This window comes from Sphingobacterium gobiense, assembly GCF_002980575.1.
GTDB classification, from domain to species: domain Bacteria; phylum Bacteroidota; class Bacteroidia; order Sphingobacteriales; family Sphingobacteriaceae; genus Sphingobacterium; species Sphingobacterium gobiense.
In genome coordinates this window covers 1-57,671 of record NZ_PVBS01000007.1, presented here as the reverse complement: position 1 = coordinate 57,671, position 57,671 = coordinate 1, and the positions used below count along the sequence as shown (strand labels likewise).

Annotated in this window: 34 protein-coding genes and 1 pseudogene; 10 read left to right on the top strand and 25 right to left on the bottom strand. The window is 43.6% G+C overall.

The window, feature by feature from the left end:
• Positions 1-63: 63 nt before the first annotated feature.
• The 4 genes from C5749_RS19315 to C5749_RS19300 all read right to left on the bottom strand — a co-directional run bounded on the left by C5749_RS19315 (position 64) and on the right by C5749_RS19300 (position 4,744).
• Positions 64-900, bottom strand: a complete 837-nt coding sequence (locus C5749_RS19315; RefSeq protein WP_105727859.1) for an MBL fold metallo-hydrolase — start codon at positions 898-900, stop codon at positions 64-66.
• Between the two features lie 10 nt (positions 901-910).
• Positions 911-2,338: an L-serine ammonia-lyase gene (locus tag C5749_RS19310; RefSeq protein WP_105727858.1), complete on the bottom strand. Its 1,428-nt coding sequence runs from the start codon at positions 2,336-2,338 to the stop codon at positions 911-913.
• Between the two features lie 65 nt (positions 2,339-2,403).
• Positions 2,404-4,065 carry a glycoside hydrolase family 3 protein gene (locus tag C5749_RS19305; RefSeq protein ID WP_245893852.1) on the bottom strand — a complete coding sequence of 554 codons (1,662 nt, stop codon included), beginning with the start codon at positions 4,063-4,065 and terminating at the stop codon, positions 2,404-2,406.
• 136 nt (positions 4,066-4,201) lie between these two features.
• Positions 4,202-4,744: a TetR/AcrR family transcriptional regulator gene (locus C5749_RS19300; protein WP_105727856.1), complete on the bottom strand. Its 543-nt coding sequence runs from the start codon at positions 4,742-4,744 to the stop codon at positions 4,202-4,204.
• A gap of 302 nt (positions 4,745-5,046) precedes the next feature.
• Here C5749_RS19300 and C5749_RS19295 point away from each other — a divergent pair, with 302 nt between their 5' ends.
• Together C5749_RS19295 and C5749_RS19290 are read left to right on the top strand one after the other, a co-directional pair.
• Positions 5,047-6,420 (top strand): DUF4270 family protein, encoded by a 1,374-nt coding sequence (locus C5749_RS19295; protein ID WP_105727855.1) that lies wholly within the window; start codon positions 5,047-5,049, stop codon positions 6,418-6,420.
• 3 nt (positions 6,421-6,423) lie between these two features.
• A complete protein-coding gene (locus C5749_RS19290; protein ID WP_105727854.1) occupies positions 6,424-7,449 on the top strand; it encodes a Kelch repeat-containing protein in 1,026 nt (341 codons plus the stop codon).
• A gap of 60 nt (positions 7,450-7,509) precedes the next feature.
• On the opposite strand, the gene gltX is transcribed toward C5749_RS19290, so the two are convergent.
• Positions 7,510-9,030, bottom strand: a complete 1,521-nt coding sequence (gene gltX, locus C5749_RS19285; protein ID WP_105727853.1) for a glutamate--tRNA ligase — start codon at positions 9,028-9,030, stop codon at positions 7,510-7,512.
• Positions 9,031-9,089: 59 nt separating this feature from the next.
• On the opposite strand from gltX, the gene C5749_RS19280 reads away from it, so the two are divergent.
• The 5 genes from C5749_RS19280 to C5749_RS19260 all read left to right on the top strand — a co-directional run bounded on the left by C5749_RS19280 (position 9,090) and on the right by C5749_RS19260 (position 13,735).
• Positions 9,090-10,328, top strand: a complete 1,239-nt coding sequence (locus tag C5749_RS19280) for a sensor histidine kinase (protein ID WP_105727852.1) — start codon at positions 9,090-9,092, stop codon at positions 10,326-10,328.
• Positions 10,309-10,863 carry a DinB family protein gene (locus C5749_RS19275; protein ID WP_105727851.1) on the top strand — a complete coding sequence of 185 codons (555 nt, stop codon included), beginning with the start codon at positions 10,309-10,311 and terminating at the stop codon, positions 10,861-10,863. Before C5749_RS19280 ends, C5749_RS19275 begins: the two co-directional genes overlap by 20 nt.
• A gap of 13 nt (positions 10,864-10,876) precedes the next feature.
• Positions 10,877-11,308 carry a hotdog fold thioesterase gene (locus C5749_RS19270; protein ID WP_105727870.1) on the top strand — a complete coding sequence of 144 codons (432 nt, stop codon included), beginning with the start codon at positions 10,877-10,879 and terminating at the stop codon, positions 11,306-11,308.
• A gap of 268 nt (positions 11,309-11,576) precedes the next feature.
• On the top strand, positions 11,577-12,857 hold the full coding sequence (locus C5749_RS19265; RefSeq protein WP_105727850.1) for a sugar MFS transporter: 1,281 nt from the start codon (positions 11,577-11,579) through the stop codon (positions 12,855-12,857).
• Between the two features lie 35 nt (positions 12,858-12,892).
• Positions 12,893-13,735, top strand: coding sequence for a DUF2911 domain-containing protein (locus tag C5749_RS19260; protein WP_105727849.1), 843 nt, complete (start codon positions 12,893-12,895; stop codon positions 13,733-13,735).
• A gap of 40 nt (positions 13,736-13,775) precedes the next feature.
• Here C5749_RS19260 and C5749_RS19255 read toward each other — a convergent pair whose 3' ends face one another.
• The 14 genes from C5749_RS19255 to C5749_RS19195 form a co-directional block, all read right to left on the bottom strand.
• The gene (locus tag C5749_RS19255) at positions 13,776-16,232 is read right to left on the bottom strand and encodes a glycoside hydrolase family 2 TIM barrel-domain containing protein (protein WP_105727869.1); all 2,457 of its coding nucleotides are present in this window, start codon (positions 16,230-16,232) and stop codon (positions 13,776-13,778) included.
• A gap of 20 nt (positions 16,233-16,252) precedes the next feature.
• Positions 16,253-17,713: a cellulase family glycosylhydrolase gene (locus tag C5749_RS19250; protein WP_219848038.1), complete on the bottom strand. Its 1,461-nt coding sequence runs from the start codon at positions 17,711-17,713 to the stop codon at positions 16,253-16,255.
• 20 nt (positions 17,714-17,733) lie between these two features.
• The gene (locus C5749_RS19245; RefSeq protein WP_146113798.1) at positions 17,734-19,158 is read right to left on the bottom strand and encodes a hypothetical protein; all 1,425 of its coding nucleotides are present in this window, start codon (positions 19,156-19,158) and stop codon (positions 17,734-17,736) included.
• Between the two features lie 19 nt (positions 19,159-19,177).
• Positions 19,178-20,806 carry a RagB/SusD family nutrient uptake outer membrane protein gene (locus tag C5749_RS19240; protein ID WP_105727847.1) on the bottom strand — a complete coding sequence of 543 codons (1,629 nt, stop codon included), beginning with the start codon at positions 20,804-20,806 and terminating at the stop codon, positions 19,178-19,180.
• A gap of 12 nt (positions 20,807-20,818) precedes the next feature.
• Positions 20,819-23,956, bottom strand: coding sequence for a SusC/RagA family TonB-linked outer membrane protein (locus C5749_RS19235; protein WP_105727846.1), 3,138 nt, complete (start codon positions 23,954-23,956; stop codon positions 20,819-20,821).
• Positions 23,957-23,980: 24 nt separating this feature from the next.
• The gene (locus tag C5749_RS19230) at positions 23,981-26,845 is read right to left on the bottom strand and encodes a glycoside hydrolase family 31 protein (RefSeq protein ID WP_105727845.1); all 2,865 of its coding nucleotides are present in this window, start codon (positions 26,843-26,845) and stop codon (positions 23,981-23,983) included.
• A gap of 166 nt (positions 26,846-27,011) precedes the next feature.
• Entirely contained in the window at positions 27,012-31,070 is a 4,059-nt protein-coding gene (locus tag C5749_RS19225; RefSeq protein WP_105727844.1) for a hybrid sensor histidine kinase/response regulator transcription factor, read from the bottom strand.
• Between the two features lie 133 nt (positions 31,071-31,203).
• Positions 31,204-35,448: a hybrid sensor histidine kinase/response regulator transcription factor gene (locus C5749_RS19220; protein ID WP_105727843.1), complete on the bottom strand. Its 4,245-nt coding sequence runs from the start codon at positions 35,446-35,448 to the stop codon at positions 31,204-31,206.
• A 40-nt stretch (positions 35,449-35,488) separates the two neighbouring features.
• The gene (locus C5749_RS19215; RefSeq protein WP_105727842.1) at positions 35,489-36,655 is read right to left on the bottom strand and encodes a glycoside hydrolase family 88 protein; all 1,167 of its coding nucleotides are present in this window, start codon (positions 36,653-36,655) and stop codon (positions 35,489-35,491) included.
• A gap of 1 nt (position 36,656) precedes the next feature.
• Positions 36,657-37,199: a hypothetical protein gene (locus tag C5749_RS19210; RefSeq protein ID WP_245893851.1), complete on the bottom strand. Its 543-nt coding sequence runs from the start codon at positions 37,197-37,199 to the stop codon at positions 36,657-36,659.
• Position 37,200: 1 nt separating this feature from the next.
• Complete coding sequence (locus C5749_RS19205) at positions 37,201-38,859, bottom strand: RagB/SusD family nutrient uptake outer membrane protein (protein WP_105727841.1); 1,659 nt, start codon at positions 38,857-38,859, stop codon at positions 37,201-37,203.
• A gap of 11 nt (positions 38,860-38,870) precedes the next feature.
• Positions 38,871-41,135: a SusC/RagA family TonB-linked outer membrane protein gene (locus C5749_RS19200; RefSeq protein WP_219848037.1), complete on the bottom strand. Its 2,265-nt coding sequence runs from the start codon at positions 41,133-41,135 to the stop codon at positions 38,871-38,873.
• Between the two features lie 5 nt (positions 41,136-41,140).
• The gene (locus C5749_RS19775) at positions 41,141-41,995 is read right to left on the bottom strand and encodes a TonB-dependent receptor plug domain-containing protein (protein WP_219848036.1); all 855 of its coding nucleotides are present in this window, start codon (positions 41,993-41,995) and stop codon (positions 41,141-41,143) included.
• Between the two features lie 135 nt (positions 41,996-42,130).
• A complete protein-coding gene (locus C5749_RS19195; protein WP_181151536.1) occupies positions 42,131-45,703 on the bottom strand; it encodes an alginate lyase family protein in 3,573 nt (1,190 codons plus the stop codon).
• Positions 45,704-45,927: 224 nt separating this feature from the next.
• On the opposite strand from C5749_RS19195, the gene C5749_RS19190 reads away from it, so the two are divergent.
• The gene (locus C5749_RS19190) at positions 45,928-46,911 is read left to right on the top strand and encodes an aldo/keto reductase (RefSeq protein ID WP_105727840.1); all 984 of its coding nucleotides are present in this window, start codon (positions 45,928-45,930) and stop codon (positions 46,909-46,911) included.
• A 90-nt stretch (positions 46,912-47,001) separates the two neighbouring features.
• On the opposite strand, the gene fabD is transcribed toward C5749_RS19190, so the two are convergent.
• From fabD to C5749_RS19170, 4 genes are all read right to left on the bottom strand, one after another.
• On the bottom strand, positions 47,002-47,889 hold the full coding sequence (gene fabD / locus C5749_RS19185; RefSeq protein WP_105727839.1) for an ACP S-malonyltransferase: 888 nt from the start codon (positions 47,887-47,889) through the stop codon (positions 47,002-47,004).
• Between the two features lie 81 nt (positions 47,890-47,970).
• Positions 47,971-49,197, bottom strand: coding sequence for a M16 family metallopeptidase (locus C5749_RS19180; RefSeq protein WP_181151535.1), 1,227 nt, complete (start codon positions 49,195-49,197; stop codon positions 47,971-47,973).
• A 44-nt stretch (positions 49,198-49,241) separates the two neighbouring features.
• Positions 49,242-52,031, bottom strand: a complete 2,790-nt coding sequence (locus C5749_RS19175; RefSeq protein WP_105727838.1) for an outer membrane beta-barrel protein — start codon at positions 52,029-52,031, stop codon at positions 49,242-49,244.
• A gap of 17 nt (positions 52,032-52,048) precedes the next feature.
• Complete coding sequence (locus tag C5749_RS19170) at positions 52,049-52,780, bottom strand: hypothetical protein (protein WP_146113797.1); 732 nt, start codon at positions 52,778-52,780, stop codon at positions 52,049-52,051.
• 459 nt (positions 52,781-53,239) lie between these two features.
• Here C5749_RS19170 and C5749_RS19165 point away from each other — a divergent pair, with 459 nt between their 5' ends.
• Positions 53,240-53,836 (top strand): ribonuclease HII, encoded by a 597-nt coding sequence (locus tag C5749_RS19165; RefSeq protein ID WP_105727836.1) that lies wholly within the window; start codon positions 53,240-53,242, stop codon positions 53,834-53,836.
• Positions 53,837-53,884: 48 nt separating this feature from the next.
• Here the strand turns inward: C5749_RS19165 and C5749_RS19160 are convergent, their stop codons facing one another.
• Positions 53,885-56,020: a carboxy terminal-processing peptidase gene (locus C5749_RS19160; RefSeq protein WP_105727865.1), complete on the bottom strand. Its 2,136-nt coding sequence runs from the start codon at positions 56,018-56,020 to the stop codon at positions 53,885-53,887.
• Positions 56,021-56,291: 271 nt separating this feature from the next.
• Here C5749_RS19160 and C5749_RS19155 point away from each other — a divergent pair, with 271 nt between their 5' ends.
• Positions 56,292-57,416, top strand: coding sequence for a tetratricopeptide repeat protein (locus C5749_RS19155; protein ID WP_105727864.1), 1,125 nt, complete (start codon positions 56,292-56,294; stop codon positions 57,414-57,416).
• A 55-nt stretch (positions 57,417-57,471) separates the two neighbouring features.
• Here C5749_RS19155 and C5749_RS19150 read toward each other — a convergent pair.
• A pseudogene (locus C5749_RS19150) lies at positions 57,472-57,671 on the bottom strand (hypothetical protein); the annotation flags it as partial.

Below are 57,671 nucleotides of genomic sequence, written 5' to 3'. Positions count from 1 at the left end.
ATTCTCCCCGTTTGAAAACCTTTTTTTTTGAATTCAACAATTCGCTACAGATTAATGTTGAAGTTATGATTCCGGAAAAACAATGGTTCCCTGATAACATAATTGATGTACAAAATGCTTTTCGTGCTTTTCGACAAAAAAAAACTGACTATCAAATAACTCGGTCTCCTGACGACGCGTCGCAACGGATAGTCTAATATCCTTGCAGTATAACGAAAAAGCTTGTTGCACAAGTTCCACTTTGTTATTCTGTCCGGAAAGATGCCCCAATATCAGATGCTGAAGGCGGGGTGTCCGATACTCCAAAAATGTTTCCAATGCCATACGATTAGAAAGGTGCCCCCAGCCGTTCCGTATTCTATTTTTCAAAAAGAAAGGATAGCTTCCCGTATCCAACAACTCTTCATCATAATTTGCTTCCAACAAAAGGATATCCACCTGTCGGATTGCATGTTTTATATTATCACAAATACGTCCGATGTCAGTCAGCACCCCAATATTGATATCGCCATTTGAAACCAAAAAGCTACAAGGCTCTTGTGCATCGTGATATTTAGGTATACCGCGAATTGTCAAGCTACCAACTGCTATTTCATCATCTCCACGAATTATACGCACTAAGTTCTCGGGAAGCTTTAATCGCGAACCGCGGTATGAACCTGCAGTCATATACACAGGAATTTGATAACGTTTACAAAAGACCGTCACCCCCCGGATATGATCCGTATGCTCATGCGTAATAAAAATGGCTTTGACAGAAGCTGGATCTATACCAACATTCGCCATACGCTGTTCGACATGTTTAGTATTTATACCAATATCTATCAAAACCGCATCTTTCCCCTCTGCTATATAATAGCAGTTTCCATTACTTCCAGATGCTAACGCACAATATCTCATACTTTATTCCTTAACATTCGGGCAAACTCAACGGCACTTTAATGGCTAGCCCGCCGTCCGCCGTTTCTTTATATTTTACGTTCATATCCTGTGCCGTTTCCCACATCGTACTGACTACAGCATCAAGACTGACTTTCGCTTTATCAGGATTCGAGTTTAAGGCTAATTGCGCGGCAGTAATAGCTTTAACAGCACCCATCGTATTTCTTTCTATACAAGGTATTTGTACTAATCCCCCGATAGGATCGCACGTTAATCCCAAATGGTGCTCCATTGCAATTTCGGCAGCCATCAACACTTGACGTTGTGATCCTCCTAAACATTCTGTCAGCGCACTCGCTGCCATGGCGGATGACACGCCAATTTCCGCTTGGCAACCGCCCATTGCCGCAGAAATAGTTGCGCCTTTCTTAAAGATAGACCCAATTTCGGACGCCGTAGCAATGAACTGCATAATTTTATTTTCGCTATTGCTATCATGGAACGTTATATAATACTGTAATACCGCAGGAATTACCCCAGATGCGCCATTAGTAGGGGCTGTGACTACACGTCCAAAAGAAGCATTTTCCTCGTTGACCGCCAGCGCAAAGCAACTCACCCAATCCAGTATATAATCAAAATCTTTCCCACCTTCTCGTATGGCATTTACCCATGATTCGTAATCATGATAAGCCTTTCCTTTCAATAGACGCTTATTCATCTTGGCGGCACGGCGTTCCACATGCAATCCGCCCGGAAGTACGCCTGTAGTATGACATCCTTTATATATACAATCTCGAATGGCATGAAAAATTTGCATGATACCGCATCTAGTTTCCTCTTCAGATCGCCAAGCCAACTCGTTCTCCATTACCAACTCCGAAATTTTCAAACCCGTCCGCATACACCACATCATGAGTTCCTGAGCCGTATCGACAGGAAATGCCAAATCAACTTCCTGTAAAACCCCGACTGTGTCTTCTTCTTGCACAACGAACCCTCCTCCAATGGAATAATAGGTTTCAGAAACAGCGGTGCCATCGGTTAAAAACGCCTGAAAGGTTAAAGCATTAGGATGAAAAGGTAAACTATCTGTATAGAGAAATAACAAATCCGCTGCATAAGAAAAATTAACAACATGTTCCCCACCTAGATTTAACTTCCCCGACGATTTGATGTCCTGCACTTTCGGTATCACTTGATGAACGTCGAATGTAACCGGATCATCGCCGCTAAGTCCCAATAGCACAGCAATATCAGTACCGTGTCCCACGCCGGTTTTCGCTAAAGACCCATATAATAAGATGTGGACACCGGCTACCCGCTGTAGTATTTCTCTATTTTTTAAAACCCCTATAAAACGTTGTGCAGCGCGCCAAGGGCCTAAAGTATGCGAACTTGACGGTCCGATACCAATTTTAAACATATCAAAAATAGAGATTCTTTCGTTAATCATGGCCGAAATTTTAGCTGCACAAAGCTATCCTTTAAATGGCAATATCCCAAATGAATCTTGCGTCGCTATATACCCTCACCATAAGCAAATCGCTTATTGACAGTCACTGGCAGTTTACCTTCCGCCTTGGCCTGTCCCAGAAGAATTTTCAAGGCTGCCTTTTGCATAAAATGATCGTTTTGATAGGCAAGAATTATACTGCCGCTCCGCTCAACGGGTAAATTATCCATTGCATAGGGATTTGTAAATAGCACGGTTATGGTTCTTCTTCCCCCTAACCGATCAATGAATTCCCGTTCCTGCTCATTTATCTTAACCTCACTTGCCGGACGCGTACGATTATCGTGTATTGCTAAAATGATCTGCGAGTAACGACGGACTTCTTTCACCAACTCTTTCATCTCGTCCGATGTTTCCTTCCCTGAAATGAAAAACTCTTTTCTATCAGAAAGCTGTACTGCCAAACCTTTTTCAAAGTCTTGTGGCTGATTCACCCCTATGGATACGACTGCCGTTTCGGCCTTCCTATCAAAAGACCGGATCCGTCTATCAGATTTCAGTACAGTGATAGCAGCGTCCGCTAACCGCTGCACCAATGATTTCGATGCAGGCATATTTAAATCATGTACCAAATTGACTGTATTAACAGGTCGGTATTGATTTAATCCCAACCAATATTTTGCGGCAAGCACACGTTTGACGCGTTGATCTAGGTCTGTCTGTTTTATACGTCCGCTCTTCACAGCCTTTTCGACTAAACCGATGGCACGCGCACTATTTTCGGAGATTTCCAACAGATCATGTCCAGCTTCAATTGCCATCACATCAGCCTCTCCATTGGGAAAAAATTTCGTCACACCCTTCATATCCATTGCGTCAGTCACGGTTAGCCCATGAAACCCTAATTCTTTACGCAAAACATCTATAACCACCTTGCGTGAGATAGAAGACGGAATATTCGGTTTAGGATCGAGCGCCGGAATATTCATGTGGGCTACCATGACAGCTGGTGCACCTTGTTGAATCAACTCGCGAAATGGAAAAATTTCCAGGCTATCCAACCGTGCTTTCGAGAATTTCAGTTGCGGAAGATCATAATGAGAATCTACATCTGTATCCCCATGGCCTGGAAAATGTTTTAACGAAGCAATAATTCCGCCATCAACCATGCCGTCCATGTATGCTTTCGCCTTACGTGCCACATTGTATTTATTGTCCCCAAACGAACGGAAGTTGATAACAGGATTCTTAGGATTATTGTTAATATCGACCACTGGAGCAAAATTGAAATGCATACCGATACGCTGAAAATCTCTTGCTACCTGACGTCCCATTTCATAAATAAGTTTTTCATTTTGTATAGCACCAAGGGTCATCTGATATGGAAAGGAAATAGTGGAGTCAGGAAGCCGCATACCAAGCCCCCATTCACCATCAAATGTAACGAGCAACGGAACTTTTGCTAACTTCTGATATTGATTAAACATATGAGCATGCCGTACTGGTCCGCCTTGAAATACCACCAAGCCGCCTAGCTGCTCCTTCTGAATCACTTGAGCAACAGAATCTATAAAACGTTGTCCTAGATTTGTATGTGCACGAACAAGAAAGAGCTGGGCGATACGTTCTTTGGGTGTAAGCTTCTCAAAAACGGAATCGACCCACGCGTGCTGACTATTGACAAATTGGACGAAATTAGTTTTTTTTTGGCTAAATACACTGTTCATAGAAAGCGTACAAAAAAACACAAGTAAGTAAAGAATTCTTATCATATTCTGTTAATTATCAAGAACCGAATTACGCAAAAAAAAAGTTGGTTTCAAAATTATTGCGCATTCTAAATAAAACGCGCACAAAAACGCTCTACAGTAAACGGTATTTATTCTCCAATAATTGCGCAAGCTCCTCTCCGTTATCTACATCACCATTGGCCTCTTTTTTCCAGAGCATGTCAATGATAAGCAACAGACATTGGGTTTCTAACTCGGGGTTTTCATACCCCAATTCAGAAAAGGCTTTGACCAAAACAGGCTGGACAGGTTTCATAAACTGTTCATGTTGCTGCTTGGAGAAGCTATTGTGTGATAACCGTTCTTGCAATTTCCAGAAAAGGGGTTCATCAGAAACCAATTTATTCGGAAGAAAAATCATGTTCTTCAAAAACTCTTTCGGGTTTTTGTAAGTCATCATTCCACGGTGATGAGCGAGTACTCTCCTATAACCCGATTTAATGATGTGTGCCAACAAGGAGTCCTTATTGCCAAAATGTTTAAAAATAAGTGCTTCCGATACCCCTGCTCCCAACGCAATCTCTTTTGTCGACGTATCCACATAGCCCTTCGTCGCAAATAAGGAAAGGGCTACTTTCATTATCTTCTCCTTCCGGCTTAATGTCGTCTCTTTCATGTAATACTATTTTTAACAAAGATACTATTTTTAAACACGAAGCCCTTTGCAAAATTTTTGAAACAATCACCGATGTGAATTCGAATACGTTAACACGCTATTTCATGTTATCACTAAATTACAACCCGCGAAATTTTGTCCCCGGAAAACAATAGAAAGCAGCCGATTACTTTTATTAACCTTATGAATACAATAATAAATTAGTAGTTTTGCAGGGCAAAAGTCAAAAGAGACTAGTTTTAACAAAATATAACACTGATGAACAGTCTCATTTAATTACTTTTGCTAGTCAAATAATAAATATGAATCAATTTTTAAAGAGAAGTATTCACTTTTTTACCATATCATTTTTTACATTCATCATCGTAGCCGCGTGCGACAAAGACATGAGCGTGATGCTAGACAATTCGGCAACGAGCAACGTGGGTGTTACCCTAGTAGACTCTTTCACAGTTAACACTTCCACTGTTCAGCTTACAGACCTGCCGGCTGCCGGTACAGGTGTCCTCCTTGTCGGAAAAGCCACGGTTCCCCAAAGTGGAATTATAAGATCCACATCTTATTTCAGGGTTGGATTTTCGACCTTGACAAACGATATTCCCGAAGCAGCCAGTTTTGATTCATTGAGTTTAGTAATAAGACCGACTCATAACCCCTATTATTTTGGTGATACAACGGCCATCCAAAAAATCCAAGTCCATCAATTAACAGAAGCCTTGGCTACAAAAACGGCTAAACCACGTTTTCCAAACCAATCCTTACCTGTATATATAACCGGCGCTACACTTTTTTCCGATCAGACATTCGCTTACGACCCAACCCCTATCGGGAGTGTTTCTTTTCGTCCGCATCTTCATTCGTTGGACAGCTTGAACATTCGGTTGGCTGATCACATCGGACACGATTTCTTTAACCGGATAAAAGCAGGTGACCTCCAGATGTCTTCAAACGACAATTTTAAAGAATATTTCAAAGGAATGGCACTTATTCCAGAAGAGAGCAATACAGCTGTGATCGCATTCCATGACACGATAGAAGTCAGGGTAAATTATAGCTTTCCGGGGGCAGACGGGCATCCACGGACCAGCTATAAAACATTCAGCATCGTTGAGCGCGGCTTTCAATATAATAATATTACTACCGATAGAGCAGGAACCCCTTTTGAAGAGTTGTCGGAAATCAGCGAGCTTCCGACATCGGCTACAGGAGGACTTACATTTGTCCAAGCGGGTAGTGGAACTGTCGCGAAAATCGCTTTTCCCTCGTTAAAAGAGTTCTTACAAAATGAAAATATTGCGGTCAATAAAGCAGAATTGGTTATCGAAACATCTTCAAGAAGAAATACGATGTACCCTATACCAAGTAGTCTGATGCTGTTTATAGCAGATCAAGATGGGATTCCCACTTCGTTCCTGCAGAACCCTTACGGACAACAAGGGCAATTACAACAGGTTCCATTTGTATCCGGCGGAGAGATGGGGCAAAACGGCACGTATAGGTTTAACCTACTATTGTTCTTGCAACAACTTAAATCGTCCGATATCTACGATAATACATCATTCTATTTAAGTGCCACGAGTCCGAGCTTATTCGACTCATTCAACACCGCAGTTATAGCGTCGGAAAACGCAAAACCAAAAATAAAATTGAATATATTGTACACAAAATTTAGATAATTTATGAATAAGAAAAATTGGCTATTGTTATTCTTTGCCTGCGCTATTGCTTTCACCTCATTTAATTCCTGTAAAAAAGATAATGATGAGGATACCGGTGGAGATACTGGCCCTACCGAATGGAGAAGATCAGTTGTGTTCGACGGGCAGCGTCGTAGTGGTGCCGCGTCTTTTGCAACAAGTGGATCAGGAGCGGCAGCCTATGTTGTAGGTGGATACACCTCCGCAGGGTTTGTTAGCGATGCTTTCAAATTCGATGGCTCTACATGGGCACCGATTGCATCATTTCCCGGTCAATCTCGTACCGAGGCCGTAGGATTTTCTATTGGCGGAAAAGGATATGTGGGTACAGGGCAAAGCCTTGTTAGTGGCGTAAGCGAAGATTTCAACGACTTCTGGTGTTATAATCCGGCTACCGACGAATGGGAAGAAATAGCGCCTTTCCCAGGTGATGCACGTTATGGTGCTGTAGCTTTTACACTTGGCAACTACGCGTATGTTGGTTTAGGTCGAGCAAAGCAAGGTTCAACCGACTATAGCAATTTCTATAGATACAATCCATCCAATAACACGTGGACTTCTATTTCATCTCCTTTCAAATACAAGAAAGCATATGCCTTTGCTTTTGTTATTGGTGATAAGGCTTATGTAGGTGGCGGTCAAGATGGCGGCACAAATGTTTTACCGGAGGACTTTTATTCTTTTGACGGTACGGAGTGGAAAGCATTGAACGATTTAAATCGTGATGATGACAGCTATACTTACGACGCCAGAAAATATGCTGCCAGCGCATTCACCATCGGAAATTATGGCTACGTGGTAAGTGGTAGAAATGCTAACACGGTTACCAGTACGGTATGGAAGTACGATCCTTCTACAGATTCTTGGACAGACAAACACCAAGCACTTTCAACGGATCCTCGTGAAAAGGCCGTTGGATTCTCCTTAGATGGCAAAGGTTATGTTACTACCGGTTTAAACGGAAGCAGATACTTTGATAGTACATTTGAATTTATACCTGTCCGTTAATAGCGAATAAAATAAAAAAGGGAGCTGACAGCTCCCTTTTTTATTTATTTAATTTTATCGTCATACAAAATACGGCAAAGCCTCCTCTATACGTTTAATAACCTCATCTTTACCTAAAATATCGGCAATTTGGAACACGTCCGGTCCAAACTTCCCGCCCACCAACATGATTCGAAAAGGCATCATCAATTCGCCTATCTTCATCCCCGAATCGGTAATCTTACCTTTGAAAAACGGTTCTAAAGCATCTGCTGTCCATTCCTGCATCGTCGCAAATTCATGCACAATATTTTGAAAGAACACGGTTTTACTATCATTCCATTTAGGTTTTACTGCATCCACGTCGTAGCTCTTCGGTGTCGCAAAGAAAAAGGAAGCTTGTTCCCAAAAATCCTCAACGAAGACCATGCGTTCTTTAACCAAAGTCAGTACATTGGACACGTAATCTAACGCATATATAGTGATATCGTGTTGCTTTAGTAACTCCTCAATCTGCGGTAAAATCTCCGTATTGTCTGTTTTCTTTATCCATTCATGGTTAAACCACTTCGCCTTCTCAAAATCGAATTTCGCACCTGCCTTGCTAATTCGGTCGACGGAGAACTTAGCGATGAGCTCTTCAAAACTAAAAATCTCTTGTTCCGTTCCATCGTTCCAGCCTAAAACGGCTAGTATATTAATAAAAGCGGCTGGCAAAAAACCCATCTCACGGAATCCCTTTGTAACGTCACCCGATTTCGAATCGGTCCAATTCATTGCGTACACCGGGAATCCCAACCTGTCACCGTCGCGTTTACTAAGTTTACCGTTTCCATCCGGTTTCAATATAAGTGGCAGATGCGCCCAAGAGGGCATTTTATCCTTCCATCCCAAGTATTCCCACAACAAAACATGTACAGGCGCCGAAGGAAGCCATTCCTCGCCCCGAAAGACATGCGAAATTTCCATTGCCTTGTCATCTACCACAACGGCCAAATGATAAGTTGGCATGCCGTCTGCTTTTAACAAGACCTTGTCATCTACCAAGTTTGTTTCGAACGCAACACGCCCTCGAATCATGTCATCAAAAGAAACCGTCTCCGCTACGGGCATTTTAATACGAATAGTGTACGGATGTCCCTCGGATAATAGTTTAGTGGTTTCCTCTTCGGACAAGCTCAATGAATTACGCAATTGCACACGGTTCTCATGTGAATATCGAAAATTAGGCTCCTCTCTACGTCGCGCATCTAATTCCTCCGGTGTATCAAATGCATAATAGGCGAATCCATCATTCACCAGCTGTTCCGCATACTGTCGATAGGAGGCTTTCCTTTCACTCTGTCGATAAGGACCATACGCTCCTGGTTTATTCGGACTTTCGTCCGGAGCGATTCCACACCAATCCAAACATTCGTTGATGTATTCTTCAGCGCCAGGCACAAATCGAGTCTGATCGGTATCTTCAATTCTCAAAATAAAATCACCTCCGTGATGACGAGCATATAAATAATTGAATAATGCTGTACGTACACCACCGAGGTGTAAACCGCCTGTAGGGCTTGGCGCAAAGCGCACTCTTATTTTTCGTTGCGAACTCATAGTTACAAAATTACACATTTTAAGAATGGCAAAAAATCCCTATTTTGCACACTTTACATATGAATCACGACAAGCTATATCAATATAACAATAAACAACGCTGGAAATTCTTGCTTTTCCTGTTTGCTGCCCTTATTGCGGCGGCTTCGTTGTTCTACACTAATTATTTAGTCAAGAGTCTTTCTAAGTCTGAACGTACCAAAGCCGAAGTTTGGGCAATGAGTACACGTAGTATTATGACCATGCCCGATGTTGATGATCAATTTATCAGCTATGTATACGCCGTGCGCGACAGCCTATCGATTCCTGCTATTATCACGGACAGCAATGGTAACATCATCTTTTGGCGGGATCTTGACCCCACCAAAACCAATATCAAGGACCAAATCGATTCTGCCAATAATAGCTTAGAATACGATCCTGTCTATTTCGAAAAGCAGTTGGCCAAGATGAAACGCAACCACGCGGCGATTGCGCTACCACTGGATACGGGCGAAACGTGGTCTGTTTATTATTTAGATTCCCTAGCGTTACGTCAACTACGTGTTTTTCCATACCTGCAACTCTCGCTAATTGCCATTTTTCTTATCATTGCCTATACAGTTTTTAATTCGATCAAAAAATCCGAACAAAATTTGGTTTGGGTGGGTATGGCTAAAGAAGCCGCGCACCAACTTGGCACACCGATATCTTCGTTGATGGGCTGGCTAGAGCTTGTGCGAATCAAATTCGATGCGGAGGACGATAGTTCCTTAAATGAAATGGAAAGGGATGTAAAACGTCTAGAGGTGGTTGCCGATCGTTTTTCAAAAATAGGTTCTATCCCTTCCTTGAGCAACCAAGTAGTGTATAGGGTTATCCATGATTTCGTCCAATATTTCAAAGTACGAACCAGTGAAAAAATTACTTTTGAAATTACCGGCGACAAATCCGTGGAAGCGAAAATTAACATTCCGTTATTCGACTGGATTATCGAAAATCTGTTAAAAAATGCGGTGAATGCAATTGAGTCGGAAGGAAAAATAACCATAAACATCATCGATAACATTGCAAAAGAGGAAATTTTTATAGACATTAGCGATACAGGAAAAGGCATTCCGAAATCAAACTTCGACGCAATTTTCCAGCCTGGTTTTACAACACGTAAACGCGGTTGGGGATTAGGACTTAGTTTGACAAAACGCATGGTTGATTATCATCAAGGCCAAATACTTGTTAGAGAGTCTGAACTAGGAAAAGGAACAACATTTAGGATTATACTTAAAAGTAATTTACACTATGAACCCACTCAAGTCTGACGAATATCCTGCAATATACAGTGACTACATAGAAAATGTAATTGGTGCTGTTATGGATGAATTACACGAGCAAGTAGAAACCTTCCCTGAATTTATTCAAAGTATTCCCGACGATTTAGGCGATTATACCTATGCAGAAGGAAAATGGACGATTAAAGAAGTACTATGTCACATTTTGGACACAGAGCGGGTAATGGCGTATCGTGCCTTACGGTTTGCACGTAATGACATGACGGAATTGGCGCCTTTTGAACAGGATGAATTCGTTCTAAATGGCCGTCATAACGAACGTTCCTTAGACAGTATTGAAGAAGAATTTATCCACCTCCGCAAAGCAAATCTCGTGTTTTTCAATACGCTCAACGAAACGGAATTAGAAAGAAAAGGCATGGCATCAGGTAGGCTCATCACCGTCAAAGCTTTCCTCTATGTCATCGCTGGTCATTTGACGCATCATCGTATCATTTTAAAAGAACGCTATCTTAACAATGAAACCGATTCTAACATCGTCGGGGGAGTTCTCATCAGCCTTTGAAAAAACAATGAAAATGTCGAAAATTTGGTTTAAAGATTATACATTGGAGGAGGTCAACAGCATCTTCCATAAGTTTATGACAGGCTATCTCCGTATCCAAGCAACCGAGGTGCGTGATGATATGCTCATTGCTTGCATGCCCGTATCTGATAAAGTCAAACAGCCCTTTGGAATCTTGCATGGTGGTGCCTCTGTTGTGTTAGCGGAATCAGTAGGGAGCATCGCCTCCAATCTTATAATTGATCCAAAACATTTAGTAGGTGTTGGTATGGAAGTAAATGCGAATCATTTAAAATCCGTTTCAGAAGGCATGCTGTATGCTTATTGCTCTCCACTCCATATCGGAAAAAAAAGCCATGTATGGGATATTAAAATCAAAAATGAAAAGGACGTTCTTATCTGTATTTCCCGACTTACAGTGGCCATTATAGAAAAGCCTTCTTGAAAAAAATCCATCATCAAGCTTTTAAAAAAAAAATAAAAATTTTTAAAACTATATTGTTCTTTCAATTGTACTATATACAAATACCATTCAATATGGTTTTATGATACGGTTTAGGTTTTAGAGAGACTTCATCCCCAAATGAAGTCTCTCTATTTTTTCACCATGCGCAACCGTTTGTGTATCTTTTTATGTTTCCTATTATCAATATATTTTATTAGTCTTGTAATTCGATTTTTGATAATCACATATTAAATCTAATATTCCACAAATGGATTCGAAAACCTCAACGCAACAAACGGGTCAATCTTCACTAGGGCCAATGATTATTATTGCTTCACTATTTTTTATTTTCGGTTTTGCTACATGGCTGAACTCGTTATTAATACCGTATCTTAGAATTGCCTGTGAACTCACAGAAGTGCAATCTTATTTTGTAACTTTTGCTTTTTATATCGCCTATCTAGTTATGGCACCGGTCTCTACTTGGGTATTGAATAAATACGGATTTAAGAAAGGGATGGCAATCTCTCTAGGTGTGATGGCTGTAGGCGCTTTGTTATTTATTCCGGCCGCTTATACGCGAACATATCTCATCTTTTTGGTAGGTTTATTTACAATGGGGGGAGGTTTAGCCATTTTGCAGACCGCTTCCAATCCATACATTACCATTATCGGTCCAGTTGAAACAGCGGCAAAACGCATCAGTATCATGGGAATCTGTAACAAGGTAGCCGGAGCTATTGCACCAGTTCTACTAGGATTATTCCTAAACCTTGGCGAAGCAGATAAGATCGCGAAACAAGTAGAGTCGATGCCGGCTGACCAATATACTGCGGCGTTGGACCAAGTCGCGCTGCAGGTTGTAAACCCCTATATCGGTATCGTCGTTGTATTAGTGCTTCTCGCTATCTGGATTTCCCGTGCAAATCTTCCAGAAGTGAAAGGAGATGAAGAGGAAACGGCAGATCACCATATCGTATCGGAAGACAAGAAAAGTATCTGGGATTTCCCGCACGTTATATTGGGGTTCGTTGCATTGTTCATGTATGTGGGAGTTGAGGTCCTTGCCGGTGATACCATAATTGCTTATGGTGTATCGCAAGGTGTAAGTTTAGATAAAGCGACCGTTTTTACTGGATACACCATGGGAGCGATGGTATTAGGTTACATTATCGGAATCATTGCCATTCCAAAATATTTCACACAAGAAACAGCTATGAAAGCATGTGCTATTCTAGGCATCCTCTTCACGTTAGGGATTGTCTCCACTGACGGGATGCTTTCCCTCACTTTTGTTGCTTTATTAGGCTTAGCGAATTCATTGGTATGGCCGGCGATTTGGCCACTAGCATTAAAGGGAGTCGGAAGATTTACGAATGCCGCTTCTGGTTTATTAGTTATGGGTATCGCAGGTGGAGCTGTTATACCTTTGATTTACGGACAAGTTGCGCACATGGTCGGTTCCCATGCAGCTTATTGGATAGCGCTACCCTGTTATTTGTTTATTCTTTATTATGGTATTGCCGGTCATAAAGTGGGGAAAAGATAAAAAATAAACAATATCTTTACCAAAAAACAAGCTATATGAAAACAACATTTTTCTCATTAGTCTTCGCGGGCGTAATTTTATTCGCTGCACAAGAAACGAAAGCGCAGGCTAAGTTTCCAGCTGCCAGCAGCACCGCAAAAGTCGAACAAGGCATTGGTATCAAAAAAGTAACTCTTGTATACCAGCGTCCAAACGTAAACAGCCGCACCATCTTCGGAGGGTTAGTGCCATACGACCAAGTTTGGCGAACAGGAGCAAATGGTATACCTTCCCTCACATTTGAAGAGGAAGTTACGATAGCGGGTAATAAAGTTCCTGCCGGCACCTATGGTCTCTTTACTATACCGACCAAAGGTGATTGGACGATTATCTTGAGCAAGAAAGCGGAGCAATGGGGAGCCTATCAATACAATCAGAGCGACGATTTTTTGCGTTTTCAGGCAAAATCGAAATCGCTTCCGGCTAAAGTAGAAACCTTTACCATGGCGTTCGAAAACGTTAGGCCTACAGGCGCAGATTTAACCTTATCGTGGGAAAACACGGAAGTTTCCTTCCCCATCGTCGTCGATCAATCTAAAGAGATTATGGCAGGTATTGAGGAAGCAATGAAAGGAGAAAAGAAACCTTATTTTGCAGCCGCTCAATATTATTACAATAACAACTTAGACATCAACAAAGCGGTTGAATGGGCGAACGAGGCAGATAAAGGCAATACGAAAGCCCCTCATATCAAATATTGGAAAGCACGAATTTTATTAAAAGCGGGCGACAAAGCCGGAGCTATCAAAACTGCAACCGAAGGTATTGCGATGGCTAAAGCTGCGAATAATGAAGAATATGTGAAGTTGAACACGCTCGTGCTCCAAGAAGCTAAGTAAAGGAACAGAGACGTAGCCATGTGCTGCGTCTCTTGCTTTCCTATTTTACGACCAGTTGTCGGCTTGCACTTTTTAACCCTTTGGCGTGCACTGCCACCGTAATCTTATCGTCCCCTTTATTGCTCTTGACAATCGCTAATAATTTACCGTTATATGCTTTTCTCTTCGAGGACTGGAAAGATGTTAAATCCGTAGGATTGCCGTTATCGGTGGCTACAACAGTTCCACCAACTTTTGTCTCCACTTCCACCCAATCATTGAAATAAGGCACTTCATTGCCTTCCACATCCACAGCTACAACTTCAAGGAATGCCAACTCATAATTACCGGCATCTATGGTGTCTTGCATATTTTTTATGACAAGACGTACAGCTTCGCCCGCTGTTTGGCGAATTGTTCGTCGCATTTCAATTCCATCTCGGTAAGCCACTACTGTAAGCGATCCGGCTTGATAAGGCACCGTCCATCTGACGTGCAGCTTATCTTCTTCTTTTTTCCTCCGGCCTTTAGACATTCCGTTGACAAACAGTTCCACTTCATCTGCATTATTGTAATACGCCACCACATCCACTGTATCTCCATTTTGCCAGTTCCAGTGGGGCAAAAGATGCAATACATCTTTCTCGGTCCAGATACTCTGATACAGGTAATATACATCTTTTGGAAATCCAGCTAAATCAACGATTCCAAAATAAGAACTTCTTGCCGGCCACGTATAGGGAGTAGGTTCACCTAGATAATCGAATCCGGTCCAAACATACATACCCGAAATATGAGGGTAAGCCTCAAACAACCTTAGGCTCTCTTCGTGCGTAGACCCCCACGGTGTATGTACGTGATCGTAAGCTGAGATACTCTTATCCGGATTCCCGCCATCAAAGGGAATATCCCAACGGAGTGGCCATATCCGCATAGCGTCTATTGGAACCAAATCATATTGTCCACGGCTCGCCAGGGCCGACGTACTTTCGGTTACAATAAACTTTCTGCCGGGGTGATCTTCCGGAAACGTGGACCATTTTCGATGGTTGTAATTGTAGCCGATCAGGTCGACTGCAGTTGACATCAGCACAGGATTATCCAAAGACATTTCGTTACTAGCAATGGTTGTTGGCCGCGTACCGTCTAAGCTATCGACGATAGCCGCCAACCGGCGAGGGATGGATTTCCCCAATGCGGGATCGTGCCATTGCTCCTGCGCCTCATTGCCCATACACCACACAAATAGTGACGGATGATTGCGATCTCGCTTGATATGATCCGCAAAATCACGCTCATGCCACGCGTCCCAATAGAGGTGATAATCAAAAGGGTTTTTATGGTGCTTCCAGACATCAAACGTCTCATTCATGACGATAAATCCCATTTCATCGCATAAATCAAGAAATTCTGACGCGGCAGGATTATGCGAAGTTCGAATACCATTTACGCCCATGTTCTTCATAGTCTGCAATTGCCTTCTGGCTGCCGATCGGTTGAATGCCATTCCCAGTGCTCCCAAGTCGCTGTGCAGGCACACGCCCCGTATTTTCATCGGCGCACCATTAATGGAAAAACCATATTTCGCATCAAATCCGAAAGACCGGATACCGAAAACCGTTTCATAGCGATCGAGCTCGCGGGTTCCATGCCGCAACACCGTCACGCCCCGATAAAGTTCGGGATGATCAGGCGACCAAAGCCTGGGGGCTGCTATTTCAAATTCCTGCACTACCGTCCCTATTTTCATCCCATCAAATTGGATACCCTGCATCATCTTTTTGGCCACAACACGGCCTGTTGGGTCATGTATCTGTGTTTCTATAGAAATAGCGTTCGGCAAAGTAGAAGTGTGGTGGATAATTTCGAACCGGGCATTTACAATCGCTTTTCCCTTTTCGACCACAGGTGTTGTATAAAAAGTACCATGGTGCGCGATAGCTACCTCATCTGTAAAAATAAGCTTAACATTCCTATAAATGCCTGAACCAGCATAGAATCTAGAATTAGGCTGCTTGCTATTATCTACTTTGACCGTCATCACATTGGGTTCTCCGTCTTTATGCACATGTGCCGTTAAGTCATATAGAATAGGTACATAACCATTTGGTCTACGCCCCAAATAAACATCATTAATCCAGACCTCGCTGTTCTCATAGATTCCGCCAAATTCGACATAGACCCGTTTCGCGTTTTCGCTCTGGGAAAGCGCAAACTTCTTCTTATACCAGCCTACACCTCCTGATAAATATCCCGTCCCGCTACTTCCCGCACTTAAACTGTCAAAAGGTAACTCAATACTCCAATCGTGTGGTAAATCCAGCTTCCGCCAATCAGTAAATTCAATTGCGCTGTTTCTGTAATCCGAGGTGGAGTCCAACCGGAAAGACCAGTCCGTATTGAAATCGACGGTCTTTCGGCTCTGTGCATAAATTAGGCTATTACCCAAAAAAACAAACAACAGCCATCCTAGCAGCACAAGATTCCGGTTTACACATAAACTGAATACAACTCTCATTTTTCTCCGCATTTTTATAGCTATTGTACACCCTCCATGATCGCGTCTAAAGCACCTTGATCCGCCACCATGGTTGTCAAGCGGTTAAATATTCCAAAACCATTATCCTCCACGACACCATTATCCCAATAGAACGGGATCAGACCATACTTTTTAGCTGTTTTGGTCACATACGTCAGGTAGCTGTTGCGAGATCTCCGATGATTTTGTAGCGCTGTTTGATTAGTCAAACCCGATCGCAATATGGCCCCATATTCCCCTAAAATCACCGGAATACCTTTATTAATAAAATTTGACTTCATCGAAGCAAAGCTGGCATCTATCCAAGCTTCTTGCCCCCAAGATGACACATTGGGCGAACCGGCAAACTCCTGCCCCCATAGATATTTCTCGCTATTCCCATCCCCCGCAAAATCCCACGGATCATAGGCATGTACCTCAACCATCAAGCGATCGGCAGTCTCATCAACAGGCATCTTGAGATAATCCACCGCATAACGTATATTGGTATTATAAGCTTGTACGATGAGGTTCCGGTAAGCATTGCGTCCACCGGTGGAGCGCACCGCGTCGACAAACGTCTGATTAAAGGATTGCTGCACCTCGATATGTTCCGCTGTAGGTGCATTATAATCGGCATGCACCTCATTTGTGCCTGCAAACAAAAGATGTTCGTCGTAGTCCCGGAAATAAGCGGCAATCTGCTCCCATAGTGCTTTCTGTTTGGCATTCACTGCAGCCTGATGCGAATACAAGGGGTGTTCTTCCAACCATCCACCATCCCAGTGTATATTAATGATAGCATACATGTCATTGTCTACACAATAATCGACGACCTCCTTCACTCGCGCCAGCCAGGAAGCGCTGATTCTATGTGTTGCTTGATCTTTAATATATCCACTCCATGCACAAGGAATGCGCACCGCGTTAAAACCTGCCGCTTTGACCGCATCGATCAACGCCTTACGGGTAGGTGGGTTTCCCCACATCGTTTCATTGGCAGTGGCAGGGCTAGCTGCAGCTTCGAGCGCATTACCCAAGTTCCAACCTACACGAAGTTTAGCAGCCAACGCCACAGCATCCGAAGTGACACCCTCCGATATAGGTGGTACGGCCAACAGATCTTCTCCGTCCTCATGACCGATTGCGGCTTGTATCACATCGACACGCATCGTCATGTTACCCGCGTTAACCGTAATGACTGCTTCTCGTTCGGTCATTCCGTCGTTCGTTGATGCCACGGCATCTATCTTGTGTGTGCCACTTTCTCCCCCCGATGAGCTCAAGGTTAACCAGGCTGCCGAACTCGTCACTGACCAGCTTACGTTGCTTTTCACATGAAATGTTCTAGCATCACCGATAGCAGAAAAAGAGATTTTTTCGGTAGATATCACCAGTTCTGGCGTACGCTGTGTCGCACTCTTGGAGCAAGAAAATAGCAGGACCACGAGTACCTTCCATAAAATCATAACATATTTCATTCGCTGTATTTATTTAACATTTAATTCACAGGCGTTGATTCAAACCTATACACCTGATATTCTGGCTTGTCCGAATCTCTTTTCCCCAGCCAAAGACCGGTGACATGACCAGTAGGATCACGATCGACATCTATTATCCGCAGCATACCTTCGTCGGTTGTAGAAAGTGCCAACCAGTCGGATAGCGTGAAAGAAATAACCTGATCAAATACGATGTTGTTATGTTCATCCGTACTATAAATCCCGGTAATATTTCCACCCGAACCAGCGGTAAAAATGTAGCGCCCCGAGTTCGTTCCTGTCTTATCCAAGGTCAACGAAATATGCTGAATCAGGTTGGCGTCATATGGCGCCCAGCCGGACGATAGATAACTAGAAGGATCAGACCAGTCATTCAGAAGTTCGCCGGCAAGGTTTGTCCAGTTGTAAGGTGTATTAAGTGACAACATCCATTTTTTCATCGTGCTCGTCGATGTCGTCAAATCTTCATTGGCATTCCCCTCATAAGGAGGTTCAGGATCGGGTTGGTTTCCGGGCTCCCAATTATCTTTATAGTCCTTGGAAATAAAATTATAGACGAGCAAACAAGGTTCTTCTCCTGACAACGCTTTATCCCGGATAACAGCCAATTGCATATAGTCTTCGGTTAACGACAAAATGCGAATATTGCCCCAGTCCACCACATGACCGTCTCGTTCCACGTTATGTAATGGACTCGCATCATTCATGCGCATGGTATAGTTGTCCGTATCAATCATATATGTACCTTGTTCTATGCCACGATTCGACAACATTCTGTGATCAACACGTACAGTCGCACCATCTTTCAAAGAAAATGTCATCGTACCATAATCACCAGCAGCCATCAACCAACTATTGCCTTTATAATCGGGTTTCCAATTCCAGGAATCGCCCTCTACAGTTTTCCCTTCGGTTACCGTTTCCCAACTATCGTCCATGCCATAAAAAAAGAGCGGTCCTACGAAGTAACGACTCAAACCTTCTTCATCGAGATCGAGATACCATATTTTTTCCTGTCCTACTCCTCCCGACAAGAGTTCCCACAGTTCATGATCAACGAAGCCGGCATAGAAATCGTCGATGGTAAATGTCACTGGGTCTCCAAATACAATACCCCCTCTGGTCTGCACGCCAAATTTCACTTCGTACGTACCTTCGAACGGGATTTTCAAAGTGACCCGGCGTTCCTGACTCCTTCCCTGCGGATGATCCCATAATGGTGTATAACGACCGTCCATCAGACTCGTCAAGTATACTATATTTGGATTCTCCGCATCATGCTCAATTTTAAACGCTATACCTTCTACCAGATCCTGTGGATTAACGTCGATATCCCCTAGTTCGAATTCTTCGGGCGTACATCCGCCCATCCATACACTAACCCAAGCGATGAGCATCGCGCATAACTTTATTACTCGGTTCATATTTTTATCGTTTATAAGTTTAGTCCCAACCATCATTTTGTTGCAAAACACCATTGGACAGGGTAATCTGATTATTCGGAATCTGCATGAGCCCACGCGTATTGATAATATGCTGTGCATTGATGACAACCTGATCCGGCGCCGAACCACTCGTTACATTTTGGGTCTGCGCAATCGTTGCAGCCGCACTTTCTACACCTTGCCGCAACAGATCCCAATACCGTATCCCCTCAAAGGCAAATTCCAGTCTTCTTTCTTGGAGGATCGCTTCCTTGCTCACCGACAATACCGTATAACTTGTACCGTAGGCACGTTGTCTAACCCGGTTAAAGTAGTTTTGTGCCTGGGACGAACCCAACTCGGCAGCCATCAACAGCACATCCGCATAGCGGATAACAAAATAATCCTGATCCTGCGAGAGCTGAAAGTCATTCTGCCCTCCTGTATTCGAAGTGCCGTCTGGTAACGCTGTGGGCGTATATTTCTTATTTGCAAATCCGGTATACTCACGTTGATCGTTCTGATCGAATTCGCTGATCCCTTCTCCTTCAATATCGATAATAGAGGCCACTTTACGTGTATCGGTATCCGCATAGGCATTTACCAAGCGGGGGTTGACCGTCGCTGCGCCCCAGCCCTGTCCATAAGGGGAAAAGTTGGTATTTCGCAGGCCCAACATGACTAGCCAACGGTTCCCGTCCACAAGACCGTCATAGTTCTGTGTGTTATTGAACTTTTTAGCAAAGACTACCTCGCTATTTCCTTTACCTGCATAAGCCGACCGATCCAAGGTATTATCTTCAGGAACAGGCACATAACTGGCAGCAGGCCATAGCCCCTTAAATTCGTTGACTAAACTGAATTCATTGCTGTTAATAATATCTTCCAAACCAGCCAATACAGCAGCTTTACTGATATCGAGATCATCCATTCCATAATATCCGGTGTAAAACAGGTATACCCGCGCTAGCAGTGCCTTGGCCGCATGTGGGGTCACCCGCCCGTCATTCGTCGCTGCATTCGCTTTCGGATATGCATCTTCGGGGATATTCGCTGCAGCGAACATCAGGTCTTCGACAATAAGCCGATAGGTTTGCTTGTAATCTGCTTGGGGTACGTTCTCTCTGGTAGCACTTGTCAGTAGCGGGATACGTTCAAACAAACGCACCATATCAAAGTACATCAGCGCACGTAGGAAACGTGCCTCCCCTTCTATACGTAACTTGGTTATCTGAGCGTCCCCGAAGTCCGTTTCTTCCATCTTATTCAACAGGGTATTACATCGAAAGATGCCGGCATAATAATCTGTCCATGTTCCATCAAATAGATTGTTGTCGGATGGCGACTGGCCGATATCAAAGCGATCCAACACCTGATAAGCTCTTCCATCGGTATGTCCCGTACCCCCGAAGCAGTTGTCAGACAAGATCTCCGACGCCACGACAAAAGAAAGATTTCCGTTGGACGAGGTACGCTGATAACCGTCATAGCAACCTACCAATGCCATTTCGGCATCTTCTATCGTTTTATAAAAATTACTTTCCACAACTTCCGTTATCGGTTCGACGTCTAGAAAGCTAGAAGAACATGCTCCAAAAAATAAGCTCGACGCCAATAGTGATATGTATAATATGCTTGATGTTTTCATTTTTGTCTATTTTTAAAACTTAACATTCAGACCGAACAACACGACCTTAGGTCGAGGGTAATATCCCAGATCAATACCGGATACCCAACCCGAAGTGCCGTAACCTATTTCCGGATCCATGCCGTCATACTTTGTGAACGTAAACAGATTCTGCCCTTGGACATATAATCGGATTTGATTGGCGTACTTCCAGGTCGTCAATTTCGAGAAGTCGTACCCCAACGTAACATTGGCTATCCTTAAAAAGTCGCCATCTTGCAAATACAAATCGGAAAACTGCCAGTTCACATTGGTCTCCGTGACGCGCGGGATGCTATTGGATGTTCCCTCACCAGTCCATCTGTCTAAAATCTGTGTCGTATAGTTTGCTTGCTTATTCGCGTGGTTGCGTAAGGACTGGACAATCTTGTTTCCAGTTACGCCATAAGCATCTAGGGAGAAATCAAAATTCTTATAATTCACCCCCACATTGAAACCAAAGGTGAAGTTTGGCAAACCGACACCGAGATCAATCTTGTCCAAGGCGTTGATCCTGCCATCCCCATTCTGATCAACATATTTTACATCGCCAGGTTTTACGTTCGGTTGCAAAATACCGCGTCCTTGATCACGCCATGAGGCAATGTCTGCTTCACTTTGAAAAAGGCCGTCCGTTTGGTATCCCCAAAAATAGCCAATCGCATGTCCGTTTTGCGCACGATAGAATTCTTCCGAATTATCGAACAGCATATTAATTTCTCCATGGATGATGCCGTCTTCCGTCGGGATTGATCCTACGCGATTTTTGTTGTACGCACCATTAATTCCCGCCCGATAGGATACTTCCCCTATACGATCGTTCCAAGCCAAACCCAGTTCGACACCCGTATTTCGGACACTTCCGCCATTAATAAAAGGCGCTCCAGCACCCGCCGTAGCTAATATCGGGGGCTGGACTAACCAATTTTTCGTATTCTTTATGTAGAAATCGGCTACGAGGTCCAAACGGTTATCTAAAAACTTAGCATCCAACCCCACATTGGTCTGTTCAGAAGTTTCCCAAGTTAATAGTGGATTGGATAGACGGCTAGGATACGCGCCAGGTACATTTACATTGCCTGTACCGAACACGTAATGCGCTGCTGGATTATCCGCGGTCCAGCCCGTTGAGGTATTGATCGGCGATGCGAACTGAAAGTCCGCAATATCCTGATTGCCCACCTGTCCCCAGGAAGCACGTAATTTCAGGAAATTAACGGAACTACTCCAGGGTGCAAAAAATTCTTCAGCGGAAAGTATCCACCCGGCGGATACCGAAGGGAAATATCCCCACCTATTGTCCTTAGCAAATTTAGAAGATCCATCGGCACGTAAAGTCGCATTCAGCAAATACTTTTCCTTGAAATTATAGCCTAAACGACCGAAATAAGACACCCTTCTATACATATTTTCCGGACGGCCATTGACGAATCGGGTTTCCACGATATTGCCTTCGTCATCCAAATGCGCCTGCCCGGTGGTATTATCGAGATAGGCATGTGCAAAATCATTGAATTGCGATAATAGATTCCAGTTGGAACCGGACAGGTAGGTTCCTTGATAACGCTGCGACTCCATCCCCACCATGGCGGTAAACTGATGATCCGTAGCGACATTAAAGTCATATGTAGCTGTATTCGTCCAGGTCAAGGTATTCCCTTTTCCCATATTCTGATTTACCGTCGTGTGGTCCAGATTATAGCTGAACGCGGAAAACTGATACAATGGTGTAAAACTTCGATATTCAGAAGCGGAGTAATTGAATCCGCCTATCGTCTTAATTTTCAAACCCGGTATAAGCTCGATCTCCGCGTAAATATCAGCCAACATGCGTTGTGCGTCGTTTTGGTTATTCGAATTGGTCATCATTGCCCCGTAGGGGTTTCCATCCCCATTGTACCACGGCGAGTTTGAGGTATCGTTATATGGGCTTCCGAATCGGCCGTTGCTGGAATACACAGGCGATAATGGTGATGTGGCAAAAGCGCCACGTAGCGTGTTGTTGTATTGGTTGCCAACATTGATTCCATTATTGCGGATATAATTGAAATTCAGATGTTGACCGATAGTTAGGAATTGGTCCAACAATTTGTGTTCGGAGTTGATACGAAAACCATACCGTTCATAATTGGAGACATCCCTTCCGCCCGCTATTCCTTCCTGCCCGATATAGTTAAGCGACATGGCATATACCGAGTTTTCGGAGCCTCCCGTCAGGCCGAGATTATAATTTTGCATTTTCGCATCGTCGGTGAACATATAGTCCAGCCAGTCCGTATCGGCCAATCCCTCCATCCCATCGAAATCAATGAGAGCCGAACCGGTGTTCAGCGCCTGTTCATTCATAATCGTCTTATATTGATCCGCATTTAACAAGGGGATTCTACGTCCGACGTTCTGTACGCCCCCGAAGGCATCGAATGCCAACTGTGTCTTCCCTGATCTGCCCATTTTCGTGGTGACAAGCACGACTCCGTTAGCCGCCTGCGAACCGTAGATGGCGGCCGACGCAGCATCCTTCAGCACATCAATGGAGACAATGTCAGCAGGATTCAGGATACTAATATCCCCTCCCGGAATACCGTCGATGACGTACAATGGACCGGAGTTACCGATGGTCCCAAGCCCACGGACAACGACTTTCATATCCGCACCGGGCTGACCGGAATTGGCCGTAATCGATACACCCGGCGCCTGTCCCTGTAAGGCCTGTAAAGGATTTAGCTGATTTCGTTTTTCCAGATCAGCGCCTTCCACCCGGAGATTCGCCCCCGTGTTGAGTTTTTTCTTTTGCGCTCCGTAACCGATGACGACCACCTGCTCTAAGTCAGATGCTTCTGCCATCAAACGAATCAATAGAGTTTCCCCCTCCGACACTTGGATTTCCTGCGTTTGATACCCCACATAGGATACCACCAGTGTCGCTCCGGCAGGTGCGTCCAACATAAAATTTCCCTGCGAGTCTGTCGCGGTAGACGCTTGCTGCCCCTTTACCTGAATACTGGCTCCGGTCAGCGGTTCGTCTGTGTCTGCGGACACAACGCTACCGCGAATAGTCTGTGCCCATACCTGCGAGCTGACAAACAGCATGACAAGCAGGAGCGCATGGCGATAAAATTGTTGCTTCTTCATTTTATTTTTGTTTAAAACTGGTTGTTACCTGATTGTTATACTTGTCGATTTTCCTTGGTAGGAGACGGTTTTCTTTTTTATGTGTTCCGAATCTATACCGATTGGTGTTTGCGAAGACACAAATACCACCTGGAAAGTTCTTTTCTGCAGCATCCCATCAAAGCTTCCCTTCCGTTCTCCAATCGTCAGTTTCCCGTCTTGGTTATTATATAGGATACGGATTATACTACACTTACCTTTCTCGTAATTATAATTATCTCCTTCATCCTCATACAGCTCAAATACACCGTCCGCTCCATCATAAACAAATAAGGTCAGTTCATCTTGCGGTTTTTCATCCGTATACTGCAGTTCCTTTCCGACGGGCAGTATCGACCCAGATCGGACGAATACCGGTATACGCTCATATGGTGCATCTGCCTGAATCACATGCCCGCCTTCATACCGTTTCCCCGCGTACAGGTCGTACCATGCGGCTCCTTGGGGCAGGTAAACAGTTCGCTTCGTCGCTCCTTTTTCGGTAACGGGATTAATCAAAAGCGATGGTCCCCAGAGGTATTGATCATTGACGGCATAAGTCTGCTGGTCTTGCGGAAAATCCATTGCCAGTCCACGAATCATCGTATAGTTGTCGAAGAAGGTTTTCGCAGCCAGACTATAATTGTACATCAAGAGTTTATAACGTAAATGAATGTAGTACAGCATACTCGCATAGGCTGGGTGGCCTTCACCCGCGATGTTAAAAGGCTCCCTAAACGGAAACTGGCCGTGCGCCCGGAACATGGGCAGGAAAGCGCCATACTGGTACCAACGTGTATTCATCTCCCGCCATTCTTCTAAGTCGGCCTGCGTAGGCTTATGAAAACGTTTCTCTACCAGAAATCCACCCGCGTCCATTGTCCAGTAAGGCGTGCCAGACATCGAAAAATTAACGCCTGCTGCAATTTGGTCTTTCATATCATGCCAGCGTGAGGCAATATCGCCGCTCCAGGCCGCAGCGCTATAACGCTGTTGCCCTGCAAAATAAGATCGTGTTAGGATAAACACCCGGTTGTTAGGATCCGTCTGGCGTTGCCCTTCGTAAATTCCCTTGGCATTCATCAAAGGAAAAGTATTGTAATAGCGTACGGAAGATCCGATAGCGGGTTGAAACACGGCTTTGCGCTCGTCCAGATTGATATTTGAATGAATATCTGGTTCGCTGGCATCCATCCACCAGGCATCGATCCCCTTTTTATAAAGCTTATCGTTCATTAAATCCCAAAATCCCTGACGTGCTCCCTGTTGGAAGGGATCATAAAACGTGGATGTGTAGCCTTTGCCGATCCAATCTTTCCTCCCGTCATAAATATTACGAGCGTACAACCATCCTTTCTTGTTGAACATGGGGTACACGGACGACTCTTCATTGATTTTTGGCCAGACCGAAATCATAACACGCATATGCATGTCGTGCAGGCGTTTAATCATCCCATCGGGATCTGGAAAGCGGCTTTTATCAAAATCGTGACTTCCCCAATCGTGTTCCGCCCAATAGGACCAATCTTGCACCATATTATCAATTGGTATACGACGTTCCCTAAACTCCCGAGCGACCTCCTCGATTTCCTCTTGGGTCTTGTATCGCTCACGACTTTGCCAATACCCAAAGCTCCACAAGGGCATAATCGGCGCTCTGCCCGACAGATGGCGGTAACCCGCTATCACATCATCCATATCCTGACCGTAGATAAAATAATAGTCAATTGCGTCGCCGGCCTCCGAGGCGAAAGAAAACGTACTTTTCAATTCCGTTGGCAGCGGGCTTTGCCAATTCAATGTAAAGTATGATTCACCACCATCTGGAAGCCATTCAATACGGATATCATAAGGTTTGCTCGCCTCCATCTCCTTTGCGATTTCAAACGTTCCGGCATTCCATGATTCCCGCCAACGGTCTTCCAATAATTCTCCATCTATCCATACCTTCATATATCCGGCATATTTAAAATGCAGCCGGTGCAACCCATCATATGGCGATGTTACCTGTCCTTCATACCGCACTTTCGCATTCGCTAATGCAATATCTTTAGGCAGTTTGTGTTGATCAGTCAAATAAGAATAATCGATGATAGACTCTGGCCTTGTCAACCACACACTATCCGGATGGTCACGATGCGAATACGTGGCCGTCAACCAACCTGTCAATCCTTCCTTGGACGTAAGTTTAAAGGCGTTCAGGGGTAACATTGGGCGCACATCGCCCGCTGTTGTGATCGAATAATTATGCCACAACAATCCATAGTTGTTCGTCGACAACAGAAACGGAATACCAATCTCTGTGTTATATTGAAGCAAAGTGACCTGTTTTCCGCCGTTATAATTCATCACCGCGTTTTGGTGTTGCCCCAATCCATACAGTCCTTCGTTTTGGTCTACATCAAAGCCTTGATTTAAGGCGTAAAAAGAATCTCCATTGTACGCATTCGGTCTAAAGCTTCCGTCTACACGTTTTCGCTCTCCAAGAATAATTTTTTCATTTTTGTCCTTAAAAAGGATTCGTCCTGTTCGTAAGGACGTGGCCAACACGAGTTTTTCTGTTCGTAAATAGAGTGTATCCTGGAGCACGTCTATTGATAGAGCATTCACTGAACGTCGCAGAGAATCCACAATTACCAGGCTTTCCTTAGCGGGCAACGCGGCGTCAGGAGGCAAGGCAGTTACGCGAACGATATCATCACGTACAGCGTCGAGGTAAATATCCTGATCGACCGAAGTGGCTAATCCAATGAAGCTAATTTTTACACCGTAGTCTGTTTTTTGATAGGTTGCAATGTCAGTAGATTGCCCGATTGCTTGTATGCCGTGAACGAACAAGTAACATAACACTGTAAGACGAAGTTTACACATTATCATATAAGGTTTACGAAATTTGGAGAGCCAATATCAGACCTCTCCTGTTTATAATAGTTATTATTTCCAAAGCAAACATAGGGAGTGTTTTGCTTGTCCGAAGGGCTGTTTTGTTAACTTTTATGGGTTAAAATGTTAACAAAACACGAATACAGTGTCCTAATCACTTACGGTAAGTGGAAGGTACCTCACCGTAAAAACTCTTAAAGTATTTGCTAAACTGTTTTGGTGTACCGAATCCCACTTCGTAGGATATTTCGCTGACCGTCTTCTGCGTATTTTTAAGTAAATCCAATGCTTTATTTAGCCGGATATTACGAATAAATTCAATCGGTGTAAACCCCGTAATCGACAATATCTTTTTATATAGTCCCACACGGGTCATATTCATCTGAGACGCTAGGACTTCCACCGAAAAATTTTCATTTTGCAAATGATCTTCAATAATTGCTGTGATCTTCCATACAAATCGTTCATCCTCGTCTACGACGTCTATTTTACCAACATTCACGTCGATTTGTCTCTTGTATCGTTTTTCCATCACACCTTGTTGCTCCACGAAAGCTTTGATTTTAGATAAAAAAACATCGAAGTTGAAGGGCTTACTGATAAAATCTGACGCGCCGTTTTTTAATGCTTCTATTTCTTTTTCTGCTGACCCAACAGCGGTAATCAATATGAAAGGGATGTGCTTTGTCCGTTCATTGGCGCGCAATTCTTTACAAAATTCTATACCTGACCGCCCCGGCAAATGGAGGTCTGAAACGATGATATCCGGATTATACTGATACACCTGCTTCAAGGCTTCTTCCGTAGTTTGGCACATATTAATCTGGAAATACTGCCCCAAGTTATCCCGCAGATAAAAGGCAAAATCGGCATGATCTTCGACTACCATGACCTTTAACAGATGTTCTCTTTTAATTCCTCTTCCGGGATCGTTTCTCATTTTCATCGAGCCATTTCCGTCAATTTCTAGCTGATTGTTCAAGCCACCGTCTACGGTTTGAGAAGATCGTTCCAGTGGTAATCTTACACTGACCGTGGTCCCGATCCCTTCTTCGCTCACAAATTGTATCGTTCCAGCCATCAGGTGCACGAACTCTTTTACTATGGACAACCCAAGTCCACTACCTTTCTCGCCGGCATTCCACCGGCCTTGTACTTGGAAATATCGATCAAATACCCGAGATTGCACCTCTTTTGGAACGCCTACTCCAGTATCAGAAATCTTCAATCGTATTTCATTTTCATGCGGCTCTACACAATTAAGGTAGATCTGACCGCCCATCGGCGTAAACTTAAATGCATTGGAAAGTAGGTTCAACACGACACGTTCGAGCTTCTCAAAATCAACATACGCTTCGACACCAGTGGTCGGCACCTCCACGACATAATGAATTCTTTTCGCTAACGCAATGCTCTCAAATTGTTCTCCTACGCGCCTAATAACCGCAAAAACATCACCGTATGTTTTTTTCAGCGTATATGCATTGTTCTCTATACTATTAAAGTCTAGCAACTGGTTGACCAAGTTTAACAATGACGAAGCGTTACGCTCGATAATATCCAGATATTTCTTTTTCCCGACGTCGCTTTCCGTTGTCCGGAGCTTCTGCACCGGCGAAATAATCAAACTGATCGGTGTCCTAAATTCATGGCTTACATTGGTAAAAAAACGCGTCCGCAGCTCCTCCATCTCTTTTGCGTGCCTAGCTTTTTCTTCCGCTTGTATCAAACTGAATCGAGTTCGCGCCCTCATTTTTTCAATCTTCCTAAAGAATAGCAACAATCCTCCGGTTGCCAATATGTAAATAAAATAGGCCCAATTAGAACGCCACCATGGTGCTAACTTCGTTATTTCCATCAGCGAAACCGGCGAAGAATAGGTACCGTTATGATCCATTCCGCGGATTAACAATGTATAATTACCTGCCCCGAGATTTGCGAGTGCAATTTCCATGTTCTCCACATCTATCCAATTGTCTGAGAGCCCTTGTAACTTGTACTGTAGTTTCGGTCTATGCTGTTGTACAAAATCGAAATCCGACAGGAGTATATGGAACGTTTGAATAGGATAGGGTATCTCTATACGTTTCGTGTCGTGCCATGATGTCAACCACCGATGAACATAACTCTCCAAGTCCTCATTAGCCATATTCGGCACTTGGATTTTAAAGTCTACGACTGACGCATTACGTAGATCGGTGGATGTTGAAAATTTAGGAGATGGGGCATAGATGTTGAAACCTTCTGAGCCACCGAACAGCAAACGTCCATCGCGTAATTTGTAGATAGCCCGTTCGTTAAAATTCGACGACTGGAGTCCATCGGATTTATCGTAGTTCCGTATCGTATACCGTTTATCAGGTAAATTGAATGTTATACGCGAAATACCTTTCGGTGTAGTCGCCCAAATATCTCCATGGTCATCCATTACCAATCCGACGACAACATTATCAATTAATCCTTGACGGGTAGACAGGTACGACATTGTATCGGCCGATAAGATATTGATTCCTGTCTGTGTAGCAACCCAGATATTACCTCTTTTATCTTCAAGCATATCCGATACCACGTTATTCGTCAGTGGATATCGGTCGTTATGTTCGTCAAATACCCGTATACTATCATCAACCGACAATTGTACCAAGCCGTTTGATGTTCCAAACCATATGTTCCCACGACCGTCTTCCACAATTTTCGCATTATAGGACGAACTGAATGTGCTGGGATAGATGGACTTAAAACGGTTAAAACGAGAAGAAGACTGATCAAATAAATCGATGCCTCCTAACAGCATACCAATCCAGAAGCGCTGTCGGCTATCCTGAAACAAGCTCCAGACACTGTTGTCATTAATAGACGCTGCATTATTAGAGGAATGCAAAAACCGCCTAAAACGGCCGTTTTCGAATTTATTCAGACCGCCATGATAGGTTCCTATCCAAAGCTGTTCATTTCTGTCTATAAACAGACTAACGACCACATCGCCACCTAAAGAAAATTCATCATTTGGATTGTTCCGATACGATTCGAATACATGCCGCCGTGGATCAAACCGGACGACCCCACCTCCGTTTGTTCCTATCCAGACATTACCATGCCTATCCTCCACAAAACAGTTTATGTCATTAAAAGGCAAACTATTTTCGTCTCCATGCCGGTGTTGGTAAAGACTGAAAAAATTTAAATCTGGATGGTAATAGCTTATTCCTCCCTTATAGGTACCTACCCACATTACGCCGTCTGCGTCCTTATAAAGCGCAGTCGTGCTATTATAGGGTAACGAGGCCTTATTGTATGGTTCGTGTACCACATAATTGACACGCGGATTGGCGAGGTCAAAAACATTAATCCCCCCATGGTCTGTCGCCATCCAAATTGTACGACCGACCTGCTGGATATTACTAATATTATCATTATTGGCAGTGTAATGACCGTTTTTACATCTGAACAACCGGGCTTCACTATCAAGCGATTTATAATACAGTGCACCAAGGGGAAAATTCTTCGCATACACCCAAATACCAGATTGATCGTCGACAAAAAGATGGAAAACTGCGTGTTCAACCAACCGCTCGAAAGAAAATATTGTACGTTGCCGCACGTGTAGCTGGTCACCATCTAACGCCACCAGCTCTCCCTTGTCAGAGACTAACAGAAGTACATTGCGTTCCGGATCGTAGTATATATCGGTCGGCTTTCCCTGTAGGTCATAATCACAAAATTCTGCAAATTTGTTTTTTTCGTGCGCTGGTAAATAAGCTAGTTCACCATTTTCGTATAAAACATATGCCATTTGGTTTGCCATAATGATCTTACGTACGTCCCCATGTGGAAATTTGTTGGCATACAAAATACTGTCTACATTCCAGTGGAAAAGATCGCGTTCACTATCGTAGACACAATTTCCTTTAACAGTCCTCACCCAGAGATGTTTATCAAAACCAATAAATAAATCCTGTACATTATTATTTAGGAGCACGTGGGCATCATGTGGTCGATGGGAGTAACTTTTGAATCTATAGCCATCAAAGCGACTAAGCCCCGTACTGGTACCACACCACAGAAACCCTTGTTCGTCTTTTATGATGGCATTAATATGATTGCTCACCAGACCTTCATTTACCGTCAGGTGTTTAAAATTGATCGTCTGTTGTCCATAGCAACACAAGCATACGCACATGGCAACATAAATAACGGCAATTCTGTTCATCATTGGCAGCTATCATTAACTTAGCGCAGTTAAAGATAAGCAATCCCGATGACGAAACAAACCTTAACACGGTAATCTGTTTAGGAGATAGCGGCTTATTATTTCATCATTTACATACTCCGTTTAGATATCACCTCTAGTTACGATTCTGAAAAATATGAAATAGATTGTGCTCGTCGATAATCCGCGCTTTTTCAGCGGGCGCCATTTCCGAAAATTTTTTCGGCGTAATACCATAATACGATTTAAAGGTTTTACTAAACCATTTCGGATCCGAATAGCCTACTTGGTAAGCAATGTCACTTATTCCTAAAGATTCGCGATTGAAGAGCTCCGTTGCCCGTCTCAAGCGTAGCATATTGATCAGTTCTATGATACTCATCCCTGTAAGTTGTTTAATCTTTTTATACAGTACAGGTCTGCTCATTCCCAGCTCAGACGATAATTGCATTACATTCAGATCTTCACTGGACAACCGACTTTCAATAATGTTAACAATGCGATTTAAGAACAACTGTTGTTCATTTGGTTTCTCACTTGCTTTATCCTCCGTAGTTAGCATATATTTACGGATAAACCAACGCCTAGCACTCTTCTTCGTATAGAGAATATTTTGGATTTTGATCATCAACAAGTCCACATGTATAGGTTTGGTTAGGTAATCATCCGATCCAGCGCCCATTCCTACCAGCATATCCTCCTCCGAGCTCAATGCCGTGAGCAATATCACGGGGATGTGAGCTGTCATTTCATTGCTCTTTATCAAGTTCGTCAGACAAGCACCGTCCATGTCAGGCATCATGACATCGGAGATTACCACATCCGGTAATCTCTTATGTACAATCTCCCAAGCCTGTTCACCGTCACGCGCGGTAACGACCTTATATTCCTTGACCAACTCCTGTTGCAAGAATTGCAGAATATCTTCATTATCGTCTACCACAAGTACCAACGCTCGGTCTGTTCCCTTTTCAATATTCGGCCCATCAGTTAACACTCCATGGGTCAGAAAATCCATAGGGGTCTTCTTTGATCCCCCCCTATTAGCTTCTTGCTTTACTGTATCGACAAAATCTACATTATCAGTATCGAAATGCATCTTTCCAAGAGGTATCTCTACCGTGAAGACTGTAAATGAATCCGTGGACGACTCCTCATGCTGGCTGCTCGCCTTAATTTTTCCACCGTGTAGGTGAATGATATCTCGTGTAAGTGCCAAGCCTAAGCCGCTACCATATCGATTCTTAGGAGCCGATGAGCTTTTACTTTGGTAAAAGAGTTCAAAAATAAAAGGCAAGTGTTCTTCCATAATTCCTGGGCCATTGTCGCCAATCTCCACGCATACAACTCCTTCTCCTGCTATTTCGGCTGCCACCGATAGATGGATCCAAACCCGGCCTCCCTGTGGTACGAAGCGCAATGCATTACCCAAGAGATTAAAAAAGACTTTTTCCATCTGCGTATAGTCCAGCCAAACAACTGGTACCGGCTCCTTATACTTCAACTCAATCGTGACACCCTTCGCCCGGATCTCCTCCTGAAAAGAAGCTAACACCTCTTGAACAAGATCAAGCAACGGATATTCACTAACATTTAACCGTATCAGATTCAATTCATTTTTCCGGCTGTCCAACAGCTCATTGACCAAGCGTAAGAGCCGCTGCGCATTCTGTCGTACCACTTGTAACGTCGATCGTCGTGAATCATTTTCATCTGTTTCCGAAAGCATTTGATGTACTGGTCCCAGAATCAATGTTAAGGGCGTCCGTAATTCGTGGGATATGTGGGTATAAAAATTTGCTTTTATATCCGCCATTTTTTTCTCGTTGGCGGCCTCGATTTGTTTTAGACGCAACTGATACTGCAGTTCTCTCCGGGCATGGAAAAACCGCCAAACCATAAACAGCAGTACCAAACATGTTCCAATATAGGTCGTATATGCCCACCACGTCGCCCACCAAGGCGGCAACACAACGAGCCGGAGTTTTCCGACCTCTTCCGACCACACACCGTCATTTGTCGTTCCCTTCACCTCTAAAACGTATGTTCCCGGATGCAAGTTTGTATACGTTGCTGTTGGCACATTCACATAATTCCAATCCTCTTCCAGCGCTTCCAACCGATAGGCATATTTGTTCTTCTCTGGCGTAATATAATTGAGTGTTGCAAAGTCTATACTCACATTGTTATCCCGATGTGACAGTAGAACTTCTTTTGCCATCGAAATATGCTGATTCGATAACTGACTACTTTCGGGGAGCAGCACTTTATTGTGTACCCTCACTTCAGAAAAAATCATTTTGGGACGAAAACCACTACGGGAGATTTTACTTGGGTAAAAAGCCGTAATACCATGTGTACCGCCCAACAAAAGCTCGCCTCCCCGGCTACGGCATACTGCTCCAACGGAGAATTCATTCCCGTGCAATCCATCCTTTAAATTATACGACACAATCTCGTCTGTCGACGGATCGAAAGCACAAATGCCGTTGTTCGTACTCAACCATAATACACCACCTTCTTCCGCTATTCCAACGACATTATTTCCCGGAAGCCCGTTCGCGGTTCCTATTCTTCTGAAATCTTTCGTGGCATATCGAAATTCATTTAAGCCATGCATAGAGGTCCCTACCCATAACCTCCCTTTTTCATCCTCATAGACACTCAATATAACATTTCCGCTGATGCTATGGGGATTATCCGGTTGGGGGTGAAAAACGTCAAAACGTTCCGCTCCTGCCCATTGGACATGTAGTCCATCTTCCGTGCCTACCCATAAGTTTTCGCGACTGTCTAGATAAACGATTCTAACGAGATCGGAACTCAAACGATATCGTTCTTTATTGGTAGACCGGTAATTCTCAAAATATCCATCAGTCCCGGCTTTTTTTACGTTCAATCCACCACCATATGTTCCTATCCAGAGATTTCCTGATTTATCCTCCGTAATTGAATAAACGTTATTATTAGATAAGGAAGATATATCGTCTGGATTATGTTTATAATGCACAAAGCCTTGCCCGCCTTTCTTGAGTAAATTCAAACCACCGGTGTATGTTCCCACCCATAGATTCTCGTCGCTATCCAGATAAATATGTTTAACATGGTTGTTCGATAAGGAGAGGGAATCTCCTCGCTTATGTTTATAGTGTCGTTTCACTCGCCTGTCAGACGCCATATAATCTAGTCCGCCACCCTCATAACCAATCCAAAAACCACCTTGTCGGTCTTGTACAATACCGCTCACAACACTATAAGACAGGTGGTCATTGTGTCCATTCTTTTCATAGTGTTGAAACTTTGCTAAATGCCGATCGAAAATGCTAATTCCGCCGTAATATGTCCCTACCCATATCGACCCTCGTCGATCCTGAAAGATAGGACGGATTGAATTATCTGCTAATGAATACGTATCATGCTCATTTTTAAGAAAGGTAACAAAACCGAGCTTTTCATCGTAATAGTTTAAGCCATTAATCGTGCCGATCCAGTATCCACCTTGTCTATCACGCACTAAGCTCCGCACGTCGTTACTACTCAATGTAGCCTGCCGGTTTCCCGCAAATTCGTCATTTGTGATGTAACAAAACGTATCTTTCTCCTCCTCATACACATTAATTCCCCCTTCTTTTGTGCCCATCCAAAATATCCCAGGTTTCATCTCGTAGACAAAACGGACATCAGCACTGTTCAATATTCCACTCCGCTGCTGGATATCATAAATAAGTTTGGGATTTGACTGTCTAGAAAGTCCTTCGAATACATATACGCCGTTTGTTGTACTCAGCCAATGTCGACCTCGGCTATCCTGATAAATCTGTTGGACGTTTCCCGATCCTGGAGGAAAAGTCTGCCCAGCAATGTTTCTACCATTGAAGATCAGGAAACATTGTAGTTGATTTTCCGGGTTGGATTTTAGTAAAAACAAGCCTGCACTGGAACAAAACCAGACATTACCATTACGGTCCTGATCGATAGCATAGATAAATGGTTGGGGCGCCTCTCCCCCGACAAGCGGCACTCGCACAAATCGATCAGATTTCCGATCATACAAATTAATACCTTGTCCTGTACCTATCCAAAGCCTATTATCACTGTCCTCATAAACAGCTGTTACATAATTATCGGACAATGAAGTACTGTCAGAAAGTACATTCCTATATGTAACAAATCGATGCGCATCATACTTGTTTAGCCCGTCCCGTGTTCCAATCCACATCAGATCCAAATGATCCTGTGCTATGGCAAAAATGCTACTTTGCGACAAACCATCTTTTGTCGAAACATGTACAAACTTTACCTGATCAGCAAAAGGTTGCGCATACAGAAACTTGCTTGTCAAACAGAGGCATAACAGTAGTATGTTCAGGCTTATCTTCATCGTTAGCTCGTGGCAGGATAACACCAATGCGTTAATTTACTCAGAATTTTCCATTTTTACGCAACAGTGCTTCTAAATAATAATAGTCTGCATAGATTAACGGTACATCCACTTCTGAACGATGCGGTTTGGATCCTGTGCTATGCCCCAACAGGAAACCCTTTTTTGTACCCTTCACATTCCGATAGTTGGCAGTCAGGGAAATCATGATGCGATCGGCTAGTTTCCGTAAAGCAGGTTTATTGGAAACCAAATGATCCAGTTCGTATAAGGCGGATGCCATGACTGCAGCCGCAGACGCATCTCGCGGTTCATTAGGAATAGCGGGAGCATCGAAATCCCAATAGGCTACACCATCTTCCGGTAGTCTTTCTGACAACCAGGAAAAAAGAACTAAGGCTTTGTCTAAAAAGCGTTCCTCTCGAGTCTCGCGATAACACATCGTGAAGCCATATAAAGCCCAAGCCTGCCCTCTGGACCATGTTGACTCGTGCGCATAGCCCTGATGAGTATGCCGATGTTTTACCTTTCCCGTCTGGGGATCGTAATCAACCACATGGTAGCTGCCTCTGTCCTGTCGAAAATGATTTTCGAGCGTTTTGTCGGCATGCGATGTAGCCATCCGATAATAGGTCGAATCCCCTGTTAACTTCGTTGCCGCAAACAACAGTTCTAAATTCAACATATTGTCAATGATTACTGGAAACTCCCATTTATCCGCATTATGATCCCAAGAACGGATACAGCCCACGGTCGGATTGAATCGCGAAGAGAGTGTCTTCGCCGCATGTATAATAACATCACGGTAATGAGGATCACCTGTCAACTGATAACCTTTACCAAAACTGTTATACACCTTAAAACCCATATCATGCGTTCGTCCATTCTCCTTTTCTCCCTTTATTCTCGCCGTAGCCGTTTGTGCCCAATCTTTCCACTGTTCGTCTTTTGTTAAGTCAAACATTTCCCATAAGATACCGGGGTAGAAACCACTTGTCCAGTCGCTCCTACGCACCAATGCCAGTTCACCGTTTTCCAACGTGCGTGGTGAGACCCGTGTCGAATCTTGTACCAATTGTTCCGTATATTCGACCAAATAGCGGAGCTGATCCGTCGCATCTGCCACGATCTTCTCATCGTGTAGAGATTGTCCCCATCCCGATACAGCATAGCAGACAAATACAAGACACCATATATATCTGTTCATATCAATCGATTTGAATAGTACGTTTAAATGCAGTAGAAAAAATATCGACACGGAACTGTCCTTGGATATTATCCACCAAACTAATATTAACAGACCGCCTTCCGGTAGCCGCTACATTATTTAAAAGCTTGACATAAATCTTCGCTTGTGCCTTCTTCGCGTTAGGAAAGACCAATTGATATCTGCCATCGACAGGATCAAGCACTCGTCCGGTCTCATCAACGATTTCAAAATCTTCTCCCCGGACTGCAGGAACTGCCGGTGCTACCAAGTCTCCAGTGCTGACTTCATAGGTTGCGACCGCATTATAATCACGCTCAAACTCTGAATAGAACTGCACCGGCAGTTCCAATAGTGTCATCCGCTCTCTATTCACTGTCACTGCACTGTTGTTGTTAGGTACGTAAACAATATAATAATGGTGCTCATATTCCGCTAAGCCTGTGGGATAATTCCGATCTTCGCAACCAACAAAAAGCATCATCAGTACGGAGGCCATGAGACCAAAACGGCCAATTCTTTTCTTATTTAGTATCGTTTTCATATTATTTCCAATTAGGGTTTTGCACTACATTTCCGCCACTCAGCGAGATTTCGTTCAGCGGTACAGGATAAAGATAATCTTTGGTCACATCAAAGCGTCGCGTAGAAGCCGCTTCGACGACAAGGACTCCGTCGGCATTCAAATTTAAATTGGAAACATCCGCACCTTCCCAATCTGTCTCATTGTATTTGGCACCAAGTATATGTTGCGTTAACAGGGTTTCTGCTAACTTCCACCGTATAATATCCGTATACCGCAAACCCTCTAAGGCAAGTTCGACCGTGCGCTCGCGACGGATCTCCTCCAGCATATCCAGCTGGTGGTTGGCCACAAAGGCATTTGTCAATCCCACATTCATCCCCACGCGGCGCCGCAGTGCATTGATGGTCAGGTCAAGGTCGCTATCGGATATCGCGCCGTCCAGCTCATATTTTGCCTCCGCATAGATTACTAAAACCTCGCCATAACGAATCAGAATTTTATCCGTTGTTCCCGCGCTATTAATTTGCCAATCTACTGCACTAAATCCCTTTTTGGTGGCATACCCTGTCCGAGAGCCTAATGTTGTGGTCGGCACCCACGGACCCTTATACGCCTGTTCGCCCGCGCGAAAAAGCGTATAGCTTAAGCGGGGGTCACGATGATCAAAGATACTATTGTAACGCTCCTCATCCCCCTCTTGGATGTAGAACGATGATCTATTCGCCTTCAGTTCGTTACGCTCACTATACGCCGGAAGTCCGTCTTCATACAAGTACTGACGAATCAAGTTCCGCGTAACAGCCACACGTCCGTTCTCCAAATCGCGCGAGTAATTGTGTCCAAGAATCAGATTTGATGCGCTTTCGCCATAAATTTTAACAAAAATATTCTCTTTATTTGCTGGCCCGTCACCCTCATTCACAAATAACTTCCCATAATCTGCAAACAATTCGTGACCTTGGTTCATCACGAACGATGCGGCTTCTATCGCCTGCTGCAAATGTTCTTCATAACCGCTCTCTCCGTGGTATTTCCCAAATGTACCTAGAAATAAACCAACCCTTGCTTTCAGTGCTTGTGCGGAGCTCTTCGTTACGCGACCATAATCTACGGTGGGCAAAGCACCAAATGCGGGCAGCCAATCCTTAGCAAAATCAAGATCCTCGTATATTTGTGCAGCAATTTCACTTTTCGAAGTACGTGGCATTTGGAGTTCTTCCGAGTCAAAGTCTAATGTTTTCGTTACTAAAGGTACATCGCCATACCGCTGTACGAGTTGAAAATACGCATAGGCTCTAAAAAATCGTGCCTCAGCCAAATATCCGTTTCTTACCTCATCGGTAACGGACGCGCGCTCACTTTTCTCCAGTATATTATTTGCCGTAAAAATCATGTCGTAAGGGCCGGACCACTCGCCGCTCGTACTTGGAATACTCCGGGCGCCATTGCTCGTCAGGTTCACTGTTTGATTGACATTGTCGTCTGCGCGGGAATCCAACTGTACGCCATCCAACTGCTGGTACAGCCGGTTGGCGGCAAATTTAAGATCGTTCTCCGTATTCCAAAAATCCTGATCGGAAAACTCCGTTTCGGGAAAACGATCCAAGCTACAACTACCGAAAAAGATAATCAACGTAGCTAGCATCACTGCTTTTATTGAGATGTTTATTACTTTCATGGTTTTGTCTTTTAAAAGGTTACGTTTAGACCAAAAGAAATGGAGCGGAAAAACGGATAGGTCGTTGCCGATACATTGTTCGGAACTTCGGGATCGAATACACGCAATACATCCGTATGCTCCCACAAATCTTGTCCAGAGAAAAATACCCGAAGTTTTTGGATCGACGCTGTACGAAGAGGAACCGTATAACCGAACTGCAGATTTTTAAGCCTTAGGTAAGCTCCATTCTGGATATACCTGTCCGATGGTCGGTAATTGTGCGCACTCGTTTGGTACATTCGGGGGAAAAAAGCGTCCGGATTATCTGGTGTCCAGCGGTCCATATGGATGGTCCACGGTAAATCCGCGGTACCCAACATAGGTGACAGTGTGCCTTCATTAATCAAAAATACACGTTTGGCGACCCCTTGAAAAAAGATGCTGGCGTCGAAGCCCTTCCACTGAAAATCTAAATTAAGTCCGTAAAAATAGCGGCCATTAGTCGTTCCATAGTTTATCAAATCGCCGGGCTCCTCTGGTGTCCCTCCGCCGGCAGTGATTACCCCATCGCCATTCAAGTCTAGGTATTTAACATCTCCGGCCCCTGCATTGTTTGGAAAAAACGGTGTAGACACCATTTGCTTATATTGATCGTATTCCTCTTGGGTCTGGAAGTAACCGTCTGTCTTGTACCCCCATACTGTATTCATCGGATATCCTTCCAACAGCTCCACATGTCCTTCGTTGATGATATTTCGACCATCAAACCTCACAAGTTCATTTTGATTATCCGACAGGTTGAATCCGATAGAATAGCTGAAGTCGTTTACTTTATCACGCCACTTTAAGTCAAACTCCCAACCCCAACTTTTCAGCTCTCCGACATTAAATCGGGGCACATTAATCCCTATAATAGAAGGTAAATTTAATGCTGCCAGCATGTTTTTATTACGCTTAACGTAGTAATCTCCAGTAAATGACAATCGGTTCTCGAGAAACGTCATATCCAAACCAATATTACTTTGTTCGACAACTTCCCAAGTTTTCTGTGCGGAAGCTAGCTCTCTTTGGTACAAAAACTGTGTTCGTAAGTTGTTAAATACTAATCGATCTTCTTGGCTTGTCGGCACATTCAATCCACTCGTTAATAGCGGAATATAGTCGTAAAAGCCCAAAGAAGAGCCATTTCCCAATTGACCCCAGGAGCCCCGCAATTTCAACTGATCAAAAATCCCATTATCACGTAGAAAATCTTCCTGATCCAAACGCCATGCTGCTGAGAAAGACGGAAATAACTTCCATCTATTTTCGTGTGCCAGGCGCGAACTACCGTCATAACGGACGGAAGCTTCAAACAAGTATTTCTCTTGAAAATTGTAGTTTAAGCGACCAAAATAGGACGCAATTGCCCATGTCTCGATCAAATCGCCGTTGGTCTTGGTTAGGGGATCACCGTAATTCAAGCTGAAAAAGTCATTGGTGATCATAGACTGCGCTCCGGCCGTGAGTTCGTCTTTACGGTATTCCTCATAAGAGGTCCCACCCAAGAGGGTAAAATGGTGATGGTCTAACACATCGAAATTATAGGTAGCTACCGCCTGGAGGTTATTGAGATACCCCCTATTTTTTGTGTTTTCCGTGCTATTTGGATTATGGATAGAGAAGCGTGTGGTATTTGTAGAACGTCCGTACCACGTCAATGTACGTCGGTTACGAACAGATGAAAAATAATCTTGATTACGTGATCCACTCAAATCTAACGTTAATCCCTTCACCAGATCTTTAATTTTCAAATTAGCTCGCCCCGTAAAAGATTCGTATAAACGGCGCCATTCACCCGCATTTTTTTGAATATCTACCGCATTGATCTGCAAATCGCCGTTATAAGGCTGTCCGGTGATATCTTCTGCCGGAACATACAGACTTTGGCGCGTACGGCTACGGTAAAGTCGATTGATGATCTGATCAGTGCCATATGCATTTTCATTGACTTCAGATCCGACATAATTGGCAGAGACGTCTAAACTGATGTATTTATTAACTTCGGTACTGAGGTTGGTACGTAGCGTATAACGAGCGTTATCATCCGGTCCGTACCGTAATACGCCATCACGGTGATAATAACCTGTTGAGATATTATAAACCGTTTTTTCCCCTCCACCGCTGACAGATACATTATGATTATGCATCCCACTATATTTGTTCATCCCTTCGGTTACCCAATTATTATTTCCGAAGTACTCCCACCTATCCTGCGTTGGGTTTGGACGGACGGAGAAGTTTGGATTTTTCAACCACTCTATTTGCTCTTCGGTAAATTCGGGATTCCGGTCGCGTTTAACCTGGATTCATTAATTAAAATCTGTTCATCCCAGGAGTTTAAACGTTCGGGTCTACGAGCAGCCATGTTTACACCATAATAGTTATTGTAGTTGATAACGGGCTTACCTTGTTTTCCCTTTTTTGTTGTCACTAAGATAACACCTCCAGCTGCTCTCGCACCATATATAGCCGATGCCGACGCATCTTTCAATACAGATATGGATTCGACATCTTCGGGATTAATCAGGTTCAGGTCCATTTGTATACCATCCACCAGTACCAATGCCGACATCGCATTTGCCGAACTGAATCCGCGGATACGAATACCATAGCCCTCGCTGCCTGGCTTACCGCTTCCACGTGTCACGGCAACCCCCGGTAATGTTCCCTGTAAGGCACCTGTCAAGTTGGCCACCGGCCGATCAACAAGTTCATCACCGCCGATTTGCGAGACTGCACCGCTGAGGTTTACTTTCTTTTGGGTACCATATCCAACGACCACAACTTCTTCCAGAGCGCCTTGGTCCTGTAGCACAACGTTCACTGTCATCCGCCCGCCCACTGACACGTCCTGTATCTGGAATCCCACTAAACTAAACGATAAAACAGCAGCTTCTCCCGCCTTGATTTCGTACATGCCGCGCTCATCCGTGACTACTGTCTGCGAACTGTTTTTGACTTTAACCGTGACGTTGGAGGCTGGTGTTCCGTTCTCAAAACGAACTTCTCCCCGTATGGTTCGATCTGACTGCGCGAAAACAAGATTTAATGTTGAGAGCAGATAGCCTATTATTAGCAAATGTCTGCTCATTCGGTTTAAAAATTTCATCATAACATGTTGGTTTAATATCGGACATTTATGTCTATAATAAGGTCTCGATGATACAAAAGTGCAATCAATCGCCCCAAATGATGGGAGAGAAATCGCTTATTTAAGAGGTTAAATTGCTCAATATCGCTATTTTCGTCACATCCACAATAAAGGATGTCGAATCGGAGAATTGCGTCTAACTTCCGGCTCGCTATAGTCTAAAGGCAATCGATCCCATAATTGCAGCCACTGTGGCTGTTCGAACATCACACTTCCTAGAAGCAGAAACGGATGTGCAATGGGCCAATTATTCCAATACATCACATCCTCACCATACGGCCACGTCGACTTGTCTTCAACATAGGGCAGCATAAACTCTATGCCCTTTTTCAAACCTTTCTTGTCGAGACGCAAGGAGGGCAGGTTAGCTTCGTGTGCTTTTAAGATATAATTTATACCTGAAAATACATCAAGGTTAAACAAGGAATAGCCATAGGGTTTGGTTCGTTCTAATTCGCGCGGAAAACTTCCATCGTCCGCCATCTGATCGGGCAATAAAACCGTTTTATATCGCGTGACTGCAAAATCGAGGAGATCTTCATCACCGACGTACTGCGCAAAAGCGGCTACCTGCAGCAACCAACAGGCCGCATGGTTATTTTTTGTATCTCTTTCCTGCACACCATAAGGGTGTGTAGTGATCCAGTCCAAGTAAGCTGAAAACCAAGATTTCGTGCCGGCATAGATCGCTGACGGAAGTTGGCCCGCATCATGCAAAACTTGTAGTGCCCGTGACACTTCTACCAGGTGTATTCCATCAATAATGCCAATACCACGTCCAGTAGCTATACCTTTTATGGCCTGTGCATATTCCATCGAGGGATTCATTTTCGTTGCTGGATCTATAAACCATGCTTTCAGGTGTTTCAATGAAACATCCCGATAGCGCGGATCTTGAGTCAGTTCCCATGCCGAAACCAATGTTCCGACGATGTCGCCCAAGCGCATAACAAGGTTTCGGTGATCTACAAAATTAGCGGGATTGCTCAAACCATCTTTCCGGATGTAAGGTCCTTCCGGATTCTTCGGATCCGGCCACCAATAATCCCCTTCAGAATAAAAATCGTGTTTTCCGCCAGCACTGCGCGGAGAAATACGACTCGTCACCGTCAGCGGGGGCAACTTTAATACTTCCTCCGCTTCCTTCAGCACCCTAGCTTTAATGCGCTGTGACACCCGTGCTTTGACATCGATGACGGTCCGAGACAAGTCCAAGACACAGGTATTCAAGCTATCAGCCTTAACCGTGACCACCACATTCTTTCCACTACGTACCAAACGTACCAAAGCTCTACCGTTATAAGTTTGCAGACGTCGGCTGCCATCAGACGTTCCCTGATCAACCAGCAGTTCACCTTCGCCTACCGCATCAAAGTTAATATAGTTACTAGCGTCGAGACAGCGCACACCATTTTCATCGAAGAGCTGCGCTTGTAGCAAAAGGGTATCCTGCTGTTCTTCCAAGACCTCTAGTGCAACGCGTACTGGCATACCCCAGCGCTCGGTCTGATATTCCTGCGTCAGGATGTCACGGATCGTCTGTCCCTTTTTATATCCAATCGCTTCCAGCTTATTTTCACCAGTTTTAAATTTCACCATCCAGCGTAAACCTGCCGCCGGGAAATCCTGGCTGTCGCGTTTTCGCTTACCCAAACTTTCCCCATTGAGGAACAGTTCCACTTCCTGGCAATTCGAATAGACTTTCACCATGCGCTCTTGTCCTTCGTCGCCCCAGCGAACGGACCAGTTATGCCCATAGATATGAACCATCGGCTTCTCCGTCCAATAGGATTGAAAAACATAATAAGATTCTTTCTTCTTAAAATCACGCGCCACGACGCCTTTTTGGTTCATATACGGCACCGGGTTGTCAGGGCGTATCGGGGTAGAGAAGTCTTTGAAAGGCCAATAAGCTGTACCGGTGAGCCAAGGCATCGTTTCCTGTTCCTTTAAATGCCAGTCAATCAAATTCACCATATAGCTCTCGCTCCAATCGCCATCCTTCGAAACCCGCGACGACCCGCCATACAAGGAAGCATCACCTGCGCGTTCATCAGCCGTAGTACTACGCATCACTTCGGACAACCCAGCATCCGGTGTTTCCGAATGCCGACCGGCATGACTATCACCTCCCCATTCTACATGCAAAAAATGATCTACCTTTTCAAATTCATTCTTACTCGCCGTTTTATAATCGGTATACACCCCGCGGTACCAGCCCGCCCAGATAGAGGGAGAGTACACATCCACAATATCCTTACAGAAATCGCACCGTCGAATAGCCGTTTTACGGCTATCGTCCAAACGGTGGGATAGGTTATGCAGTTCCGTCATAAAGGCACGGATCTTCTGCTTATCAAATTCGGGGAAATCACCTGGCCAGTCGTTCTCATTACCTAAGCCCCAAATGATAATGGACGGATGGTTAAGATGTTGTTGAATCATATTGGTCAACATCCTTTTCGCTTGTTGCTGATAAACAGATCCACCTAATCCCCCCCGGCACCAAGGGATTTCTTCCCAGACTAAGATACCCAGCGAATCGCAGGCATCCAAGACAATGCGCGATTGCTGATAATGTCCAAGACGAATAAAATTTACGCCCATCTCTTTCATCAGCTTCATTTCTTGCACGATTTGCTCTTCCGTCATGGCCGGTCCAACACCTGCGTGGTCTTCGTGCCGATGGGTTCCCCGTAACAATAGACGTTCGCCGTTCAGTTTAAACGGACCGGACTGGATAAACTCGAAATTACGAAAGCCAATTTTTTCGGCCGTCCGCGCAGTATCTGTACCATTGATCAGTGCCAGTTCTACGGTATACAAGTAGGGCTCGTCCGGCGACCATGTTTCAGGTTGGCGCACCTCCAGACTACCAAGTTCCTGACCCGCTGCTATATTGGCTAAACTGGTTTCGCTGCGCTGCTCAGCGACGACCGTCCCTTCCTGGTCTCTGATCGTTGCTTTCCATACGGCTTTGGCAACTTTCGAGGGATTCCGCCAGGTCGCCCGAAGGACAACCGTTCCGGTTCTCGCATTCGGTCCCAATGCTGCTTGTGCAAAGAGGTATTCGGTCGATAACTTGGGGGCATAACATAGGTTCACATACCGATATAAACCACCATACACATTAAAATCGGATAAATCTGAAGGAATCATCTCCACATCCCGACTGTTATCGGTGCGCACCAATACAGGCACGCGTCCATCGAAGCGTGCGGCTGCTGAATCTTGCCGGAAACGGGCTATGGCCTCGGTAATATCCACCGACCACTCATCGTAACCGCCGACATGTTCGGCTATTTTCTCGTTGTACACATAGACTTGGCTCTTTTGTCCGGCACCCTCAAAATGCAATATAGTCCTGCCGTCCGCATAAGGGTTCTCGATATCCAGATAAGTGCGATACCAGGCAGGACCTTGATAGTAATTCTTATCGGGATTTACCGCATCAGTGGCATTGTAGCTATGCGGTAAGGTTACTTCTTTCCAAAGCGGCACGGTCTCCGGTCCACCCTTAGGTACTGGCCGCACGCCCTCCCAAATGTCACCCAGGTCTCCTCGGACAAACTCCCATCCATGCGATAATCGATGCTTCTCTTGCGCAACCCCCTTTAACCCCTGCGCTATTCCAATTAAAACAAATAACCATACGAATTTTCTAACCATAATCATTTCTATTTCACTTTTCAGTTTATTAAGCGCAAGATGCATATAATGATGCCTCTCACAGGAGGAGTTATTGTTCAAAAAGGCGTATAATTTGGTGTAAGAGCCGAAGAATTTTTAAAAACCACGTATATTCGAATATGTTTAAACGGCGTTGCATTATTCTACAATAGCTTTGAACAACATCTCAGGAAAATAGAATTGGTATTGAATATAGAAAAGAAATGAATTATAGAATTTTTAAAGGTGACCAGATTGCAGCAATAGGGTTGGGAACTTGGCAGTTGGGGAGCGCCGATTGGGGACAAATAGACGAAGTCAATGCATTGGACATCCTGAACACTTATGTAGAAGCAGGTGGAAATTTTATCGATACAGCCGATGTGTATGGCATGGGAACCAGCGAACGTCTCATTGGAAAATTCCTCCAACAGATCGACAAGAAGGTTTATGTCGCAACGAAATTGGGTAGGCGGGACGATGCGCCAAACGGGTGGCCGCAAAACTTTACTTATGACGCGATACGAAGACATGTAGAGGATTCGTTGACCCATCTTGGACTAGACCAACTGTATCTGGAGCAACTGCATTGTATTCCGACGGAAGTTCTTCGTAAAGGAGAGGTTTTTGACCACCTCCGCCGTATACAGGAAGAAGGTCTTATCCAGCATTTCGGCGTCAGTGTCGAAACGGATGAAGAAGCGCTTATTTGTCTCGAGCATCGGGACGTCGCTGCGCTACAGATTATATTCAATTTGTTCCGCCAGCATCTAGCGGATGATTTTTTTGACAAAGCCAGCGCGCAAGATACAGCACTTATCGCCCGGGTACCCTTGGCGAGCGGCCTCCTTAGTGGAAAATTCAACCGGTCGACAACCTTTGATGATAAGGATCACCGTCATTATAATGCCAATGGCGATGCTTTCAACGTAGGTGAAACCTTCAGCGGGATTGCCTTTGAAAAAGGCATCGAATTATTGGAGGAAATCAGGAGCATCCTTCCCGAAGGAAACTTGGCACAACAAAGTCTCCAGTGGATATTGCAACATCCGGCAATCACAACCGTCATACCCGGAGCAAGCAAAGTGGAGCAGGTACAATCCAACATCGCAGCCGCACAACAACCGGATCTAGATGACCATACCCTCCAAAAGCTTAAAAGACTCTATTCCGAGCGGATTCGTCCGGAAATCCGGGGAAAATATTAACACACAATACGTTGGTTCCGAGCCAGACCTTATTTCAGACGAAAAGCCACAAGAAGTGGCTTTTTTATGCTATTGTTACGAGCATTCCTATTAGCTGACTGTCGCCGACGACGTCTGCGCTGAGCGATCTACTTTTTTAACCAGCCCTTGTAACACATTTCCCGGGCCAACTTCAACGAATGCTTCTGCACCGTCTGCCAGCATCTGTTGTACCGTTTGAGTCCAACGGACAGCTCCCGTTAATTGTGCTATTAGATTGGTTTTAATTTGTCCAGGATCAGTATAAGCTTTTGCATCCACATTTTGTACAATAGGACAAATAGGTACTTTTATTTCGGTTTCTTCGATTGCAGTCTGCAATTCTACTTTAGCAGGCTCCATCAACGGCGAATGAAATGCTCCTCCAACATTCAACTTTAATGCCCGTTTGGCTCCCGCCTCAGTCAACAAAACACAAGCTTTATCTACACCTTCTATTGTCCCTGAGATAACTAATTGTCCTGGGCAATTATAGTTTGCTGCAACAACAATATCTTCTACTTGCGCACATACTTTCTCTACTATTTCATCGTCTAACCCCAAAATAGCGGCCATTGTTGATGGTTGCGCTTCACACGCCTTCTGCATCGCATTAGCACGTTTTGCCACCAATCTTAACCCATCTTCGAACGATAATGCTCCTGCTGCTACCAATGCGGAAAATTCACCTAACGAATGACCCGCCACCATTGCCGGCTGAAATCGGTCACCCAAAGCTTTTGCCAATATAACCGAGTGAAGAAAAATAGCTGGTTGTGTCACATTGGTCTGTTTCAAATCTTCATCTGTTCCGGAAAACATCATATCGGTGATACGGAAACCGAGAATATCATTCGCTTCTTCAAAAAGAGATTTTGTTTCGTCATTTAAATTGTATAAGTCCTGCCCCATTCCTACGAACTGAGCACCTTGACCTGGAAAAAGGTATGCTATTTTCATGTATTTATTTGTTTAATTTTTACTGGCTGATGAGTACTTTCCTCATCAAAATTAAAAAATTCTGTTGTCTTTTTACTTAATCTATTCGGGAACAAACGTCAAGGAGGTCAATTTTTTTTCGTCAAAAATATCCTGTGCAATGGCTAACAAATCACTAGTAGACACCATGTCTATCTTTTCAAAAACTTCATTTAGTGATATGATCCGATCGTAGTCCATCACATTTTTTGCTTCCGCTATGATCATGCTCATCCGGTTCTCCTCCGCCAGCGCAATTTGTCCCTTAAATTTATTTTTTGCCTTTTTAAGTTGGTTTTCGGAGACACCTTTTGCTTTTAGTTTATCCAGTTCCCGAAAAACCAGCTTTTTTGCACGCTTGATTTTTTCTTCATCCGTCCCAAGATAAATCGTGAACAGTCCTGTATCGATAAAAAGTGTATAATTTGATTCAATGGTATACGCAATTCCATACTTTTCCCGGACAGCGAGATTCAGGATAGACGTCATACCGAAACCACCTAACATATTATTGAGTAACAGTAAACCAGTTTTACGATCGTCATGAATACTGTATGCTGGCGCTCCCAACATGAAATGCACCTGATTGATGGGCTTCTCTATCTCAATATGCTGCGATACATTCACAAACGACTCTCGAGGAGCGCGTGCGGGCTTATTCTCCTTTACTGGTTCAAAGTAACGTCTTAACATCTTTTCAACCGTTTTTAACGCATAATTCCCCGATATCCCGATAACAATATCATCGGTATGGTAATTTTGCGCCATAAACCTTTGAGCGTCCTCTTTCGTAAAATTCAGCAAATCCTCTTCCCATCCAAGGATATTATGTCCTAGACCCGAATGTTGAAAAATCAAATCCTCATAATCATCCATAATCGACTCTTCGGGGTTATCCCGATAGGATGCCATTTCATCTACGATAACACCTTTTTCTTTTTCTATTTCATCTGCAGGAAATGTGGAATGGAAGATGATATCCTCAAATAGATCCAGCGCCTTGTGTAGGTGTGGTTGTAGAATAGAGGCATGAACACATGTATATTCCTTGGTGGTATAAGCATTCAAATCTCCCCCTACAGCTTCTAAATGATTAAGAATCTGTGGCGTGGAGCGGCGCTCTGTTTGTTTGAACAGTAAGTGTTCGATAAAGTGTGCCATCCCGTATTTGCCCGTCTGTTCATCTCTAGAACCGGCATTTACAACCAAACAGGTATGGGTAATAGGAGAAATCTGACGGTGAAATACCGCACGGATACCGTTGTCCAAGCGGATAATTTCATATTCCATATCTATCAAAGTCAAGCCGCAAAAATAGAAATAAAAAAGGACATTTACATCCGTGGACGTCTCATTCCTCCTGGGCCTCTTTCTTCTTGCGGTGCGATTCCTCCCGCAAATTTAGCGAGTCTATAAGTAAACAATAGCATAAAATAGCGGCCTAATCTATTTGTCCGCGTGTCGGAAATCTGGATATCGGACACTGTTCTCGAGATATTGGTTTGTTCATTTAATAGATCAAAAGCCTGCACACGTAAAGTTCCTCTCTGCCCTTTTAGGAATCGCTTTTCTACATAAGCATTAATGATAAAAGGATTATCATCATAGGCATTTCCTTGATAAAAAGTTTTCGAAACATCGGTTCCAAATATAATCGTCGGTGTAATATTTACAGACCCTACTAAATTCGGCGCCCATGAACGCATGACCACCGAACGCTCATTCAGCGTATTAAAAGTGTGATCCCAGCTATACTGTACTCCAGGATTAATTTCCAAGTTTTCGGAAGGTAAATAACGGAACATCAACCCTTGCATCAGATTCCAGTTTTGTGCTTTATTTAAGTCTCCCTCTGTATACGACGGGTTATTGTTATAGGAAGCTCTTCCCATAAAATTCAAGCTGTATACTTTGTTTTTGAATGATCGTCCGTAATGATAGAACCCCCGTAGATTGAAAGCGCCGTCCTCGTTCAAATAATTGGTTTCTTGAACTACGCCCAATTCAGAATCGGAGTATCGTAAATTATTGGAAACAATCTTATCTTGCGTAAAGGTACCATTCAATATCATGAAGAAAGTCTTTCCCGTCTGGAAATCACTACTATTAAAGCGAAACCGGACATTATGCTGAAATTCAGCATCCAAATCCGGATTTCCTGTAACAATATTGGTCGGGTTTGAATTGTCTGTAAAAGGCTGTATCTGTGTAACCGATGGTTCATTGGCTCGGCCCGAATAGTTGACTTGAAGATTCTTCTGCCTACTGAATTTATATTCAAACCGTGCAATAGGGATGAGATTAAAGCCATTTCTATGGATATCGATCGCATTTCCATCCACCAGCGCATCTCCATTTAAAATAGTTGGCTGGGCGGATAACCCTACAGCATATCTAACTTTATCATTATCGTAATTATAATTGGCTCCAAACCGATGTGTACTGAAGGAGTAATCATACATCCGGTCAAATATATAACGGGAATCATCCAGTACACTGCCATCCGCATTAAAAGCATCCTGTGAACGATTGTTATCGTACGTATTTACATTATAATCGTAAGAAAGCTCGATCTTGCCAAATTGGCTAACGGGCTCTAAATAAGAAACACTGGCTCCACCATTCCAACTCTTGTTATCCATCTCTGCTATCGTCTGCCTATACAAACTGTCCACCGTCATATCGCTGTTATTCGGATCGCCGACGATTGTCTCGATAATTCTGTCTTGATCTTGCTTTGTTCCAGAAGACGATATATTCATATTAAAGAAAATGTTCCTTCCTTTATCGTTAAGACGTCGATTATACAAGGCACTAACGCCCATATTTGGCGATTTAGATACACCATCAAGATAGTTGGATTCTGTATTGTATAATTCGCTGTTCAACAGGTTTTCGTTAAAATTTTCACTAACGGTGGTCGTACGACCATAGCCGATTTGAGGTGATACTTTAATAAAATCCCGTTCGGATGGTTTCCACTCAAAATTAGCGTCAAAACGATGTGAATTACCGATGGTATTGGTATTAGATGTAGAATTTCTATCGAGAATAGAGTCTGGGTAAATAAACTTATTCAAACTGGATGATAGCGCATCGTTATCATCGTGCCCGAAGCTATAGCTTCCATAAACGGTCAGTTTATCACTGATATCCTGCCGATAGTTTATACCGAGTGATCCCGTGTTGGTAATCCCATTACCGCCACCGAACATACCGCCTCCTCCGCGTCTTCCCCCGCCTCCTTGCCGACGGCGAGCTCCACCACCCTGCGTATTGAAATCAAACAACGGCGCATTAATATTATTCAAATTTCCGAGTACGGATAGCTGCATCTTATCTCGCATCGCCATGATACTCGCCGTAGCTTGATAACGGTCATCCGTACCATAACCAACCCGTAACATCGAAGTATAGCCATTATTTTTATCCGGATCGATCTCAATATTTAGAACTTTCTCCGCATCTCCGGTCTTGTTTCCGGTCAAGTTTGCCATATCCCCATAATCATCGATAACCTGCATCTTATTGATAATGTCTGCTGGTAAGTTCTGTGTTGCGGTTTTTACATCACCGCCAAAATAATCTCTTCCATTTACCCGTACACGTGTAATCTGCTCGCCTTGGGCTGTTACGTTTCCATCTTTATCGACCTCGACACCTTGCAATCTCTTCAATGCATCCTCAGCTAGTGCTCCTTCTCTTAATTTTAAATCTTTCGTGGCATATTCTATGGTATCTCCTTTTACTTGCACGGTAATAACACCATCCACGATCACTTCCTCCAGCATATTCGCTATTCCTTGTAGCTGAAACGATGGGATTGTCATTTTATCCTGCCCCGGCGAAAAGCTAAATTGTCGGGCAAAGGGTTCAAAGCCTAAACTGGATACTTTGATCGTAAACTTGTCAGATTTTACATTATTGAATGTGAATATACCCGCTGGCGAAGTGCTTGTTCCCAAGGTATCTTTATCACCCTCCAATTGAACAGAAGCGCCGGCCACCACCCTGGACTCATTGTCCCGTAACATGCCCTGTACCGTTTTACCTGTCTGTGCAACAACATTGGAAGCGGATAACCAAACTGCCAGAACACAAATTATTATCGAAAAACTTTTCATATTTTTTATATCGTATACTAATCTAATGATGTCTCTAAAAGAACGGTTAATGTTAGTTGATCTTTAGACCTAGACCGAGGTGCGGGTCTCCCTCGATAAGGACCGTACATTCCCCCAGAACGACTAGCACTTACTTTCTTAGACGAAATTAATGGTGTAAAACCATCATAAATGGTTAGCTTGAGCGTTGCGACAGGTGTCGTGTAATCCAGCAATGGTTTTGGTATAACTGCTTCATAATACAACTTCCCGTCATCCATGCGAGCAATGGCTTCCAATCCATATCCATTTTTTAAGGACAGCAATCCGTTCGGCACTGTAGGGAAACCATATACAAAATATCCTCGCGATCGATCTATTAACGCAGTTTTATACGCGGCGTCTGAATCGTGGCTTTCATTCATCATTGCACGCTTCACCTCACTATCGGGATAAGGGAACAGGAACTGAATATCATCTCTATTTTTTTTATTAGACTGTACGGTCAGCAAAATCCCGTTTCTGGCAGCCAAATGCTGTATCATCGGGTTCTCTACACGAATGGCAATATAGAGATTAGCGGCATCCTGTGCTAGCTGATAAAACCAAAACCCTTCATCTGCCACATTATATAATGTATCCCACTCTCCCAAATCAGCATCAATCTTTATATTTGATAATGACGGAACCGTTATCGTTTGTTTCTTTTGTGCAAAAGACGGACTCATTCCTATAATTAATAGTACGCTAAGAAGAAGAAGTGCTTTCATCGTTAGTTGTTATTAACTTCATTAAATGATTTACTTATAGACTTGCTAATCACGGCAAAGTAAAAAAGCAAGAATGCTTTTTTATCGAATATCACACAGATGTTACATAGAGCCCCAGGGGCGGCATGTTAACATCCTCTACAATGAAGGTTTTCTTTAATCAATTTTTCGTGTTCTTTTTCTCCGCGAAAAAGAACCAAAAAGCTCGTCACTCCAAATGTTTTACATATGAGATAGTGCAGAAATAAGTTTGTACAGTTGTAAAACATTTGGATGTGACAATTAAAGTTAAGGAGGGTTCATGCAGTTGTACTATCCCGCCTTTAACCTCCGAATACCACATATAAACTATTCTCGATGCAAGAGAAGTGCGGAGCAGTGGGACGCATCAAAATTTTAAAGTGGCGAGTTTTTTTGTTAGCGTTACATACAGTCCGATCATATTCGTATTTTAGCAGGATGTTATTACCAACTTTTCAGCAGGGTGTAATGGAAGCGGGATGTGACGAAGCGGGAAGAGGATGCTTAGCTGGTCCAGTATTTGCCGCTGCCGTTATCTTTCCTCCGGATTATTGCAACGTATTGCTTAATGACTCTAAACAACTTTCTGAAAAGAAAAGAATGGCTTTACGTCCCATTATCGAGAAAGAAGCGTTAGACTTCGCCGTTGCCAGTGTTTCCGCAGCAGAAATTGACCATATCAACATTTTAAATGCTTCCTATTTGGCCATGCACCGCGCATTGGATCAACTCAAGACAAAGGCGGCTCATATCATTGTAGACGGTAATAGATTCAGGACATATCAAAATATACCCCATCAGTGTATTATAAAAGGCGACGGAAAATATTTATCTATTGCCGCCGCATCTATTTTAGCTAAAACCTACCGGGATGAATATATGCACAACCTTGCAAATGAGTTTCCACACTATGATTGGTTGTCTAATAAAGGTTATCCAACAATCAAGCACCGTACCGCCATTTTACAGTATGGTATTAGCCCGCACCATAGAAAATCCTTTCGGGTCACGGATCCGCAACTGAAGTTGTTTTGATAGATACAAAAAAAGAGAAGAGACGCAATTCTCGCGTCTCTTCTTAGGCTAGTTCTTTGCTAACTTGGTTTGTCCAAGTCGTATATAATCCGTCATCACATTCAGACTTTCATCTAGGATGAAATCAAAATCTGTTTTAGGCTGCGGCTCGCCTTCTTTCCACAAAGGAAGTCCACGTAGTTCCAGCCCTTTATTAATACGTGCTCTATTTTTAGCTCTGGTCTTCTCCCGTTCCTCCTTCAACTTTTCTTGGTTTAAGCTAATTTCTTGAATAGAATCTAGCTTCTGGAATTCCTCAATATCCTCCAAAAGATACGCATACTCTGGCGATTTCTCCATACGGGATTCATGAATCGCTGTCAACTGATCTTTCACATTGGTTAAATCTGCAACAGCCGCAAAACTAGATGGTTTAATCTGATCCCATGGTAAAGCCGAAGGTTCCGAACTTTCTCCAAATCGCTCTGCCGAATACTGTGTTGGGAAGGAAATATCCGGTATTACACCTTTATGTTGCGTACTACTTCCTGTTACACGGTAAAATTTACCCATCGTAATGTTAATTTGACCGAATTCGGGGGCTCCGTTAGGCGTGTCTGGATCTTTGTCTAATCCTTTAGCTTTTAATAACAATTTATTGGTCGCACTGATAAATCGCGACATATCAATTGCGGATTGAACCGTTCCTTTTCCATAAGACTGCGTTCCTAATACAATGCCTCGACCGTAGTCCTGAATTGCACCGGCAAAAATCTCTGATGCTGAGGCGGAAAAACGGTTAATCAAAACGCCAAATGGACCATCCCAAACCACGCCAGGATCGTTATCATTATCCACTTCTACGCGATCACGGACATCACGGACTTGCACAATCGGACCTTTGTCAATAAACAAACCTGTCAATTCAATAGCTTCCTGTAAGGATCCGCCGCCGTTGTTCCTTAGATCTAGAACCACAGCATCAACATTTTCCTGACGGAGACTATCCAAAATTAAACGAACATCTTTCGTTGTACTCTTATAATTTGGATCACGGCGACGATAAGCTTCAAAATCGATATAGAATTTTGGTAGCTTGATCAGACCTACCTTATAGGTTTTCCCGTCTTCTCCCTTAACCTGTTTTATTTCTTTCTTAGCAGATTCTTCTTCAATAACAATTTTATCTCTTTTAAGCGCTATAATCTTTGGCTGCGCGGTGAGCTCCTGACCTGCCGGAATAACTTTCAATCGCACAATAGTATTCTTTGGCCCTTTAATTTTCGCTACCGCTGCATCCAAACGCCAGCCGATGATATCGTCAAACTCTCCGTCTCCCTGTGCTACACCAATAATTCTATCATCTACATTCAAGCTTTTATCTTTAAAAGCCGGTCCGCCAGCAATAACTTCTTTAATGGTAACCATTTCATTTTCCATCATCAAGCGCGCACCGATACCTTCAAACGTGTTGGACATGCTCTCATTGAACGCTTGCGCAAACGACGGATTATAATACGTAGTATGTGGGTCAACAGCATCTGTCAAGGCTGACATGATCAGCTGAAATGCATCATTTGAGTTCGTTTGCTTCGCCTGACTAACAAGATTTTTATAGCGTTTTCGCAACGTTTCCTTGTGTTTTTCTACGTCTACAGAATCTTTATCCGTACTGGTCAATCGCAAATTCAACAAATCATATTTTACGCGTTTACGCCATTGATCTTTCAGCTCTGTATCGTCTTTAAAATAAGGGAGCTTTTCCCGGTAAGCCACATATTTTTCCTCTACATCAAAATCATGAGGAGCATCTACTTGGGTTAATGCATACTCCATGGCTTCCAAATAGCGTTGCGAATATACATTGAAAATGTAGAATGGCGCGGATAGATCTCCCTTCCTAAAATCTTGACTGATCGTATTTTCAAACTGCCGAAAATCATCGATATCAGACTGTAATAGATAATTGCGTCCCTGATCCATCGACTTCAACAGATTTGTGAAAACAATTTGTGATAATGAATCTGTCATTGGAACTTTCTTATAGCTATAGTTTTCCAATAGATTAGCAACCTCGGCAGCGATAACTTCATGCTGAGCCGACGGTTTTAATTGTAATGCCTCTTCATCCAAACTCACCCGGGGTTTTGATCCACAAGCTATAAATGAAATTAAAGCCAGACCAAATACAATATTTTTAAACATATAAGCTATCTTTTTAAAATACATTTGCGATAATCCTTTTCAGCACCAAAAATTTATAACAAAATTTTGATTGCCATAAAAATACTGAAAACAATGTACAAAAATAATAGTACAATCAAAATTAACGACAAGAAGTTACGAAGTTAAACATTAATTTACTTTTAAATAACTTAATAAATGTTAAGAATTGGAAATGGAAAGAAAGAGAAAATAGACTGATTTGTGAATGTGCAAATTAGGCTATACCTTTGTAAAACAGAAAGGAACACATATGAAACTCGATAAAAAGAGTCATTTTTATACTATTGTAGGTATGTTTGCGCTAGGGCTTGGCACAACTTATGCCCAAATGCAACAGATCGACAGCCCATTGGATCCGGCGGGATATATTAATAAATACAACACAGATTTTGAAGGTATAGGCCCCAGGGTATATGTACTTCCCGCCCCCCGTACCCGAGAAGAGCTGCTGACGGACTCCTACAAGCAGAAGCTGTCTTTTCAGGACAGCATCGACAGGGCACTTGATCTTCAGCAGTTGATTGCGGAATTTAAAACCACCCGAGCTGAAATGAATGTGCGATACCTGTTGTCGCCTATGCCTGATACGGCTTCGGCATGGAATGAACTCGTGGAACGAGAAGTCGGGCAAGGTAATTATAACACAGCCTATGGCTTGCTGCATACTTACGCTTTACTATCTTTAAAAGAAGGAACGATCAGCCAAACTTTAGGTTTGTTGCAAAGTGCTCTTCAGCACGCGCAGAAAACACCAAACGCAACCGATATCGCCGTTATTCAGTATAATCTTGCCAACATTTATTTATACGATAAGAACATTCAACAAGCCGGTTACTTTCAAGAAGCTTATTATAACACCGCAGTTCAACAAAAAAGTGTTATTGACCAAGCTAATTCCCTTCTGAAAATAGCGCTCATCCAAGCATATGATCAAGATTACCGTTCGGCCGAGAATAACATCATTCGTAAAGCTATCCCTTTGCTGAACCGAGCGAAAGCTTACGAACAAAAAATTATTGCTTGGCAGACGTTGGCCCGGATTTATCAATTACAAAACAAACATACAGAGGCCCAATGGTTTCTGATCCAGGCACGTGACCTTGCGAATAAAAAAAACTTCAGCAGAGAACTTGCTGAAATTGAATATATGCTTGCATCGTCTAAGTTTGTTCAAAAGAATTACAATGTTGCGAAAAAAGAGTTTCTCCAAGCTGGCGAGCTCGCAAAATCGGAAGATAACAAACTGCTCCAACTGGCTATTGTTGACAAACTAGGACAGATATACATAACACAGCGTGACTTTAATAACGCTGAAACAGCCCTACATGATTATCAAGATTTGCGGTCGGAGATTTTTGGAAATAGACTTTATTAAAGAAAGAGAGCAATCTCTCGACTGCTCCTTTCACTAAACAAAACAAAATTAGAAATTATTCGTTAAAAGCATCGATTCCGCTCTGTAGATAGGCTGCGTAGCTGTTTACATTGTAGTCAGCTCCGGTAGGGGGCACCAGCACCTTTCCGTCGGTGTCCACGATGACATAAAGCGGCTGGGAGTTGCTGTTGAACACGGAAGCCTGAAAATCGCTGTTCTTCTTGCCGATGGTATTTATCTTCTTGCCGGAGTACT

Bases quoted from the DNA above. Each gene is read 5' to 3' on its own strand.
- C5749_RS19315 (WP_105727859.1), bottom strand. From the start codon at position 900: ATGAGATATTGTGCGTTAGCATCTGGAAGTAATGGAAACTGCTATTAT.
- C5749_RS19310 (WP_105727858.1), bottom strand. From the start codon at position 2,338: ATGATTAACGAAAGAATCTCTATTTTTGATATGTTTAAAATTGGTATC.
- C5749_RS19305 (WP_245893852.1), bottom strand. From the start codon at position 4,065: ATGAACAGTGTATTTAGCCAAAAAAAAACTAATTTCGTCCAATTTGTC.
- C5749_RS19300 (WP_105727856.1), bottom strand. From the start codon at position 4,744: ATGAAAGAGACGACATTAAGCCGGAAGGAGAAGATAATGAAAGTAGCC.
- C5749_RS19295 (WP_105727855.1), top strand. From the start codon at position 5,047: ATGAATCAATTTTTAAAGAGAAGTATTCACTTTTTTACCATATCATTT.
- C5749_RS19290 (WP_105727854.1), top strand. From the start codon at position 6,424: ATGAATAAGAAAAATTGGCTATTGTTATTCTTTGCCTGCGCTATTGCT.
- gltX (WP_105727853.1), bottom strand. From the start codon at position 9,030: ATGAGTTCGCAACGAAAAATAAGAGTGCGCTTTGCGCCAAGCCCTACA.
- C5749_RS19280 (WP_105727852.1), top strand. From the start codon at position 9,090: ATGAATCACGACAAGCTATATCAATATAACAATAAACAACGCTGGAAA.
- C5749_RS19275 (WP_105727851.1), top strand. From the start codon at position 10,309: ATGAACCCACTCAAGTCTGACGAATATCCTGCAATATACAGTGACTAC.
- C5749_RS19270 (WP_105727870.1), top strand. From the start codon at position 10,877: ATGTCGAAAATTTGGTTTAAAGATTATACATTGGAGGAGGTCAACAGC.
- C5749_RS19265 (WP_105727850.1), top strand. From the start codon at position 11,577: ATGGATTCGAAAACCTCAACGCAACAAACGGGTCAATCTTCACTAGGG.
- C5749_RS19260 (WP_105727849.1), top strand. From the start codon at position 12,893: ATGAAAACAACATTTTTCTCATTAGTCTTCGCGGGCGTAATTTTATTC.
- C5749_RS19255 (WP_105727869.1), bottom strand. From the start codon at position 16,232: ATGAGAGTTGTATTCAGTTTATGTGTAAACCGGAATCTTGTGCTGCTA.
- C5749_RS19250 (WP_219848038.1), bottom strand. From the start codon at position 17,713: ATGAAATATGTTATGATTTTATGGAAGGTACTCGTGGTCCTGCTATTT.
- C5749_RS19245 (WP_146113798.1), bottom strand. From the start codon at position 19,158: ATGAACCGAGTAATAAAGTTATGCGCGATGCTCATCGCTTGGGTTAGT.
- C5749_RS19240 (WP_105727847.1), bottom strand. From the start codon at position 20,806: ATGAAAACATCAAGCATATTATACATATCACTATTGGCGTCGAGCTTA.
- C5749_RS19235 (WP_105727846.1), bottom strand. From the start codon at position 23,956: ATGAAGAAGCAACAATTTTATCGCCATGCGCTCCTGCTTGTCATGCTG.
- C5749_RS19230 (WP_105727845.1), bottom strand. From the start codon at position 26,845: ATGTGTAAACTTCGTCTTACAGTGTTATGTTACTTGTTCGTTCACGGC.
- C5749_RS19225 (WP_105727844.1), bottom strand. From the start codon at position 31,070: ATGATGAACAGAATTGCCGTTATTTATGTTGCCATGTGCGTATGCTTG.
- C5749_RS19220 (WP_105727843.1), bottom strand. From the start codon at position 35,448: ATGAAGATAAGCCTGAACATACTACTGTTATGCCTCTGTTTGACAAGC.
- C5749_RS19215 (WP_105727842.1), bottom strand. From the start codon at position 36,655: ATGAACAGATATATATGGTGTCTTGTATTTGTCTGCTATGCTGTATCG.
- C5749_RS19210 (WP_245893851.1), bottom strand. From the start codon at position 37,199: ATGAAAACGATACTAAATAAGAAAAGAATTGGCCGTTTTGGTCTCATG.
- C5749_RS19205 (WP_105727841.1), bottom strand. From the start codon at position 38,859: ATGAAAGTAATAAACATCTCAATAAAAGCAGTGATGCTAGCTACGTTG.
- C5749_RS19775 (WP_219848036.1), bottom strand. From the start codon at position 41,995: ATGATGAAATTTTTAAACCGAATGAGCAGACATTTGCTAATAATAGGC.
- C5749_RS19195 (WP_181151536.1), bottom strand. From the start codon at position 45,703: ATGGTTAGAAAATTCGTATGGTTATTTGTTTTAATTGGAATAGCGCAG.
- C5749_RS19190 (WP_105727840.1), top strand. From the start codon at position 45,928: ATGAATTATAGAATTTTTAAAGGTGACCAGATTGCAGCAATAGGGTTG.
- fabD (WP_105727839.1), bottom strand. From the start codon at position 47,889: ATGAAAATAGCATACCTTTTTCCAGGTCAAGGTGCTCAGTTCGTAGGA.
- C5749_RS19180 (WP_181151535.1), bottom strand. From the start codon at position 49,197: ATGGAATATGAAATTATCCGCTTGGACAACGGTATCCGTGCGGTATTT.
- C5749_RS19175 (WP_105727838.1), bottom strand. From the start codon at position 52,031: ATGAAAAGTTTTTCGATAATAATTTGTGTTCTGGCAGTTTGGTTATCC.
- C5749_RS19170 (WP_146113797.1), bottom strand. From the start codon at position 52,780: ATGAAAGCACTTCTTCTTCTTAGCGTACTATTAATTATAGGAATGAGT.
- C5749_RS19165 (WP_105727836.1), top strand. From the start codon at position 53,240: ATGTTATTACCAACTTTTCAGCAGGGTGTAATGGAAGCGGGATGTGAC.
- C5749_RS19160 (WP_105727865.1), bottom strand. From the start codon at position 56,020: ATGTTTAAAAATATTGTATTTGGTCTGGCTTTAATTTCATTTATAGCT.
- C5749_RS19155 (WP_105727864.1), top strand. From the start codon at position 56,292: ATGAAACTCGATAAAAAGAGTCATTTTTATACTATTGTAGGTATGTTT.